This is a genomic window from Amycolatopsis sp. NBC_00345, assembly GCF_036116635.1.
Taxonomy (GTDB): domain Bacteria; phylum Actinomycetota; class Actinomycetes; order Mycobacteriales; family Pseudonocardiaceae; genus Amycolatopsis.
In genome coordinates, this window is record NZ_CP107995.1 from 57,116 (window position 1) to 113,593 (window position 56,478).

The window sequence follows — 56,478 nt, forward strand, 5'->3', positions numbered from 1 at the left end:
GGGCACGGCATCCACTACTGCGTCGGCGCGCCGCTGGCCCGGCTGGAGGCCGAGATCGCGCTGGGCGGCCTGCTCGCGCGGTTCCCGGACCTGCGCCTGGCCGTCGAGCCGGAGCAGCTGCGCTACCGCAACAGCACCCTCGTGCACGGCCTGCAGGAGCTGCCCGTTCTGCTGCGCTGAGCCGCGGCCCCGACGTAGGGTCGGCGGGTGGAAACCAGCGCCGCCGACCTCCTCGCCCTCGACGCAGCCCACGTCTGGCACCCGTACGCGCCGATGCCGGGCCAGGTGGCGCCGTTGCTGGTCACCGAGGCGAGCGGGGTGCGGCTGCGGCTGGCCGACGGCCGGGAGCTGGTCGACGGCATGTCGTCCTGGTGGGCGGCGATCCACGGCTACCGGCACCCGGTGCTCGACGCCGCGCTGACCGCGCAGGCCGGGCGGATGAGCCACGTGATGTTCGGCGGGCTCACCCACGAGCCCGCGATCACGCTGGCGAAGACGCTGGTCGACCTCACGCCCGAGGGCCTCGAGCACGTGTTCCTGTGCGACTCCGGCTCGGTCTCGATCGAGGTCGCGGTCAAGATGTGCCTGCAGTACCAGCGTTCTCGCGGGCGGATGGCGAAACGGCGGATGCTGACTTGGCGCGGCGGCTACCACGGGGACACGTTCACGCCGATGAGCGTGTGCGACCCGGACGGCGGCATGCACTCGCTGTGGCGCGGGGTGCTGCCGGAGCAGGTGTTCGTGCCCGAGCCGCCCGCGGGCTTCGCCGCGCCGCCGGAACAGTCCTATGTGGACGCATTGGACGCGGCGCTGGCGGAGCACGCCGGCGAACTGGCCGCGGTGATCGTCGAACCCGTGGTGCAGGGCGCCGGCGGCATGCGCTTCCACCACCCCGGCTACCTGCGCGCGTTGCGGGAGCTCACGCGCGAGCACGACGTGCTGCTGGTGTTCGACGAGATCGCCACCGGTTTCGGCCGCACGGGCCGGATGTTCGCGGCGGAGCACGCCGGCGTGACCCCCGACGTGCTGTGCCTCGGCAAGGCGCTGACCGGTGGTTACCTCACGATGGCCGCCGCGTTGTGCACGCCCGACGTCGCCGGCGCCATCACGCGCGGCGAGGTGCCGGTGCTCGCGCACGGGCCGACGTTCATGGGCAACCCGCTCGCCTCCGCCGTCGCGAACGCGTCGCTGGGGCTGCTGGCCGACGGGACCTGGGCCGCCGACGTCGCCCGCATCGAGGCGGGCCTGCGGCGGGGCCTGGAGCCGGCGCGCGACCTGCCGGGCGTGCGGGACGTCCGCGTGCTCGGCGCCATCGGCGTGCTGCAGCTCGACCACGAGGTGGACCTGGGCGTCGCGACCGACGTGGTGACGGCGAACGGCGCGTGGCTGCGGCCGTTCCGTGACCTGATCTACGCGATGCCGCCGTACCTGACGGGTGACGACGACCTGGCCGTGGTCACCGCCGCGATGCTCGCCGCAGCCGAAAAAGCTTGAATTCACTCTAACGAGTGTGACCTGGCTCATTTATCACGGTGTGTTGACGATGGGACACGTGGAGTCGTCAAGAACTGGGGGTTTCCACGCGATCAGGTGGCCGTGCTTCGTCATGCTCTGACTGATTGGCGAGGAAGATCCATTACGTCCTAGTTACCGCATTCACAAGCGAACCTGAAACTGGTTCGCGTAGCGGACTTTTCGCCGGTTTTCCGCTTTCCTACCGGCATGATCGAGATCGTTCGCGGAGAACACGACACCGGACCCCCGCCCCGGCGTGACCACCCCGTCCTGACCCTCCTGCGCCACGACCTGCCGGCCTCACTGGTCGTTTTCCTCGTGGCGGTACCACTTTCCCTCGGCATCGCGCTCGCCGCCGGTGCCCCGCTGCTCGCGGGCCTGATCTCCGCCGTCGTCGGCGGCCTGGTCGCGAGCCTGCTCGGCGGCTCCGCACTGCAGGTCAGCGGCCCGTCCGCCGCACTGACCGTGGTGCTCGCCGACACCATCTCCTCCTACGGCTGGGCCGTCACCTGCGCCATCACCGTCGGCGCCGGCCTGCTCCAGATCCTCTTCGGCCTCACCCGCGTGGCGCGCGCCGCGCTGGCCATCTCGCCGGCGATCGTGCACGGCCTGCTCGCGGGCATCGGCGTGACGATCGTGGTCGGCCAGCTGCACGTGGTGCTCGGCGGCCGCGCGCAGGGCTCCGCGGTGGCGAACCTGCTCGCGCTGCCCGGCCAGATCGTCGGCCACCACGACCAGGCCGTGCTGATCGGCCTGCTCACCATCGCGATCCTCGTGGTGTGGCCGAAAATGCCCGCCGCCGTGCGGAAGGTGCCCGGCCCGCTCGCCGCGATCACCGTCGCCACCGGGCTTTCGGTCGTGACCGGCATGACGCTGCCGCGGATCGACCTGCCGGGTTCGCTGCCGTCGCTGAGCCTCGTGCCGCGGCTGCCGGACGGCGGCTGGGCGGGCGCGGGCGTCGCGGTGGTCACCATCGCGCTGATCGCGAGCCTGGAGAGCCTGCTCTCGGCCGTGTCCGTGGACAAGCTGCGCGGCGGCAAGCGCACCGACCTCGACCGGGAGCTGATCGGGCAGGGCGCGGCGAACGTCGCCGCCGGCGCGCTCGGCGGGCTCCCCGTGACCGGCGTGATCGTGCGCAGCATGACCAACTACGAGGCGGGCGCCCGGACCCGCGCGTCGGCGATCCTGCACTGCTGCTGGATTCTCGCGTTCTGCCTCCTGCTCACCGGCGTGCTGCGGTACATCCCGCTCGCGGCGCTGGCGGGCCTGCTCGTGTACGTCGGGGCGAAGCTGGTGAACCTCCCGGCGCTCAAGGAAGTCCTGCGCCACGGCGACATCGCGGTGTACGCGGTGACGGTCATCGGCGCGGTCGCGGTGAACCTGCTGACCGGGGTGACCGCCGGGGTGCTGCTCGCGCTCGCGTTCATGCTGCGGCGGATGGTCTACTCCGGCGTCCACGTCGAGGCCGGTGACGGCCGGGCGCGCGTGGTGATCGAGGGCGCGCTGACGTTCCTTTCGGTGCCCCGGCTGACCAAGGTGCTCGCGGAGGTGCCCGCGCGCGCCGACGTGACGCTCGAACTGCTCGTGGACTACCTCGACCACGCCGCGTTCGACTGCCTGCGCGACTGGCGGCAGGCGTACACCAAGGCGGGCGGCACGGTGACCGTCGACGAGATCGGGCACCCGTGGTTCCAGCGCGGCAGCTCGGGGGAGCCGACGGTGCGGCGCAGCGTCGCCGCGCGGGTGGTGCCGCGGTGGCTCGCGCCGTGGTCGCAGTGGCAGGCCGAGCACGCGGTCGTGCCCGGGCAGCGGACCGGTTCCCCGCTGGGCCGCGGCGCGTCGGAGTTCCAGCGCCGCACGGCGCCGCTGCTGCGCGACACCCTCAGCGGGCTGGCGCACGGGCAGCAGCCGCACACGCTCTTCCTCACCTGCGGCGACGCGCGGATCGTGCCGAACCTGATCACCACGTCCGGGCCGGGCGACCTGTTCACGGTCCGGAACATCGGCAACCTGGTGCCCACGGCGTCGGACGGTTCGGACTCCTCCGTCGGCGCGGCGATCGAGTACGCCGTGGGCGTGCTGAAGGTGCCGGAGATCGTGGTGTGCGGGCATTCTTCGTGCGGCGCGATGAAGGCGCTGCTCGGGCAGGCGCCCGAAGGCCTGGCGCAGCTGGGCAGCTGGCTGCGCCACGGCGAGCCGTCCCTGCGCCGCCGGGCGACGGAGCCCCCGCTGCTGCTGGACGGCCGCCGCCCGGACGCCGAGGCCGACCTGCTGGCGTTGCACAACGTCGTGCAGCAGCTCGACCACCTGCGCCGGTACCCGGTGGTCGCCGCGGCACTGGCCCGCGGCGAACTGACGCTGACGGGCATGTACTTCGACGTCGGCGCCGCCCAGGTGTCCCTCCTCGACGCGGCCGGGCGCGATTTCGTCCCGGCCGGTGCCGCGACGCACTGACGGGCTGGGGCTCGTGAGTGGCGATGACGGTTAGAACCGTCATCGCCACTCACGAGCCGGTCCAGGCGCAGGTCCAGGCCGCTTTCCGGTCCGCGGCCCGCAGGGCTCGGTGAGACACTTTCCCAGGGCCTGTCACAACAGGTGGGACGCTTTTCCCATCCCTTGGTCAATTGCGCAACCCGAAAGTGGGGTGTGCGATACAAATTCACCCCATCAGGCGAGACATAGCGGACATTTCACATGGATGCCGGTTTCCTGGTGATCATGAGACCTCTTGCCGTGCTTCGTCACGACGTACCCGCCTCACTGGTGGTGTTCCTGGTCGCTGTCCCGCTTTCCCTCGGCATCGCACTGGCGTCCGGGGCCCCGATCGTCGCGGGGCTGATCGCGGCGATCGTCGGGGGTGTGGTCGCCGGCGCCCTGGGCGGGTCGCCGCTGCAGGTCAGCGGGCCCGCCGCGGGGCTGACCGTGATCATGGCCGAGACGATCAACACCTTCGGCTGGGCGGTGACGTGCCTGATCACGGTCGCCGCCGGGGCGTTGCAGGTGCTGCTCGGGCTCAGCCGGGTCGCGCGGGCCGCGCTCGCCATCTCGCCCGCGATCGTGCACGGCATGCTCGCCGGCATCGGCGTGACGATCGTGCTGGGCCAGCTGCACGTCATCCTCGGCGGGAAGGCGCAGAGCTCAGCGATCGAGAACATCGCCGAGCTGCCCGCGCAGATCGTCGCCCACCACGACGCCGCGGCCGTGATCGGCCTGCTCACCATCGTCATCCTGCTGGTCTGGCCGCGGCTGCCCGCCGCGGTGCGGAAGGTGCCGGGCCCGCTGGCGGCCATCGCGGTGGCCACCGTCGTCTCCGTGGCCGCCGGGATGACGCTGCCGCGCGTCGAGCTGCCCGGCGACCTGCTGCAGATCCGTTTCGCGCCCGCGCTGCCCGGAGGCGGCTGGGCGGACGTCGCCGTGGCCGCCGTGACGATCGCGCTGATCGCGAGCGTCGAGAGCCTGCTGTCCGCGGTCGCCGTCGACAAACTGCACAACGGCGCCCGCTCCAACCTCGACCGTGAGCTGGTCGGCCAGGGCGCCGCCAACATGGTCTCCGGCGCGCTCGGCGGCCTGCCCGTGACCGGCGTGATCGTGCGCAGCTCGACGAACGTGTCCGCCGGCGGCAAGACCCGCGCGTCCGCGATCCTGCACGGGGTGTGGGTGCTGGTGTTCGTGGTCGTGCTCGCCGGCCTGATCCAGAACATCCCGCTGGCCGCGCTCGCCGGCCTGCTGGTGCACGTCGGCGCCAAGCTGGTGAACCCCGGGCACCTCAAGCAGGTGCTGCGTCACGGCGACCTGGCGCTGTACCTCGTCACGCTCGCCGGCGTGGTGGTGTTCGACCTGCTCACCGGCGTGGTCGCCGGGATCGTGCTGGCCCTGCTGCTGATGCTGCGCCGCACCGTCTGGTCCGGCATCCACGTCGAGCGCGACGGCGAGCGCTGGCGCGTGGTGGTGGAAGGCGTGCTCACCTTCCTGTCCGTGCCGCGGCTGACGAAGGTGCTCGGCACCGTCCCGGAAGGCGCGACGGTGACCCTCGAGCTGGTCGTCGACTACCTCGACCACGCCTCGTTCGAAAGCCTGATCAGCTGGCAGCAGGCGCACGAGCGGGCCGGTGGCACGGTGTCCGTCGACGAGGTCGGCCACCCGTGGCTGGCCAAGGGCCGGGAGGGGCACCCGACGCTGCGGCGCACCGCCGCGGCCGGGGCCGTGCCGCGCTGGCTCGCGCCGTGGTCGGACTGGCAGGCGGCGGACGTCCACGTGCCGGGCCAGCGCGCGCACCCGACGCGCCGCGGCGCCACCGAGTTCCAGCGCCGGGCCGCGCCGCTGCTGCGGGAGACGCTCAGCGGCCTCGCCGACGGCCAGCGGCCGCACACCATGTTCATCACCTGCGGCGACTCCCGGATCGTGCCGAACCTCATCACCACCAGCGGCCCGGGAGACCTGTTCACCGTGCGGAACATCGGCAACCTCGTGCCGCCCGCGCAGGCGGACCCGTCGATGAACGCCGCGGTGGAGTACGCCGTCGGGGTGCTGCGGGTGCGCGAGATCGTGGTCTGCGGCCACTCCAGCTGCGGTGCGATGGGCGCGCTGGCCGACGGGCCGCCGCCGGGGACGGCGCTGGAAGTGTGGCTGCGGCACGCCGAGCCGAGCCGGACCCGCCGCGGCCCGGTGACGCTCGACGGCGAGCGGCCGGGCCGGGAGCCGGACCGGCTGGCCCTGCACAACGTGCTCCAGCAGCTCGAGCACCTCCGCCAGTACCCGATGGTCGTCGAGGCGGAGCGGCGCGGTGACCTCGTGCTCACCGGGCTGTACTTCGACGTCGGCGAGGCTCAGGTGTCCCTGTCCGACCCGGTGACCGGGGCGTTCGTCACCGCGGGCACGCCCACCGTCGCCCGTCACGGCGGGTGACCCGAGCGGGTCGAACCGCAAGATTCATCCGATGGAAGACCGGGCCGTGGTGTGCCCGCCGCGTGGGCGACTAAGTTGATGGCCCGTGACCATGCTGGTGATGACGGGGACCGGGACCGGCGTCGGGAAGACGATCACCACGGCGGCGATCGCGGCCCTGGCCCTCGGACAGGGGCGGCGGGTGGCCGTGCTCAAACCGGCGCAGACCGGGGTGGCGCCGGACGAGCCGGGTGACCTCGACGAGGTCGTGCGCCTGGCCGGCCGGGGCCTGACCACCCGTGAGCTGCGACGGTATCCGGATCCGCTGTCCCCGGAGGCGGCCGCGCGCCGCAGCGGGCTGCCGACGCTGGGGCCGGGCGAGATCGCGGCCGCGGCCAGCGACCTGGACGCCGGGCACGACCTGACGCTGCTGGAAGGCGCGGGCGGGCTGCTCGTCCGGTTCGACGCGCAGGGCAGCGGGCTCGCGGACGTCGCGTGGGCGCTCGGCGCACCCGTGGTCATCGTCGCCGAAGCCGGCCTCGGCACGCTCAACGCGACCGCGCTGACCGCCGAGGTCGCCACGCGGCGCGGGCTGAACGTGGCCGGCGTCGTGATCGGCTCCTGGCCCGCCGTGCCGGACCTGGCGGCCGTCGAGAACCTGCGGGACCTGCCGGACGCGGCCGGCGCGCCGCTGTTAGGGGTGCTGCCCGAGGGGCTGGGCGAGGCGAACCGCGATACCTTCGCCGAGCGGGTGCGCCACGGGCTCTCGCCGTGGTTCGGCGGCGAGTTCGACCCCGAGACGTTCGCGGGGAGCGTGTCCGCGCAGAAGTGACGGGTGTCGCAGCCTCGCCACCGGGGGCTCGGGCACGATGACAGGTGACTGGAACGCCCGCACCTGGCGCGCGCCGAAAGGCGCCGGCCGGGTGCGGGCGCCCCGCAAGGCAGAGACAGGAGAAGTCGTGACCGCAGCCTCCGGGAAGACCGATATCGGTGACGTGCTCGCCGTCGCGCGCGAGCAGGTCCTCGAGCGGGGCGTGGGGCTGTCGGAGGAGCAGGTGCTGGCCGTGCTGCGGCTGCCCGACGAGCGGCTGTCCGACGCGCTGCAGCTGGCGCACGAGGTCCGCGTGCGCTGGTGCGGGCCCGAGGTGGAGGTCGAGGGCATCGTCAGCCTGAAGACCGGCGGCTGCCCCGAGGACTGCCACTTCTGCTCCCAGTCCGGCCGCTTCCCGTCGCCGGTGCGCTCGGCCTGGCTGGACGTCCCCGGCCTGGTCAAGGCCGCGCGGCAGACCCGGGAGACGGGCGCGAGCGAGTTCTGCATCGTCGCCGCCGTGCGCGGCCCGGACCAGCGGCTGCTCTCGCAGGTCCGCGAGGGCGTGCGGGCGATCCGCGCGGACGGCAACGACATCCAGATCGCCTGCTCGCTCGGCATGCTCACCCAGGAGCAGGTCGACGAGCTGGTCGAGATGGGCGTGCACCGCTACAACCACAACCTCGAGACGGCGCGCTCGCACTTCCCCGAGGTCGTCACCACGCACTCGTGGGAAGAGCGCTGGGACACCCTGCGGATGGTCGCCGAGGCCGGCATGGAGGTCTGCTGCGGCGGCATCATCGGCATGGGGGAGACGGTCGAGCAGCGGGCGGAGTTCGCGGTGCAGCTGGCGCAGCTGAGCCCGCACGAGGTGCCGATGAACTTCCTGATCCCGCAGCCGGGCACGCCGTACGAGCACTACGAGATCGTCGAGGGCAAGGACGCGCTGCGCACGGTCGCGGCGTTCCGGCTCGCGATGCCGCGCACGATGCTGCGCTTCGCCGGCGGCCGGGAGCTGACGCTCGGCGACCTCGGCGCGGAGCAGGGCATGCTCGGCGGGGTCAACGCGATCATCGTCGGCAACTACCTGACCAACCTCGGCCGCCCCGCGAGCGCCGACCTGAAGATGCTGGACGAGCTGAAGATGCCGGTGAAGGCGCTCAGTGACAGCCTCTGACCAACCCGGCTATTGCGTCCACTGTGGACAACCGTCGGCGGGGGGCACGGACCACGCGGCCTGCCACAACCCGCGCACGGAGCTGGAGCCGCCGCGCTTCTGCGTGTTCTGCGCGCGGCGGCTGGTGGTGCAGGTGACCCCGGTCGGCTGGACGGCGCGGTGCAGCAGGCACGGCGAGACCGCCAGCGCCTGACCGCGGGTGACCTCCGGGCGGGGACCGGTTACGCTCGGTTCCGCACACGCGCAGGGGAGGGAGTCCGGGGTGGTCGATTCCGCGGGCAAGGCAGCACACCGGTCGTCCGGCGTGGCCGAGGCCTGGTCGGTACCGGTGCTCTTCCCGCCGCACCGCCTGCGGCCCAAGGTCGTGGTGAAGGCGGACCTGCTGCCCGCCGTGAGCGTGCTCTCGACCGCCGGGCTGCTCGGCATTCCGCTCGGCTGGCTGTGGTCGCTGATGGCGCCGCCGGAGCGGGTCCGTGTGGTCACCGGCGACGGCCAGCTCGCCCCGCTGGAGCTGGAGAGCTGGCACCGCTTCGACGACCTGGCCATCTACGGTTTCCTCGCGCTCGCCACCGGCCTTCTGGTCGGCATCGTCGCGTGGCTGATGCGTGAACGCCGTGGCCCGGTGGTCTTCCTGGCCGCGGCCGGCGGGGCCACGCTCGCCGCCTGGCTGGGCACGCAGCTCGGGGCCGCGTTCGTGAACTCGAAGTACGCCGTGGACACCGCCCCGGCGCTGGGCGCGGTGGTCGCCCAGGCGCCCCGGCTGGAGTCCGGCTGGGTGGTGCTGGCCGCGCCGCTGATGACCTCGCTGGTGTACGCGCTGCTCACGGCCTGGAACGGCCGGGAAGACCTGGGCCGCCGGCTCGGCTGAGCCTGCGCCCACCCACGAAGACTCGTGAGTGTTTATGACGGTTAGAACCGTCATAAACACTCACAAGCGGTTCGGCTAGTTCAGGTTGCCCGGCTTGGTGAAGTCGGCCAGTTCCGTGGGCGGCAGGGGGACCGCGCTGAGCGTCGAGAGGAAGCCGGTCTCGCGGGTGAGCAGGCGGCAGACGATCCGCAGCCGGCGCAGGGGATGGGTCTCTTCGAGCAGGAGCTGACGGTCCTCGATGGGCAGCAGGCAGTCGGCCGCCAGCTGGTAGGCCAGCTCGGCGATGTCGGCGTCCTCGGCGGGGGAGTGCCAGTCCTCGGCGTGCCAGGCCGCTTCGCAGTAACGCTGGTGCGCCGTGCGCGCGACCTCGCCGAGCCGGGCCGCCGTGTCGCTCGCCGCGGCCGGCGTCACCTCGTCGGGCAGCCAGTCGACGACGCCGATCAGGTACGGCGCCGACGTGCTGTCGATTTCCCGCAGCCGGAAGCGCCGGCTGGCCTTGCTGACCACGTCGTACCGGCCGTCGGGCAGGCGCTTCGCCTCGCGCAGCACCGTGCCGCAGCCGATGTCGTACACGTGGCCCAGACCGGTCACCTCACGCACCAGCGGGGCCCGGAGCGCGATGACGCCGAACTCGCGGCCGGGCACGCCGCCGCTCACCAGGTCCGACATCAGCTGCCGGTAGCGCGGCTCGAAGATGTGCAGCGGCAGATGGGTGCCGGGGAGCAGCACGGTCTGCAGCGGGAACAACGGCAGAGTCGCCGTCCCGCTGGGGTCCTGCTCCGGCTCGGTCACGCGTCCACCGTACGGGTACCCGGGCAGGCTCGCAGTCCGTCACCTTTCAGGTGGCGGCTTGAGGACTGCGAACGGGTCAGTGACCTGCATCCCTTTGCCTGCGAAGGAGAATTGCGCGGCGGGACGGCCGCCGGCCCGACCGGGTGACGTCGTGTGCCCCGTCGGCACAAGCAGTCCGCGGCGGGAGAGCACGCGCTGCAGATTCGTCGCGGAAACCTTGTAGCCGAGCGCCGCGGAGTACAGCCCGCGCAGCTCGGAGACCGTGAACTCCTCGGGTGCCAGGGCGAAACCGAGGTTGGTGTAGCTCAGTTTCGAGCGCAGCCGGTCCCGCGCGCGCAGCACGATCGCCTCGTGGTCGAACGCGGTGCGTGGCAGCGCGTCCACGTCGTGCCACTCCGTGTCCTCGGGCACTTCGGGGTCGACACCGGAGGGGACCAGGCCGAGGAACGCCGTCGCCACGACCCGCGGCCCCGGCACGCGGTCCGGCGCGCTGAACACCGAAAGCTGCTCCACGTGCTTGAGCCGGCGCACGTCGACCTTCTCCGCGAGCTGGCGCCGGATCGAGGTCTCCACGTCCTCGTCCGGGCGCAGCCGGCCGCCCGGCAGGGACCAGCGGCCGAGGTGCGGATCAAGCGCCCGGCGCCAGAGCAGCACCCGCAGTGTGTCCGAGCGCACTTGAAGGACCGCGCCCAGAACCTCGTGGGCGAGGGGGGTCCGGGTGTTAATATGACTTCGCACGGTTTTCGATTATAAGGCGAAAACCCGCCATCGGTCCACAGGAGGGCCAGACGTGAACGAGCTTGCGAGTGAACCATTCAACACTGCGTCTTCGGCTCAGGCCGCACCGAGCTTCAGCGAGGTGGGCGCATGAGTATTACGGTTGAGGCAGACTTCACGCCCTACGGCGGGGTCGAGGCGAACGCCGAATGGGCCGACGAGGTGCGCGCACTCGCCCGCAAACGCGACGCGGTGCTGCTGGCGCACAACTACCAGGTCCCGGAGATCCAGGACATCGCGGACTTCACGGGCGATTCGCTGGCGTTGAGCCGGATCGCGGCGAGCAGCGACGCCTCCACCATCGTCTTCTGCGGCGTGCACTTCATGGCCGAGACGGCGAAGATCCTGGCCCCGCGGAAGACGGTGCTGATCCCCGACGCGCGGGCCGGCTGCTCGCTCGCCGACTCCATCACCGGCGACCAGCTGCGGGAGTGGAAGGCCGAGCACCCCGGCGCGGTGGTGGTGTCCTACGTGAACACGACCGCCGAGGTGAAGGCCGAGACCGACATCTGCTGCACGTCCTCGAACGCCGTGGACGTGGTCGCCTCCATCCCGGCTGACCAGGAGGTTCTCTTCCTGCCGGACCAGTTCCTCGGCGCGCACGTCAAGCGCGTGACCGGCCGGGAGAACATGCACGTCTGGGCCGGGGAGTGCCACGTGCACGCCGGGATCAACGGCGCCGAGCTGGCCGCGCGGGCCGCGGAGAACCCGGACGCCGACCTGTTCATCCACCCCGAGTGCGGCTGCGCGACGTCGGCGCTCTACCTCGCCGGGGAGGGCGCGGTGGCGCCGGAGCGGGTGAAGATCCTCTCCACCGGCGACATGGTGCACGCGGCTCGTGACACCAAGGCGAAGTCGGTTCTGGTGGCCACCGAGATCGGCATGATCCACCAGCTGCGCAAGGCCGCGCCGGAGATCGACTTCCGGGCGGTGAACGAACGGGCGTCGTGCCGGTACATGAAGATGATCACCCCCGCGGCGTTGCTGCGGAGCCTGCGGGACGGCGCGGACGAGGTGCACGTCGACCTCGAAACGGCGGCGAAGGCGCGCGCTTCGGTGCAGCGGATGATCGAAATCGGGCAGTCCGGCGGCGGCGAATGACCACGCCGGTTAATGCTTCGCAGGCTAAAACCCCGGCCTGGGAAGCGCGCGCGGACCTGGTCGTCGTCGGCAGCGGGGTGGCCGGGCTGACGGCCGCGCTGCGGGCACGGGAACTCGGGCTGCACGTCCTCGTGATCACCAAGGCCGCGGTCGCGGACGGCAACACGCGCTGGGCCCAGGGCGGCGTCGCGGTGGTCCTGGAGGGCGAGCACGACCTGGGCGACTCCGTCGCGAAGCACGCCGAGGACACCTTCACCGCGGGTGCGGGCTTGTGCGACGAGGACGCAGCGCGCTCGATCCTCGACGGTGGGCCGGCCGCGGTCGAGCGGTTACGCCGTGGCGGCGCGACCTTCGACGCCGGCACCGAGGGCCTGGCGCGGGCCCGCGAGGGCGGGCACAGCGCGTTCCGCGTGATCCACGCGGGCGGTGACGCCACCGGCGCGGAGGTCGAGCGGACGCTCGTCGCGCAGGCGGGCAGCCGGCGCGTGCCGGTGCTGGAGCACCACATCGCGGTCGACGCGCTGCGCACCCCGGCGGGCGAGGTGGCCGGGGTGACGGTGCTGGACCGTGACGGCGTGCCCGGGGTGGTGCGGGCGTCCGCGGTGCTGCTGGCCAGCGGCGGGTTCGGGCAGCTGTACCAGGCGACGTCGAACCCGGAGATCGCGACCGGCGACGGGCTCGCGCTCGCGCTGCGGGCCGGGGCGACCGTGGCCGACGTCGAGTTCGTGCAGTTTCACCCGACGGTGCTCTACACGCCGGGCGCCCGCGGCCGGTGCCCGCTGGTCACCGAGGCCGTCCGCGGCGAGGGCGCGACCCTCGTCGACGGCGCGGGCGCGTCGGTGATGCACGGCGTGCACCCGCTGGGCGACCTGGCCCCGCGTGACGTCGTCTCGGCGGCGATCACCCGACGGATGGGGCTCGCGCCGGGCGGGGTCGACGACCACGTTTTCCTGGACGCCACCAGCGTTCCCGGCTTCGCGAAGCGGTTCCCGACCGTGTTCGCGGCGTGCGCGGTGCTCGGCGTCGACCCGGCGAAGGACGCGATCCCGGTGACGCCCGCGGCGCACTTCGCATGTGGCGGCGTGGTGACCACTGTGGACGGACGGTCCACCGTGCGCGGCCTGTACGCCGCCGGTGAGGTGGCCCGCACCGGCCTGCACGGCGCGAACCGCCTGGCGTCCAACAGCCTGCTCGAAGGGCTGGTCGTCGGGCATCGGGTGGCCGAGGCCGTGGCCGCGGACCTCGCGGCCGGCCTGCTGCCCGACCCGGCGCGCGGGCGCCTGCCGGCCAGCGCGGTCGCGCCGGCGGCGGATCGCGACGCGTTGCAGCGTGTGATGAGCCGGTACGCCGCCATCGGCCGGGACGCCGACGGGCTGGCCGCCGCCGGATCGGTGCTCGACCTGTCCACGCAGGACAGTCCGCTGTGGACGCACGCGGCGGTCGAGGACGCCGCGCTCACCGTGGCGGCACAGGCTTTGCTCACCGCGGCGGCGCTGCGCACCGAATCGCGGGGCTGCCACGTGCGGACTGATTTCCCCGAGCGGGACGAGCGGGACTGGCGGCGTAGCCAGCTGCTCCGGCTCAGCCTGTCCGGCCAGCCGGTGCTGGCCGAGAAGATCCCACTGGAGGGTGTGGCATGACCGAGCTGTCCGAGATTTCTCCGGCGACTGAGCGCGCGCTGGCCGAAGCCGGGCTGGAGCTGGCCGACGTCCGCCGTGTCGTCACCACGGCGCTGGGCGAGGACCTGCGTTACGGGCCGGACGCCACCACGGCGGCCACGGTGCCGGCCGACACGCGGGCGCTGGCCGAGCTGACCCCCCGCGTGCCCGGTGTCGTCGCCGGGATCCCCGTGGTGCTGGCCGTGTTCGACGCCGTACTGGGCGCGGACTACGAGGTGGTCTCCCGCCGCGAGGACGGCGAACGGCTGGCGGCGGGGGAGCCCGCGCTGGTCGTCCGCGGCCCGGTGCGCGGGCTGCTCACGGCGGAGCGCACGGCGCTGAACCTGCTGTGCCACCTCTCCGGTGTCGCCACGGCGACTGCCGCGTGGGTGTCCGAAGTGGACGGAACCGGCGCGGCGATCCGTGACTCCCGTAAGACGATGCCGGGGCTGCGGCTGCTGCAGAAGTACGCGGTCCGCTGCGGCGGCGGGGTCAACCACCGGCTCGGGCTCGGCGACGCGGTGCTGATCAAGGACAACCACGTCGTCGCGGCCGGCTCCGTCACCGCCGCGCTGGCGGCCGCCCGGGAGCACGCCCCGGAGCTGGCGTGCGAGGTCGAGGTGGACGACCTGGCGCAGCTGGACGAGGCGCTCGCCGCGCACGCGGACGAGGTGCTGCTGGACAACTTCACGCCGGAGGAGTGCGCGAAAGCGGTGGAGCGCCGGGATCAGCTGTCGCCGAAGACGCGGCTGGAATCCTCTGGCGGCCTGACCCTCGGCCGTGGTAGGGCCTACGCCGAGTCCGGTGTGGACTATCTGTCGGTGGGCGGCCTGACCCATTCCTCGCCGGCGTTGGACCTCGGGATGGACCTGCGCTGACGCCTGTTCCCGCGGCGCCCTCTCCATTAGAATCCCGTTGTCGGACATCGGGATTTCGAGGGGAGGGCGCCGCGGTGAGGTTGCCAGCCGTTGTCGCTGTCGCTGTCGGTGGCCTCGTGGCGCTGGGCGTGCCCGTCGTCACGGCCGGTCCTGCGAATGCCTTGGCGCAGTGCGCGAACCCGTCCGGCACGTACACCGGCGCGGTGCCCTGGGGGCAGCGGCTGGTCGACCCGCAGCGGCTCTGGCCGCTCTCCCGCGGCGAGGGCCAGCTGGTGGCCGTGATCGGCACCGGCGTCGACGGGCAGAACGCGCAGTTCGCGCCCGGGCAGGTGCTGAACGGCGCGGGGGCGACGCCGTCGGACTGCGACGGCCGCGGCACGATCGCCGCCGGGATCGTCGGGGCGCAGCCGGACGACGCGACCACGTTCACCGGCCTCGCACCCGGCGCGAAGATACTTCCCTTGCGCTACACGGAAAGCAACGGCTCGTCGGCCGAGGGCGGCGGTGACCCGGGCGCGCTGGCCGGCGCGATCGGCACGGCGCTGGACCGCGGCGCGAGTGTGCTGCTGATCGCCGTCCCGGCCGGCTCCGACAGCCCGAGCCTCGACGCGGCGGTGGACCGCGCGCGGGCCAGCGGCGCGGTGGTCGTCTCCCCGGCGGCCGCGACGCAGCAGGGCGCGCACTCGTACCCCACGGCGTCCTCCGGCGTGCTCGCGGTCGGCTCGACGAACCAGGCGGGCCAGCCCGTGCAGACCGAATCCGGTGACTACCTGGGTGTTGCCGCCCCGGGCGCGAACCTGGTGAGCACGTCGGCGGGCGGGGGCGGTTCCGTCGCGCACCGCTGGCCCGTCACGGATCCCGGCCTGGCGGCGGCGTACGTGGCCGGGGTCGCGGCACTGGTGCGCGCGGCGCACCCGAACCTCACCGGCGACCAGGTTGTCACCCGGCTGACGCTGACCGCGTCCCGCCCGCAGTCCGGCGCGCACGACTCGCGCCGCGGCTGGGGCGTGGTGGACGCGTACGCAGCGGTGTCGTCCACGCTGCCCGCCGACGTGCTCGGCCCGGGCGTCCAGGTCCGCCCGGCGCCGGTGCCCGCGGTGGTCCCGGCCGCCGCGCCCGCTCGCCCGGCCACCGACCTGGCCGCGGGCGTGATCGGGCTGGGCGGGGTGGTGGCCGCCGCCGCGGCGGGCTTCGCGGTCGCCGCGGTCCGGCGGGGGAAGCGCCGCTCCTGGCGGCCGTCACGCTTCGGTTCCTGAACCGCGCGGAGCTACTGGCCGAGGCCGCGTTTGCCCTGGGCCAGGGCGCGCAGACCGTACAGCGCGAACAGGGGTTTGACCGGCCACGCCTCCCCGAGCCGGTAGTCGGCGGCGCGTACCAGGCGTTGGGCGAGGTCGGGACGTTGATGGTGCAGGTAGAGGCGAGCCTTCAGCGCGTGCAGCGGATTCGACACGATCTTGATCTGGTCCGCGTCTTCGATCAGGGGGATCACGTTTTCGACGTTCTGCCAGGTGCTTCGCGATCGTTCCTCCAGCCGTACCTCGCCGGTGAAGCCGCACTCTGCTCTTGCGTAACGCGCCAGCAGGGCCGCCTCCGAGACCGAGTCCGCGTGGGCTGCGCCGCCGGAGCAGACCAGTATCGAGCCGGCCAATGCGGGGTCGATGGAACGCAACGCCGCGCGTACCCGCCACCGGTTCAATGTGTTGGCACGGTTGCTGCCCGTGTTCCGGTACCCGAGCACGACCACCGCCTCGGAACGGGCGGACAGGTGCTCGTGCACCAGCGCACGACTTGCCCGCCAGTGCACGAACTCGCTCCACGCGACCAAGCCGAAGATCCCGAAAATCACCAGCGGTTTCCGTGCCATGGACTCGATCTTCTCGCATGCGCAAGATGGTCAGGTGACAGCTGGCGGGTCAGGCACCGTTACCGGAAGGCGGAGACATGGCACAGCGGGGACGAGTACTGGTGATCGGTCTTGACCCGGCCCGGTTGGAGGAGTGGGATCCCGCGCCGGTCCAGGCGGCGATCGTCCGTGGTGACGCCCGGTTCGAGGCGTACGGCATCGAGGCCGACACCTGCCTGGTGGTCGTCGACGAGGATCCTGAAGGGACGATCGAGGCGGCGCTGGACGGCGGGGACTACGCCTGTGTGGTGGTCGGCGGCGGGATCCGGGGCTACGAGCCGTTGCTCGAGCTGTTCGAGAAGGTGGTCAACCTGATCCGGGTGCACGCGCCGGACGCGGCCATCGCCTTCAACAGCAGCCCCGAAGACAGCGCCGACGCCGCGTTGCGCTGGCTGCGGTAGCGCGTCAGCCCACCACAACGCAGCGGGTGGATCCGACGATCGCGACGCCCGTGCCGGTGCGTGCGACGTGCACGGTGAAGTCCGCGCCGTCGCGGCTGAACCGCGCGATCAGCTCCATCGCGGTGCTGCGGTCGTGCGCCTGCCAGCCCGCGGACTCCAGCATCGGCAGCACGGCCTCGGCCAGCCGCCGTTCGCCGGAGGTGCACTGTTCGAGGCGGACGCCGTACTGCCAGCAGACGAGGTGGCCGGGCTCGGCCGGGTCGCAGTCCAGCTCGCCTTCGACGGTGCGGACGGCGCCTTCGCCGAACAGTCCGGCGACGCTGTTGATCACCGCCGTCAGGTCGACGGCCAGGTCGTCCAGTCCCCGGGTGATCACGGCATGACCCCCATCGAATCCTGCGGCGTGACAACGGGCGCGGGCGTGAGCTGGCCACCGGTGAGCACCCCGTAGATGTTCTCCCACGAGTCCGAACCCGGCTTGAGCACACCGCTGTGCGCCGAAAGGCCCCACTGCGTGTCGCCCGCCGCGTCGTGCCCGGTGGCGAGGTCCGTGACGCCGGGGAAGGTGTCCGGGTCGGCGCCGTGGCCGATGCCCGTCCACTCCGCGCCCCACGCGTTGCCCTGCGCGATCACGATCGGGTCGAGCGGCGCGGTCATCGAGAAGCGCTGCACGCCGGCCTGGCTCGCCGGCAGGTCGGCCGGGCTCCACACGCCGTGGCCCATGCCCGCCGACTCCACGTGCAGCACCCGGTCGACGGCGAGGCCCTGCTGGTCGGCGAGCCCGACGGTCGCGCCGCCGTAGCTGTGGCCGATCGCGGTGATGGTCGCGTCGCCGCCGGTCTGGGCGTTGACCTGGCCGCGCAGCTCGTCGCCGAACGTCTTGAGGTCGGGCGCCATCGTCTGCGCGTAACTCGCGTCGGGGCCTTGGGTGACGGCGTTCTGCGGGAAGACGCCGTCGGCCCAGACGACCATCGCAGTCCGGCTGGACGGGTCGGCGGCGACGAGGCTCTTGCCGAGGTCGGCGTAACTCTGGAAGTTGTCCATCCGCGTGTTCACGCCGGGCACGAAGAGGCCGACGTTGCGGGTGCCCGGCTCGATGTTCCCGACCAGCTCGGCGATCCGCCCGTTCCCGGCCGGGTCGAACCGCAGGATCTGCCGGTTGTTGGCCAGGATGTCCTGGTACAGCGCGATCTTGCGCTGCGAGGCGGAGATGGCGTCGGCGTCCCCGCCGCTCGCCTGGAGCTGCTTGAGCCGGTCCTGCTCGGCGGTGAGGGCGTCGGACACCTTGGTGCGGTTGGTGGCGATCGCGTTCGCCCACGCGCCGCTCGTCGCGGCCCCGGCGGGGGTGCCCGCCTTCGGCAGCGGATCCTCCGGCAGCAGCGCGCGGTACATCGCGGCCACCTGCTCGTCGGCCCGGCGGTAGCCCGCCGCGGCCGACGTCAGTCCATTCTGGAGTGTCTGGGCGCGCTTGACCTGTTCGCCGAGCTTCTCGCCCAGCTCGGTCATCGTCTTCGTGAACGTCGCCGCCGCGGCGGCCGAGGTGGATACCCGGCCGAACGCGGTGGCGGTCACCTTCTCGCCCGCCACGGCTTTCTGCGCCGTGGCGAGCGTGCCCGCCCGGCCGCCGAGTTCGGCCGCCGCCGCGTCGAGTTTCGCCGGGGCGACCCGGTAACCCCCGGCCGTGCCAACAGAAGTCACCGAGCCGCCGTCGGCCATCAGTACGCTTCCGGTTCTTCGCCGATCACGGACGGGGCCACCGGCGCCTGCTGGCCCCAGACGTTCTCCGTCTCCACCAGCCACGCCGGGATCCGGCGGCCGGAGCCGAGGTCGCCGCCCGCGCCCATGCCGCCCATCGGCATCATGGGCATCATCGGCATCGCGCTCTTGGCCGCCGCGCCCGCGGCACCGGCCGCGCCGCCCGCGAGTCCACTGAGGACGTTCGACGCGCCGCCGTCGCCGGCCAGCCCGGAGTGCGCGGCCGGGACGTCGCCGGGGCCGGTGAGGCCGCCGCCGGTGGGGACTCCGCCGCCACCGAGCGAAGGAGCGTCGCCCCCGCCGATCGGGACGCCGCCGCCGGCGCCGCCCTCGGTGCCCGCGCCGCCGCCGAGCTTCGTACCGGGCGGCTCTTCCTTCTTGTCGTCCGGGTTCTTGCCGTTCGCCCAGCCCGGGACCTTCGGCATGATCGAGCCGAACCGGCCGAACGCGGCGGCCGAGGCCGCGGCGAGGCCGGCGGTGAACATGTCGCCGAACAGCGGGCTGCCCGCGGCGGCCGGGGCACCGGTGCCGGGCGTGACCGGCGGTGTGGTGCCGTCGACCGGCAGCGGGTGCGTGTCGACGGGAGTGCCGACGACCGTGCCCGGGCCGGTCAGGGTGTTGCCGGCGACGCCGCCGCCCGAAGCCCCGCCCCCCGCGGCGGGCGGCTGCGGCGGGGTGGCCGCGTTCGGCGACACCGGGATCGAGTCCTCGGCGACGGTGTAGTTCGTGGCCAGCTGGCTCATCACGACGATCGCCTTGGCGTGCGCGGAGCCCGCGGCGTTCGCGGCCTGCTGCTGCGTCTCGACGTTCGTGATGGCCTGCTGCCGCTGCTGGGCCGCGGCGATCATGGTGGCCTGCGACGAGTCCGGCGGCAGCAGCGGCGGGTTCACGGCGAGCGCGACGTCGGTGGGGGAGACGTCCGGCACCGAGACCGGCGGCGGCATCTCCGTCTTGGCCTTGACGAGCGCTTCCGAGGCGTCTTCGAGCATGTGCTGCATGCCCTGCGCGGTCTGCGCGACCTTCCGGATCCCGCCGACCAGGTCGGTGATCATCGTCTGGTACTTCTCGGCCGCGCCGCCGGTCCACGAGCCGGAGAAGTCCGACAGCTCCTTGGACAGGTTCTCGGCCTGCTCGTGCAGCCCGATCGCGGTGGAGTTCCACTGGTCGGCGGCGGCCTGGGCGCTGCTCGGGTCGCCGGCCTGGAGCATCGCGTACAGCTGCTGGTGCGTGTACGCGGCGAAGTTGGTGTGCGCGGTGTCCGTCATCCCTCGGTCCCCCCGGAATTCGCGTTGCCGCCACCGCCGAGGCCCAGCAGCGAGAGCAGCGGATCCAGCAGCCCGGTCTCCTGACCCGACTGGTCCAGGTCGCCGGCCACGTTCTGGTCGGCCTGCTCGTAGCCGTCGGCCACGGTGGTGGTCACGTCCTGCGCGAACGTGATCGCGCTGCGGACCTGGTCCAGAAGTCCCTGCATCTCGGCGACGGCCGCGTGGTGCGCCTCGACGAGCGAGGCGGCCTCGCCGAACTCCCCGAACAGCAGCGGGTGGTCGCCGAGGGTGAGCAGGAAGTCGTTCGGCTTGGACATCGCGTGGATCTGGGTCTCCAGCTCCTGCACGAAGTCCTTCAGTGATTGCAGATGCACGTAGTACGACTGGTCGGGCATCGTTCTCCAGACCCTCTCGTGGGGTGCGGGCGGTGGTACGGACCGGAAAAGCCGGCCGTCCGGTGCGAGCGGGGGGTTTCTCGCACCGGACGGCCGACGTGGGGAGCGCCCTCAGCCCGCGAACAGGCCCTGGTTGCGATTCTCCAGCTGGGACTGGAGGTCGTGGGCGTCGCCCACCTTCCCGCCGAACTGCGCGATGATCGCGACGATGTCGGCAGTGGCCTGCCGCAGCCGGGTCTCCGACTGGCGGGCGGCCTCACCGGCGGAGCTGCCGGAGGCGTACCAGGTCGAGGTGATCGGCTGCAGGTTCTGGTGCAGCTGCTCGAGCTGGGAGGTCAGTGCCTTGGCCTTGGCGGCCAGTGACGCCGAGCTGTACTGCAGCGCGGCGAAGTTGATTTCGACGACGTCAGCCATCTTCTCGTGTCCTCTCGGCTCAAAGGTTGAGTCGAGGGATGACATTGCCCTCGACGCTGTGGCTGACGCTCTGGAAGCTCTGGTGCACGTCCGAGTCGCCGCTGTTGTAGTTCGTGTGGCTCGTGTGGACCAGCTGGGACATGGTGTCCAGCTCGCGGACCGCGGAGGTCATCTTCTCCTGGAGCCGGCGCTGCAGGTCCCAGAACGCGACGGCCTGGTCACCCTTGTAGTTGCGCAGCGTTTCGGACAGCTCCGACTCCAAGCTGGCCATGGTGGTCTTGGCGTTGGACGCCGTCTCCTCGAAGCCCTGGACGGCGCGCGTCATAGCAGCTGAATCTGCCTGGAATCCCGGACTGGACATCGGCGGGCCACCTCCTTCCCTCTCGCGGAAAAATCCCGGTGCGCGGGCAGGCTCACCCTGCCCGCGCGTTGTGAATGTCACGCTAGAAAAGGCGGGGTCGCGGTCAAACGGCACAACTGCCGGTCGTGATGACGGCACTATTACCCACAGGGGCCGGAGTAGGGCTGGCCCCACCTCGCGAGCGGGGTTGTCCTCACCTCGCTGCCGGGGGTCTTCTCCAGTGCCCCGCGGCGCGTTCGGCGAGACGCTCGAACCCATGACTTACTGGGGAAACACGCTTTACCGGGTGCGTGCGCTGCACCGCCCGCTGGTGGTGCTGGCGGGCGCGATGGCGGTGCTGCTCGTCGCCTCGGCCCTCGGGCTCCTGGTCGATGATCGCACGCTCGTCAACGCGCCGATCTGGGCGAAACCGTTCAAGTTCGCGGTGTCGGTGGGGCTGTACGCGCTGACGCTGGCGTGGCTGCTGTCGCTGCTGACCCGCGGCCGCCGGGTGGGCTGGTGGCTCGGCACGGTGTTCGCCGTCGGCATCGGCGCCGACATGACCATGCTGGTGTGGCAGGTGGTCTTCCGGGACCGCACGCTGCACTTCAACCAGGCGACGCCGGCGGACCAGGCGATCAACAACTACGTGGCGACCGGCGCGTTCAGCGCGTGGGGCGCGACCGCGGCGGTGGTCGTGCTGCTGATGTTCCAGAAGCTGCCGGACCGCGCGCTCGCGGCGTCGCTGCGCTGGGGGACGGCGCTCGCGACTGTCGGGATCGGACTGGCGCTGCTGATGTTCTCGCCCACTCCGGCGCAGCAGGCGGTGTGGGCGGCGGGAGGCAAGCCGTCGACGGTCGGGGGCCACACGGTGGGGCCGTCCGACGGCGGCCCCGGGCTGCCGCTGCTGGGCTGGAGCACCGTCGGGGGAGACCTGCGCATCCCGCACTTCGTGGGCATCCACGCGATCCAGGCGCTGCCGCTGCTCGCGCTCGGCCTGGCGGCGCTGGCCCGGCGGTACCCGGTGCTGTCTTCGGACGTGGTGCGCCGCCGGCTCGTGTGGACCGCGGCGGCCGGGTACGCCGGGCTGATCGCGCTGGTGACCTGGCAGGCGTTGCGCGGCCAGTCGATCGTCCGGCCGGACTTCTGGACGCTGGCCGCCGCCACGGGGCTGATCGCGCTGGTCGGCGGGGGCGTCGCGCTGTCCCTGCGGTCACGGAAGGTGTTCGCTCTGACGGAATTCTGAGAACTCTCCGATAGGCATGGCCGCGATCCCCGGCACACGAAGGGCGTGGACATGGTCTATCCGCAAGCACTGCTGGACGCGCTCGCCCGGGAGCCGGGGAAGCCGGCCTTCGAGCACGGGGCCCGGGTGGTCACCCGGGGGGAGACGCTGGACCTGGTCGGCCGCTTCACCGTCGCGCTGCGCGGGCTGGGGCTGGGGCCGGGCGACGGCGTCGGCCTCGCGACCGGCGTGACCCCCGAGGCCTGGGCCGCGCAGATCGCGGCCCAGGTGCTGGGCTGCCGCGCGGTGGGGGTCCGCCCGGGCCTGCCGGCGGCGCACCTGCGGGAGATCGTCACGGACCTGGCCGCCGTGGTCGTCGACGAGCACGGCGACACACCGGAGCTGCGCGCGACGGCGACGGGGGCCAAGATCCTCCCGATCGGCCCGGAGCTGCCGGCGTATGAGGACCCGGTGCCGCAGGGGCGGCCCGAGGACATCGGCTGGGTCGTGTTCACCAGCGGCAGCACGGGTGTGCCGAAGGGCGCGGCGTTCAGCTACGCGGCGCTGGCGGCGCGCGGGCCGGAGTACCGCGGCCCGGCGGGCTGGGGCGTCACCGAGGCCTACCGGCGGTTCCTGCTGTTCGGGACGCTGACCAGCGCGGTGATGCTGATGCACCTGGAGGCGTGCCTGCTCGCCGGCGGCACGGCCGTGATCCCGGACCGGCTGCCCGACTTCCCGTGGGTGCTGCCGCGGCTCGACGTCACGGCCGCGCTGATGACCGTGCCCCGGCTGTACCAGGTGCTCGGCGTGCTGCGCGGCGAGGACGTCGACCTGTCCGCCCTGCGGGCGCTGACCGTCGCGGGCTCGCCGGTGACGCCGGGGCTGATGGCGGAGGCGTTCGAGCGGATCGGCCCCGGCATCCAGCAGGGGTACGGGCAGACGGAGACCGGGAAGCTGACGATCCTGACGGCCGAGGACGTCGCCCGGCACCCGTCGGCGCTGGGCTCGGTGGGACGGTCGTTGGGACGGGTTTCCGTTGAGGTGCGGGAGGATTCCGAGGTTTACGTGCGGACGCCGACCGCGTTCGCGGGCTACTGGAACAACCCGGAGCTGACGGCTTCGGTGCTGCGCGACGGCTGGGTCCGCACCCAGGACGTCGGCCGGCTGGACGCCGCCGGCTTCCTGCACCTGACCGGGCGGACGCGCGACGTGGTCATCGTCAACGCGATCATCCATTATGCGGGGCCGATCGAGCGCGCGCTCGCCTCGCATGCCGAGGTGGACCAGGCGTACGTGGTGGGGGCGCCGGACGAGCGGACGGGGGAGGCGATGCACGCGTTCATCGTCGCGTCGCCGGGCGGCTCGCCGGACTTCGGGCAGCTGCGCGCGCTGGTCGCCGCGGAGTTGGGGGACGCGTCGGTGCCCGCGACGTTCCGGATGATCGACGCGGTACCGGTTGCCGCTTCGGGGAAGCCGGACGTGGCGGCGCTGCTTTCCTTGCTGTAGGTCAGAATTCTGTGCTGACTTGGAATTGTGCGCGCAGCTCGCGCATATCGGCGACGTCGTGGGGCCGTGGCTCGTAACCTCGGTGGAAGTAGAGCTGCTGGGCCACGGAGATGCAGGGCACCGGCGTGCCCGCGATCTCGCCGGTGACAAAACAGGCTGCGGGGTAAGCGAAAGTGCCGCCGTGGTCGTCGGCTGCCTGCGTGGCGGAGCCGTCGGGCGCGAAGTGGAGGGGGTGCAGGTCCAGCTCGGCGCCGTCGTCGCGGGTGAGGACGAAGCGCACGGGGCGGGCGTTCTCTGTCTCGCGGAAGTCGTCGAGTGCTTGGAGCACCGCGATTTCCTGCTCGGCGCGGTGCAGCAGGTCGAGGTCGCGGTGCTCGCGGGTCTGACGGCGCAGCAGCGCGTCGATGCCCCAGCCGCCGGCTAGGTGGACGTCGAGGTCCCGGGCGCGCAGGCGGTCGAGGATCTCCAACGCGGTGGCGGCGGGCATCGTCATGGCTGCGATTAAACCGCCCGCCGCACGGGAAACGTGCGGCGGGCGGTGGTTGTTCGCGTCCGGTCAGACCCCTGCGGTGGAGGAGATCCAGTCGCGGCTGGCGGCGACGCTGGCGTAGTTCTGCGTGCCGTTCTTGTCACTGCCGGAGTTCTCGCCGGTCGAGCAGACGCCGACCTGCACGCCGTTGTCCAGCTGGGGGCCGCCCGAGTCGCCGTGCCACGACGAGCCGCTGACGCCCTTGCTGGCGATCGCGGTGCCGTTGAAGGCGTCGGTGCTGCTGCCGGTGACCTGGACGTCGGCGGTCTTCAGGGTGTCCGAGGGCGGGCTGTTGCCCTCGGTGCGGCCCCAGCCGTAGATCTGGTTGGTGGCGCCCTTGTCCGGGTCGCCGGTGCCCAGCTTCATGAACGTGGTGTCCACAGCGGACGCCAGGTGCAGCAGCGCGATGTCCCCGTTGGGCGAGGCCTTCTGCTGGTCGACGGCGACCTCGGTGCCCTTCCCGAGCGCGACGTCGCCCACCTTGACGTGCATGCCCGGCTCGTTCAGGCAGTGCTGCGCCGTGAGCACCCACTGCGGCGCGATGATCGTGCCGGAGCACTCGAACCCGCCGAAGTCGGTGGCGTCGTTCCAGAAGATCTGCGCACCCCACGGCGCCGAGCTGACGGTCGTGCCGCCGATGATGTTGGTCCCGGCGGTCCCGGCACTGGCCGTCCCCGCCGACACGATGCTCAGCGCCGCAGCCGCCCCGGCCGCGACAGCTACAGCCTTCGACAAACGCATAAAGTCCCCTTGGCTCAACGGAAATCGTCCCGGACGAAACGATTTCACCAACGTAGGAGAGGGGATGGTGATTTTGTAACCTACCGAAGTCGGGTCTGGGGGCGAAGTCCGTTGTAGGCCATTTGGAGTAACGGCTGCTGCTTCCGTTGGGCGCAGGTCCTAGGGCTTGTGAGTGTTTATGACGGTTCTAACCGTCATAAACACTCACGAGCCTTGCGCGGCACTAGCTTCGCGGGGAGGGGTCCCGGGGAGGTCGGGTTAGCATCCGCGCCATGCTGCGATTCTCGGTTTTCCTCGGCTGTGCGCTGCTTCTCGCCTCCGGCGGCATCGCGGATGCGAGCACTGCCGGCCCACCGTCGCTCGACGGCTGGCGGCTGACACTTCCTGTGGAGTCGGACGGCGGCGGCGCCGAAGTCCTCAACCCGGCCGAACTCGACCCGCCGTACCTCACCCGCGCCGACGACGGCAGCCTCCACTTCTGGGCCCCGACGGCCGGCGCGACGACCAGTCACTCGGGCAGCCCGCGTACGGAGTTGATCGACAACACCGGCTTCGCCTCCGGCACCGGCGGCGCGCACACCCTGGCCGCCACCGTGACCGTCGAGCAGGTGCCGAAGACCAGCAAAACCATCATTCTCGGCCAGATCCACGGCGACCAGGACCGGAACTCCGACCCGTACACGATGCTGTACTACTCCGGTGGCACCGTGCACGTGAAGGTCAACCAGCAGCTCTCCGCCGGCAGCAACTACCTCGACTACCCGCTGCTCACCGGTGTCGGCCTGGGGGCCGCTTTCAGCTACACGATCACTGATCGGGGCGACGGTACGTTGCGATTCAGCGCCACTCGCGACGGATCCACTGAGGAGAAGACCGCGCCTGTTCCTTCGGTGTGGTCCGGTGAAGACGTTCGTTTCCAGGCCGGTGACTATGAACAGCTCAAGGGGGATCCCGAAGACGGCGACGGGGGCAAGGTCACTTTCTCGGTTCTCACGGCTTCCTGACGAACGCTTCCATCCGGAATGACCCGTACTCGGGACAGACGGATTGCAAGGTCGATCCCGCTTCGCATCTCAGCGAGTTGCCTCAGCCGAGCTTGAGCTCGGCGTCGGTCCTGCCCGCGGTGTCTCCGTTCAGCTGTATAGGAAAACGGCCCGCCCAGCGCCGAGAGGCGCCGGACGGGCCGTTGTCGGAATGCCGTCAGAACAGGACGGCTGGGGTGGAGTCGAACTGGCCGAGGCCGCTGTCCCAGCGGGTCGGCGCGTCCAGCGTGCCACCGGCCGCGCTGTGCCAGGACCACAACGCGGTGCTGGCGCCGCCGTAGTTGTACATCGCGACGACGTCCGTGCGGCCGTCCCCGTCGAAGTCGCCGGTGGACCAGCGGGTCTTCGAAGCCGTCCATCCGCCGGCTCCGCTGTCCCAGCGGCGTGCCGGGGCATCGAAGCCTGCGGCAGTGGTGTGCCAGACGAGGAACGACGTGTCGGAGTTGCCGTTGTCATAGGCGGCGCCGATGTCGGTGAGCCCGTCGCCGTCGAAGTCACCGGTGACGAACTTGGCTTTGGTGGCATTGAAGTTGCCGCCGTTCCACTTGACGCCCTGGTCGTCGAACCCGCCGGTGGCGTTGCCATACCAGAGGAAAAGAGGGGTCGGGTGCACATCGTCCTGAGGCACAGCCTTGAGATGTTTCAGGCCGGAATCCCGCCCGCTGAGTTACTCGACGTTATCATGGCGATGATTGCTTCGGGTCGCATTGTCGGAGCCGAGCGTGAAGGATCGATCTACTGGATGAGGAGAATCCGCTGCGCCAATGGCGGTCAATCAAGGTCATGGCGGACTGGGGTTCCGGCCCGTTGTGGGTTTTCAATCCGTACACGGGCGATACGGCCACACCTGTCGATCCAGCTTCGCCAGAGCTGGGATTGAGGGCGGACCTGGCTCGTGACCTGTCCGCGTGGCAGGACGAGTGGGACGCCACCTTGGACCTGGCCGACCTAGCCTCGTCCGGCTTCACCTCGGATGAGGCCGAGCGCCGCTTCGACGAACGAGACTGGGAACTAGCCCGGCGAGTCCGGCGCGAAGTCCCCGACGACTGGGACGTGTCCTACTTCAGCTGCATCTCCGACACCGAGGTCGACATCGCGAGCACCTGAGCACCCCCGCTCAGTCCTCCGGCTTAGTCCAAGCCACCTGAACCAGCCCAGTCCCGCCCCGACGTGACACCAACGTCCCCCGCCCCGGAGGCTGCGGCGAAGGCTTCACCTCACCCATCAAAGCCCCCTCCTCCTTGGCCCCCGACATCACCAGCCCCGGCGAACCCAGCTCCCGGATCCGTTGCAGCACCGGCTCGAACAAAGCCCGCCCCGCGCCGCCCGAAGAGCGCGCGATCACCAAGTGCAGGCCAATATCCCGGGCCTGCGGCAGGAACTCCAGCAACGGCAGCAAAGGATTCCGGCCCACGGCGGCAACAAGCTCGTAGTCGTCCACGAGCACGTACAGATCCGGCCCACGCCACCAAGAACGGTTACGCAGCTGCTCCGGCGTCACCGAAGGGCCAGGCAGACGGTTGCGCATCGCCGTCGCACACTGGTCCACCAGGCCCGTCAGCTGGTTTTCCGCGCCCGCGTAACCCAGCAGGTGCGGCTCGTCCACCACACCAAGCAAAGCGCGGCGGTAGTCGGCCACCAGGATCAAGGCCTCGTCCGGGGTGAACTCGGCAGAGATGCCCGTCGCGATCGCCCGCAGCAGTGAGCTCTTGCCCGACTCGACGTCGCCGAAGGCCACGAAGTGCGGGTCCGTTGCGAAGTCCAGGTGGACCGGGCGCAGGTTCGACTCCGCGATACCCAGGGTGATCTGCCGGGAAGGGGCAGCCGGCAACGCGTCCAGCGCGACCTCCGACGGCAGCAGCCGCACCTGGGGCGCGCGGGCGCCCGGCCACGCGGCGGTGACGCGGCGGACCAAGTCCAGCCCGCCCGCGCCGATGGTGTCCGGGCGCTGATCGCCGTCGACGCGGGGGAGGGCGGCCAGGAAGTGCAGCTTGTCCGCCGTCAGGCCGCGGCCGGGGCGGTCCGCGGGCACGTTCTGCGCCACCTTGCGGTCGATGGACGAGTCCGCGGGGTCGCCCAGGCGCAGTTCGAACCGGGTGCCGATCGCGTCGCGCAGTTGTGCGCGGGCGCCGATCCACTGGTTCAGCGAGACGATCACGTGGATGCCGAACCCGAGCCCGCGCGAGGCCAAGCCGGTGATCTGCTCCTCCAGCTGCTCGTACTCCTGCCGGATCGTGGTCCAGTTGTCCACGAACAGGAACACGTCGCCGAACTCGCGGCCCTCGGTGCTCTCGGTGAACTCCGCGCGCCGCTGGCGGAACGTGGCCATCGACTCGATCCCGTTGGCAGCGAAGAACTCTTCACGCTGTTCCAGCAGCGTCGTCAGCTCCGCGACCACGCGACGGCAGCGTTGCGCGTCGCGGCGGGTCGCGTAACCCGACACGTGTGGCAGGCCCGCGATCGGCGCCAGCGCGCCACCGCCCATGTCCAGCACGAACAACTGCACCTCGGACGGCGTGTGCGTGAGTGCCAGCATCGCCGCGATGTCCTTCATCAGTGTCGACTTGCCGCTTTGCGGTGCGCCGACGATCACCGCGTGCCCGGCTCCGCCGGCGAAGTCGGCCCACAGCATGTCGCGGCGCTGCTCGAACGGCTTGTCCACCAGCGCCACCGGGATCATCAGCTTCCCGTTGCCGCCCCAGCCCAGCGGGCACAGGCCGCGCTCCGGGTCTTCGCCCAGCGGCGGCAGCAGCTGGTCCAGGGTCGGCGGCTCGGCCAGCGGCGGCAGCCAGATCTGGTGCGCCTCCGGGCCGCGGTTCTCCAGCCGCGACAGCATCGCGCCGATGATCGTCTCGCCGGTGCCGGTCTCCGTGACAGGAGCAGCCGGCTGCGCCGAGACCGGCACCTCCACCGGCGTCAGCAGAAACGGCAGCACGCCCAGCTGCTGCCCGTCTTCACGCACGATCCGGCTGCGCGGCGGCAGCTCGCCCGAGACGTACGCGGCCTTGAGCCGGATCAGCGTGTCGTTGTCGGACTTCAGGTACGCCGAGCCCGGCACCGGCGGCAGATGGTAGGCGTCGGCGACGCCGAGCACCGCCCGGCTCTCCGACGCGGAGAACGTCCGCAGCCCGATCCGGTACGACAGGTGCGAGTCGAGCCCGCGCAGCCGCCCCTCCTCCAGCCGTTGCGACGCCAGCAGCAGGTGGATACCCAGCGAACGCCCGAGCCGCCCGATCGCGACGAACAGGTCGATGAACTCCGGCCGTGACGAGAGCAGCTCGGAGAACTCGTCGATGATCACCAGCAGTGAGGGCAGCGGCCGCAGCGCCGCGCCGTCCGCGCGCGCCTTCTCGTAGTCGCGCACCGACGCGTAGTTCCCCGCCGAGTGCAGGAGTTCCTGACGCCGCAACAGCTCGCCGTTCAGCGCGTCCGCCATGCGGTCGACGAGCGCGAGGTCGTCGGACAGGTTCGTGATCACCGCGCAGGTGTGCGGCAGCCCGGTCATGCCGGCGAACGTCGCGCCGCCCTTGAAGTCGATCAGCGCCAGGTTGAGCTTCTCCGACGAGTGCGTGACCGCGAGCGCCGTGACGAGCGTGCGCAGCAGTTCGCTCTTGCCCGAGCCGGTCGCGCCGATGACCAGCCCGTGCGGGCCCATGCCACCCTCGGCCGACTCCTTGAGGTCCAGGTCCACCGGCCGTCCCTCGGGGTTCACGCCCAGCGGGATGCGCAGCCGGTCGCGGGCCGCGCGCGGCGCCCAGGTGACGGTGGTGTCGGTGTCGCGCGGGTCGCCGATGCCGAGCAGCCCGGCCAGCCCGAACGTCGCCGACATCGGCGTCTCGCTGACCACGGTCGCGCCCTGGTACAGCGGGGTCAGCATCCGCGAGAGCGCTTCGGCCGCGCCGCGGTCGAGCTGGTCCGGCGTGCCGAGGAAGCCCAGCCGCGCCTCGGTGCCGCCGTCGAGCACGACCATGCCCAGCTGGTCCGCCCCGACGTGCAGGCTCAGCAGGTGGTCGTTCGACGCGGCCCGCGGCTGCTCGGCGCCGACCTCCAGCACCGTGATCCCCAGCCGGCCCTCCGCGGCCAGCAGCCGCGGCTCGCCGTAGGTCCCGCCGCCGTCGACGACGAGCACGATGTGCGGCAGCTCAGGGGTGTTGGCGGGACGACGGGTGAACGCGGGGCGGTCGCCCAGGTCCGGCCCCAGCAGCCCGGCCAGCTCCGCGGCCTCCGCGGCGACGAGCCGGCGCGGGCCGGTCGCGTCCGCCTGCGCGGGGGCGGTGGCGTGCGGCAGCCACTTCGCCCAGTCCCAGTCATGCGTCCGGTCCGGGTGCACGCAGAACGCGACGCGCAGGTCGGCGGGGGAGTGGAAGGTCACCAGCTGCGCCAGCAGCGCGCGCACCTGGCCGAGAACGTCCGGGCGCCGGCCGGAGAGGGTGGCCGCCGCGTACGACCGCAGCTGCAGCGAGACCGGCAGGCCCTCCACAGTGGAGTAGGTCCGGATGAAGTGCTTGAGGTTCGTCGACGAGACCGGGTCCAGGTCCTCCAGCGGCACGGTCTGCGGCGCGCGCAGCGGCGCCGCCAGCGGTTGCGGCCCGGTGGCCGTGCGCACCAGCGCGAAGTGCCGGTCGGTGCGGCGGCGATCCCAGTGCTGCCCGGTCTCCACGTACGCCCACAGGTCCGCCGGGTCCGGCTGCTGCGCGATCAACGTCGCGCGCTGCGTGTCCGCGATCGTCCGCACCCGGGTGCGCAGGCCGGCGAGGTAACGCTGGTAGTCGCGGCGCTCCTCGTTGATCTGCGCCTTCTTCGCCATCCCGCCGCGGCCCAGCGACATGACGACCATGCCGCCCATCGCCGTGATGAACAACGCACCGAAGATCCAGGTCATCACCCCGCCGTCGCGTCCGATGTAGACGAACGACATCGCGCCCATGCCGAGCATCATCGGCAGGAACATCATGAGCTGCATCAACCCGCCCGAACCGCTCTTGGGCAGCATCGGCGGGGACTGCAGCATGATCTCCCCAGGCTGCTCGCCGAGCAGGTCGAGGCGGTCACGGGACGGGCTCATGCCCCGTATTTTGGCCACCATCGACGCCGTCGCGGTGGGTACTTTTGCCGTCCGCCGGTCCCCGCACGCGAACTTACCCTCGTCCGAGTCGCCCTCACGGGGGATGCGCCAAACGCGTCAGGAAGGAGAGCCGTGGTCACGACCGGCGAGTACCGGGCGGAGCCCGAGGCCATGCGCTCGACCGTCGGCAACGTCGGCGGCATCATCGCCCACGGCATCAACGCGGTCTCCGACCTGGAGAAGCTGGTTGTGCAGCCGGCGTCGTTCGCCACCTTCGGCAGCGCGGTCGCCGCGGCCAGCTCGGCACTGCACTCGAGCCAGGTCACGGCCGTGCGCAGCCTGCTTCAGCTGCTTCAGCAGATCAACGGGCTGGTCAAGAGCAGCGCCGACGCCTACCAGGCGGCGGACCAGGCCGTGGCCGGCGGTTACGGCGGCCACGACGGGAATGCCGCGAGCCCGGCCACCACGTCCTCGTCGATCTGGGGCACCCCGCACGCCGGGGAGCTGGCGACGCTCGCGATCAACGACAGCGCCGGCGCCCACGGCGAGCCCGGCTCGGTGGGCAACGTGCTGCGCTACCTCGGCGACGCCAATCTCGGCAAGCTCGGCGACCACCCGATCACCGACACCCGCTTCCACGGCGTCTCCGACTTCAACGACTGGCTCGCCGGTGACGCCGGCAACCAGGCCCGTGTGGGCCTCATCGAGGTCTACGCCGGCACCGCGCGCACCTTCGGCGACGTGCCCGGCGGCGTCCACTCGGGCGACGTCGTGGTGGTGGAGCCGCTGCTGTTCGCCGGCTCGAGCCCGGTGATCGGCGTCGCCGGCGACGGCGGCGCCCTCTACAACCACGGCCTGGTGGACCCCGGTCTGCACGGCCTGGCCAAGGTCAGCGTGTACCGGCCCGCGGCCGTCGTCTGATGACCCCCGATTCCCCACCAAGGTAGGTGCGATGCTGACTTTCCCGAACTCCAGCGCGATGGACGCCACCGCGTCCTCGGGCGGCCCGATCACCGTGCTGCCGCAGATCGTCACCGGCCAGCCGGAGCAGATCGCGAAGCACGTGCTGGACCTGCTGCACAAGGCGACCGAGTTCACGTCGCTCTACACGGAGCTGACGAAGGCCGCGGACGCGCTCGGCAAGACCTGGTCCGGCGCCGCGTCGGAATCGGCGCTGAAGAAGATCACCGACTCGCTCGCACAGCTGACCAAGATCATCGGCGTGGTGCAGAAGGGCGCCGAGCTGCTGGGGGTGTCCGGCACGCTGATCAAGACCGCGCAAGAGGCTTACCGCGCGGTGGTTTCGGCGGTGAACCCGACCGTCGCTTCGCTGATGTCGAACTGGTGGACCTACGGCGCCGCGGTGGCGTTGTCGACGGCGACGAGCGCTTCGCTGCGCGCGTTCATCACCTCGGTCGGCGCGCTGCTGAAGGCGCTCGGCGCGGTCGACCTGGCCAACCAGATCACGCAGGTGGCGCAGATCATCGGCGAGATCGAGAAGCTGTTCCACGGCGGGGACGCGGGCGCCGCGACCACCGCCGGGGCCGCGGGCAACTCCACCGTCTCCGGCACCCCGGTGACCGCGCCGGTCACGCCCGCGCCGGTGGCCAGCGCGTCCGGGCAGCAGGCGGTCAACGGCGCGACCGCGGGCGGCACCGGCGGCGGTGGTGCGACCGCGGGTGGCACGGGCACGACCGCGGGTGGAACCGGTGGTGGCAACGGGGTTCCGGCCGGACAGCCGTCGTTCACGAACTACACGCCGCCCGCGCTGGGCACCGGTACCGCGAACGGCACCCCGCTGGACCCGTCGAACAGCTGGATCGCGGTCGACCCCTCGACCACAGCGCCCACCACGCCGACGGCACCGGCGGCCCCGGTCGCTCCCTCCGGCGCGAACGAGGTGGTCATCCACACCGACCTGTCCACCGGCCAGTCGACGGTCGAGGCGCCCTCGGGCCAGGACCTCGACATCAACCTGGACCTCACCTACAACGGCCAGCATTTCCAGCAGCACGTGGACATCGACGCGAAGGGCGCCTAGGCCATGGCCGCCGTCGACGCCTCCGGAGTGGTCAGCTCGGTGCTGTCGAGCTACCGGAACGTGCTGGTGGAGTACCAGCGCCGGGTCACCGGCGACCCGGCGGCGCTGAACGCCGCGTCGCAGCGGTGCGGCACCCAGGCGTCGACGGTGACCGGCAAGGCGACCGAGATTTCCGAGTCGGCCAAGGAACTTCACACCGACTGGGACGGCGACGCCTACACCGCGTACACCACCGCGGCGGAAAAGCTGGCCGAAGACCTGAACGAGCACGCCACGAAACTGGCGGACCAGGGCAAAAGGCTGGCCACGGCGGCGCAGTTGCTGCAGTCGGCGCGCGCGGCCGTGGACTCCGTGCTCGCGCAGTTCGACCAGTACGGCGCCCAGCTGACCAGCCAGGCCAAGGCGGCCGACGCGAACGCGGTCGGCGCGTTCATCTCCGCCGCCCGTCAGCTCGGCGAACAGGCGGTGGCCGCGGCGAAGCAGGTCTCCGACGAGCTGGCCGAGGCGCTGGCGCAGCTGTTCCCGCCCGAGGGCGTCGGACGGCTGGAGCACGAGCTGGGCAAGTGGGGCGCGGGCGCGTTGCACTGGCTCAACGGCGAGCCGCTGGACGGCCGCCGGCGCCCGCGCACCGTGCCGTCCTGGTTCGGCAACTCCGGCTGGAAGAAGCTCACCGCGAACGGCCTCGAGGGCACGCGCGCGCCGAAGAAGGCGAACACGCCCTTCGGCCAGCCCGAGCCCGAGGGGTTCAAGGACAAGCTCGCCAAGAGCACCGAGATCACGTACGCGAAGACGCAGCACGAGCAGGACGGCCTCGACCCGGAGTACGACGGGAAGATCACTTCGCAGGGCTGGGACGCGAAGGCGTCCGGGCACGCGGAACTCGCGGCGCTGCACGAGGAAATCCAAGGCAAGCAGGAGTGGGGCGTCGCGGAGGCCAGTGCGAAGGGCACGGCGTTCGCGGGCGGTGAGGTGTCCGGCTCGGCGCAGCTCGGGGCGCACGGCCTCGGCGTGCACGGTGACGTGTTCGTCGGCGGCAAGGTCGAGGGTGAGGTGGCGGCCGACGTCGCGGGCGTTGGTGTCGGGGCGAACGGCACGCTGCAGTACGGCCTCGGCGCGCAGCTCGACGGGCAGGCGGTCTACGACGCCGGGCACATCAAGGTCAACTTCAAGGCCGGCGTCGCGCTCGGCCTTGGCGCGGGTGTGGGCGCGAAGATCGACATCGACCTGCCGAAGCTGGGCCACACCATCACCGAGTACGGCGGCGCGGCCGTCGACGCGGTCGGCTCCACCGCGAGCCAGGCGGCCGACGCCGTCGGCCACGCGTGGGACGACGCCAGTAACTACGTGGGCTCGTGGTGAGCGGTATGGCTTCGGACACGGTCTCGCTCCCGCTGGGCTTCGACGTCCCCGAGGGGTGGACGCCGCTCGAACCGGCGGAAGCGGGCGCGCCGGGGGTGGTGTTCGTCGCCGTGCACCGCGAGCCGGGCGCGGATTTCACCCCGAACATCACGCTCGGCGTGCGGCAACGGCCCGATGCGACTCCCATGCCGGACATCGCCGAGGAGGCCGTGGAGCGGCTCGGCCGCACCATGGCGCTGCTCGACGTGGTCAGCCGGCAGGAGCTCGGCGACGCCACCGCGCCCGGTGTCACGCAGGTGCTGCGGATGCGCACCGGCGAGGGCCAGGACCTGGTGCAGACCCAGGTCCACCTGTCCGTGCCCGGCCCCGACGGGCCCGTCGACCGCGTGGTGCTGGAACTCGTCTTCACCGCCGCGCCCGAGGCCGCGCACCGCCTCACCCCCGACTTCCGGCAGTTCGTCGCCAGCGTGCGCCTGCGCCGGAAAAACCCCGCAGGAGAAGGAGAACCGTCGTGACCGACCCCTATGCCGTGCCGGACATGGACGAGCTGCTGGCGCAGGTCCGCCGGCAGACCGACGAGGTCCAGCGCATCCAGCGCTCGGTGGAGGCGATGGAGGTCAAGGCGGCCTCCCGGCAGAACGAGGTCACCGTCGTGCTGCGCGGCGACGGCCGGTTCACCTCGATCGACATCGACCCGCGCGCCATCCGGGAGTACGACGCCCGCAACCTCTCGGAGATCGTGCTGGAGGCCGTGAACGCGGGCCTGCAGAAGCTGGCCGAGACGAGCAGCGCGAAGTTCGCCCCGGTGATCGAGGCGTCCAGGTCCGTGCAGTGAGCGCGCCCGCCGCGCTGGCCGGCTCGACCCGGCGCGTGACGATCGTGACGCCGCGGGCCCGGGTGGACGTCGCGCTGCCGCAGCAGAGCACGTTCGCCGAGCTGGTGCCCCAGCTGGTGCGGCTGGCCGGCGCGTCCGGCCAGGCCGCGGCCGAGCACCCGGGCTGGGTGCTCTCCCGGCTCGGCGGCGCGCCGCTCGCGCTCGGCCTCACTGTGGCCGCCGCGCAGGTGCGCGACGGCGAAGTGCTGCACCTGACCCCGCGGGAGCGCCCGCGGGGTCCGCTGCTGTTCGACGACGTGGTGGACTCGATCGCCAGCGTCGGGGAGTCCGCGTCGAACGCGTGGGGCCCGCGGATCGCGCGCCGGTCCGGGATCGCGGCGGCCGTGGTGCTGCTGCTCGGCGGCGGGCTGCTGGTGCAGGCGGCCACCTCGGGCAGTGCGCTCGCGCCGATCAGCACCGGGCTGCTCGCGGTGGTGCTGCTGCTCGGCGGAGGCGCGCTGAGCCGCGCGTACGGCGATTCGGGCGCGGGCTCGGCCGGCGCACTGGCCGGCGTCGGCGTCGCGCTGCTCGCCGGGATGTCGATCGTGGCGCCGCACCCGGTCTTCTCGCTCTCGGCCGGCCCGCTGGCCGCGGGACTGGCCGCGGTGACCGTTTACGGCGTGCTGGCCGCGGTGTCCGTCGCCGACCGGTTGCCGTGGTTCGTCGCGATCACGGTCTCGGCGGGGTTCGGCGCGATCACCACGGGCGTGGTGCTGCTGGCGGGCGTGAAGCCGGTCGCGGCGGCCGCCGTCGCCGCCGTGGTGGCGACCGCGCTGGCCGCCGTCGCGCCGATGCTCGCGCTGCGCCTGGGCCGGCTGCCGCTGCCGCGCGTGCCGGACGACATGGAGTCCTTCCGCGCCAACGAACAGCCGTCGTTCGGCGAGGACATGGTCGGCCGGACCACCCACGCGCAGGCGTTGCTGACCGGGCTGCTCGTGGCGCTCGGCCTGGTGGCGCTGGCGTCGGCGATCACGCTCGCCTCGGCGGGCGGGCCGTGGGAGGCCGGGCTGACGGGACTGCTGGGCGTCGGGTGGATCCAGCGCTCGCGCTCCTACGCCGGCCGCACGCAACGCCTGGTGCTGGCGGGCTTCGGCGTGGTGATCCTGCTGACAGCCGGCGGCTGGCTCCTCGCGGACGGCAACCGCATGGCGATCTTCGTGGCCGGCGTGGTCTTCGTGCTCGCCGCGGTCGTCTGCCTGTCGTACGCCACCCGCGTGGCCCGCGGGGTGCGCTCGCCGTACTGGTCGCGGCTGCTGGACGTCTCGGAATTCCTGGTGCTGCTGGCTTTGGTGCCGTTCGTGGCGATGATCGCGGGGGTCTACCAGGCGGTGCGGGGCTGACCGTCCCGCAAGGGTAATCAGGGCAGAGGTCTGGTAATTTCGGCGGTTGGCACTGGACCACCGAGATGGCAGGAACGCGCGCGTGAGCAACCCGTTGATTGCGCCGACGGAGGATTCGACCAAGGCGTATTCGGGCATTTCGCTCGCCGAATCGGCCGCCGGGTTGTCGGATGCGATCAAGTCGGGTGACTGGGCGTCGGTCGCGATGGGCGCGGTCGGCACCGCGCTGGACGCGCTGTCGATGGCGATGGACCCGTTCGGCGCGATCCTGGCCGCGGGCGTGAGCTGGCTGATGGAGCACGTCGGCCCGCTCAAGGAAGCGCTCAATGCCCTGACTGGCAACGCGGATGAGATCGCGGCCCAGTCGCAGACGTGGGCGAATGTGGCGAAGGAACTGGAAAGCGTCGGCCAGGACCTGGACGCGATGGTGAAGGCCGACCTGCAGTCCTGGACCGGGCCGGCGGGTGACGCGTACCGGCAGCGGACGCAGGACACGGTGGCGTTGCTGCAGTCGGCGCAGAAGGGCTGCGAAGGCGCCTCCAGCGGGGTGAAGACCGCGGGCGAAGTCGTCGCCGCCGTCCGCACCCTGGTCCGCGACGTCATCTCCGAGCTGGTCGGGCACATGATCAGCTGGGCGCTGCAGGTGGTGTTCACCCTCGGCATCGGCCTGACCTGGGTCGTGCCGCAGGTGGTCGCCGCCGTCGCGAAGACCGCGTCGTCGATCGCGAGCGTGACGACGAAGCTGGTCAAGGCGCTCAAGGCGCTGGTCCCGCTGCTGAAGAAGGCCGGGACCCTGTTCGAGGACGCCGGCAAGGCGCTGAAGGGCATCAAGGGCGGCAAGGTTTCCGCCCCGCCGAAGGTGTCCAAGGTCGACGGCCCGCCGAAAGCCCCGAAGCCCAAGCCCAAGGGCGGCGAAGGCGGTGGCACGCCCAAGAGCGGCGACGACTCCGTCACCACGTCCGGCGATCATTCCGGGTCCGACGGCGGCGGTTCGACCACGACGTCGGGGGATCACCCGGCCCCGAAGCCGGACGAGCCCAACGCCACCGGCGGGGAAAACCCGCCGGTGCAGCCCAAGCCCGAGCCGGAGCCCGCCGAGCTGCCCGGCGATAAGCCCAATGGCGCCACCGGAGACAAAACACCGCCGGGCGACAATCGGGGCACCGCCGTCGGCAAGAACGGCCGCGTCTGCGAAACCGACCCGGTCGACGTCGCCACGGGCGAGATGGTGCTCGACCAGACCGACCTGGTGCTGCCGCTGCGGCTCGAGCTGTCGCTGGAGCGCATGCACGTGTCCTCCTACCGCGCGGGCCGCTGGTTCGGCGCGTCCTGGGCGTCCACAGTGGACCAGCGGCTCGAGGTCGGCCGCGAGGGCGTCCGCTACTTCTCGCCCGACGGCATGATCCTGGTGTACCCGCTGCCCGCGCCGGGCGCCTCGGTCCTGCCGGAGGAGGGCCCGCGGCTGTCGCTGACGCGGCGGCTCGACGGCGGTTACGTGCTCGAAGCGCCGGTGCGCGCCACCCTTCTGCGGTTCGACCCGGTGCCCGGCGAACGCGACGGCGTGCTTCCGCTCACCACGGTGACCGGGGCCGGGCAGAGCTACGACATCGAGTACGGCCCGGACGCGACCCCGCTGCGGATCCGGCACTCCGACGGCTACCAGGTCGAGTTCACCACCTCCCGCGGCCGGATCACCGCGATCTCCGTGGTGGACCCCGAAGCGGGGGTGCGGGCGGCGGCCACCCGCTATGGCTACGACGCCGACGGCAGGCTCACCCAGGTGGTGAACTCCTCGGGCCGTCCGATGCTGTTCGACTACGACGCCCACGGCCGCATCACCGGCTGGCAGGACCGCAACGGCACCTGGTACCGCTACGTCTACGACGCCGCCGGCCGGTGCGTGAAGACGGTGGGGGACAAGGGTTTCCGCGACGGCAGCTTCGCCTACGACCGCGAGCGGCTCGTCACCACCTACACCGACTCGCTCGGCCACCACACCGAGTACCACCTCAACGAGGCCAACCAGGTCGTGCGCGAGGTCGACGCGGCGGGCCACACCCGGGAGTCCACCTGGGACCGGTACGACCGGCTCCTCGCCCGCACCGACCAGCTCGGGCGCGTCACCTCCTACGAGTACGACGACGGCGGCGCGCTGAGCCGGGTCGTCCGGCCGGACGGCAGCGTGGTGCACGTCCACCTGCGCGAGGGCGCCGTCGCCGCGATCAGCGTGCGCGACGCCGAGCGCACCTGGACGCGGGTCTACGACGAGGCGCCGGACCCGTTCGCCGGGCAGCTCGGCGTCGCGGCGGTGTTCCGCCACCAGGGCATCGGCAGCACCGCGCCGGACGCGGTCGAGGAGGCCGAGCAGCCGTCGGACACCTACGTCCCCGACATGTTCGGCCGTCCCGCGCTGGTCGCGGCGCCCGGCGGGCAGGTGCGCCTGGACTGGACCGTCGAGGGGCTACGAGCCGCCCGAGTCGGTCCCGGCGGCGGCCGTGCACAGTGGACTTACGACGCCGAAGGCAACGACGTCGCGCACGTCGACGAAGCCGGCGCGGTCACGCGGCGAGAGTACGGGCCGTTCGACGTCGTGGTGGCCACTGTGGACGCGGCCGGGGCGCGCACCACGTACGCCTACGACACCGAGCTGCGGCTCGCGTCGGTGACCAACCCGCTCGGCCTGACCTGGCGCTACCTGCGCGACCACGAGGGCCGCATCACCGAGGAACGCGACTTCGACGGGCGCACGCTGCGCTTCGAGTACGACGCCATGGGCCGGCTGGCCCGCTCGCTGAACGGGCTCGGCGAACTGGTCGAGTACACCTACGACACGCTGGGCAACGTCGTCGAGCGGCGCACGCCGTCGGGGCTCACCACCTACTCCTACGACCCGGTCGGCCGGCTCGTCCGCGCGGCCAACGCCGACGCGGTCATCGAATACGAGCGTGACGAACGCGGCCGCGTGGTCGCCCAGACCACCAACGGCCGCACCACCACGTTCGCCTACGACGCGGACGGCGGCCGGGTCCACCGCCGCACTCCGTCCGGTGTGGACAGTGTGTGGTCCTTCGGCGAAGGGGGCGTCCCCGTCGGGCTTTCCGGTGGTGGCCACGTGGTCGCCTTCGGCCGCGACGCCGCCGGGAGCGAGACCGGCCGGACGGTGGACGGGCGGGTGCTGCTCACGCAGGCGTTCGACGCCGAGCAGCGGCTCACCGCGCAGGACACCCCGGCCCGGCAGCGCCGGTACGGCTACCGGCCCGACGGGAACCTCGTGCGTACTGCCGACAGCGTCGCCGGCGTGGTGCAGTTCCAGCTCGACGCCACGGGCCGCATCGTCGACGCGGTCGCACCCGACCGGCGCGAGGGCTACCGCTACGACGCGGCGGGCAACATCGTCGCCAGCGCCGCGGCCGGCGCCGGTGCCGCCTCGCCCGAGACCGGCCCGCGCGGCTACGCGGGCAACACCCTCACCGGCGCGGGCGCCGTCGCGTACCGGCACGACGCCCAGGGCCGGGTCGTCCAGCGCCTGGCGGGCGAGCTGGTCTGGAGCTACCGCTGGGACGCCCAGGACCGCATGACGGGCGTGACCACCCCCGACGGCACGCGCTGGAACTACCGGTACGACCCGGTCGGCCGGCGGATCGCCAAGCAGCGCCTCGGCCACGGCGGCGAGGTCGCCGAACAGGTCGAGTTCGTGTGGGACGGCGGCAAGCTCGTCGAGGAGGTCCACCGCGGCGCCGACGGGACGACCCGGGTGCGCACCTGGGACTACGACCCGGACACCGACGCGCCGGTGGCGCAGCACGAGAACACCGGCGGGATCCGGCTGTTCCACACCATCGTCACCGACCCCGTCGGCCGGCCCGCCGAACTGCTCGACGCCGCCGGCGGGCTCGGCTGGCAAGGGCGGGCCACGGTGTGGGGCCGCGACCTGCCGGGCAGCGGCGGGGCGACGAGCACTCCGCTGCGCTTCCCCGGCCAGTACCTCGACGCCGAGACCGGGCTGCACTACAACGTCTACCGCTACTACGACCCGGCCACGGGCCGGTACGTGAGCCAGGACCCGCTGGGCCTCGCGCCCGCGCCCAACCCGGTCGCGTACGTGGACAACCCGCTGCGGGTCGCCGACCCGCTGGGGCTGGCGCCGACCAGCTGCTCCGAGGTCGACCTCGGGGACGGGTCCCGTCCGGGCGGCTCGGGCGACGCGGCCCACGTCGAGGACACGGGCAGCACCTCGAACCCGTCGCGCGACGTCGGCTCCGATTCGGAGGACATCACCGACCAGGCCGCGCCGCCGCCCGCGCACCAGCCCGCGCAGCCGGACTTCTCGCACAACCCGGCGGAGGCGCCCGGCTACGTCTACCACGGTTCGGGCGCGCCGCCGGACGTCGTGTTCAAGCAGGGCCTCACTTCCGACGCGATCCGCAACAACCGGCCGCCCATCTACGACATCGACACGCACCAGCACCGGTCGTACGGTTCCGGCAGTGGTTACGTGTCCACGTCGGGCAACTACAACACCGGGGTGCAGTTCGTGCCGATCAAGCCGGGCGCGCAGGTCACCGAGGGCGCCGACTTCTGGGGCAAGGGCGGCACCCAGTACCACGGCCACGACGGCTACGTGTACACGATCAAGGGCGACTCGGGCAGCATGGTCCACCTGCCGTCGCACCCGGGCCGGGTGCAGGCCTTCGACGGCCAGGACGAGTGGGCCGCGGTCGACCACGTCCCGGGCTCGCAGATCGTCGGGGCGAACAAGATCACCGGCAACTACAACGTGCAGCCGTTCGGCGCGCCCGGTGCCCCGCCGAAGATCCTCCCGGGCAAGAGCGGCATCCAGAGCACCTGGATCCCCAACCCGGACTTCCAGCCGTGACCGCGGCGGACCGACCCGAAGGAGCGGAGACCGTGGTGGAGGGCCCCCAGGACCCGCCGGTGACCCCGGAGCTGCGCGAGCGTGCGCGGCAGGCGCCGGACAGCTGGCTCTACGTGGTGGATCCGGCCTACGCCGACACCGGCGACGTGCCGGGTTCGGCGGTCGCCGGGGCCTACCGGGTGGACGAGCGCGGCGAGATCTCGGGCGGCTTCATCCGTAACGCCGACTACCGGCCCAGCCCGCAGGCGTGGGGTTTCCCGCCGCCGGGCAACGAGCTGGAGGCCGCGCTGCAGGCCGCCGTCACCGGGCGCGGAGACGACGCTGCGGTCCGGTCCGCCCTGCTGGCCGCGACGGTCTACACCCCGTCGTCCCCGGACCAAGCCGTCATTCCCGTGCAGCACAACGACGTCGAGGCCGTGCCCGGGTACACGTCGGAGGGCTACTTGCCGGAGCCGCCGCCCGGCCAGGCCTTCCGCCCGGTGCCGGTGCGCGAGCTCGGGGCTTCGCTGGAAGGCCGGTACCTGCTGCTCAACCCGGGCAGCGCGCTGGAAGTGCTGGTGCCGGGCGCCGACCTGGCCGGCTGACGTTCTGCCGGCTGACGCGGGATCAGGTCAGCGCGAGCGGCAGCGTCCGCCGTACCGCCGCCCCGTGCGCGCCGTGCAGCGGAATGGCCGAAACCCCTTGCGGCGCAGGCACTTCCTCCCCGGGGCGAGCGCCGACGCGGATCGTCACGTCGGTGCGCTCTCGGCCGCCGGGGGTGCGGCGGAGCGTGGCCGACGTCGCGGTGAACGTGGCGCCGGGCACCGCCAGCCCGAGCGTTCGGGCGAGGTCGCGGGACGAGCGGGGCGCGTAACAGGCTTGCGTGACGCCACACCAGGACCAGGACTTCCAGCCGTCGCCGTCGCTGTCCTGCGGCTGTTGCGCGGCCTGGACGCCGAGCGCCACCCGCAGCTCCGTCGTCAGCTCGGCGGCTTCGAGCACAGTGGACGGGTAACCCGCCTCGGCGAGGGCGACCATCAGGCTGAGCGCGGCGCTCGCGGTGCTGCGCAGCGCGCCCAGCTGACCGCCGCCGCGGGCGAGCGCGGCGATCGGCGCGTCCTGCGGGCGGTAGCGCACGGCGAGCCAGCGCACGCGGTAGACCTGGGGACCGCGCGGGACCGTCCAGGTCAGCAGCTGCACGGCGGCGAGCGGGATGTCCGTGCCGTGGAAGGCGGTGTGCAGGATCCCGACCAGTGCCTCGGTGGACGGCTCGGCCGGGCCCGGCGTGAGGCGGACGATCGCGCACCAGTCGCCGTCCAGCTCGGCGACGCCGAAGCGGTTGCCGGCGCGGTCGACGTGCTGGCGCACCTGCACGTTCCCGGCGACGCGGTGCAGCGGGTCGGGGCTGTCGCGGCGGCTGTCGTGGCGCCGCAGCCGGTAACCGAGCCAGGTCCACGCCCAGGCGGCGAAGTGACGGCCGGCGAACCGGACCGACGTCGCGAGTACCAGCGCCCCGGCCACCGCGGCGACGCTGATCCGGACGGGCTGCGCGACCTCGGGCCGGGTGAAGACCAGCAGCACGGCGATCGCGAGGGCCTCCCACAGCGCGGCCTGCAGCGGGCGGACCGGCAGCAGCCACGGCAACGCCGCCGACCCGGCGGAAGCGGGCGCGGACGGCGGCACGGGACCGGACTGGTCCGGCTGCCCGGCGCGTGACATCCCGCCGGCGGGCGTGGCCGGGCCGGGCTGCGTTGAATTGAGCTGCGTTGAATTGGACTGCGTTGAAGTGGACTGGGCCGAACCGGGCTGGGCCGAAGTGGACTGGGCTGAATTGGGCCGTGCCGAATTGGGCTGGGCCGAACCGGGTAATGCTGAGACGGACACGGGCTCCCCTTCCCCGGGCACCCACCCTGGCCCGGCCCCGTGACGCTAGCGCTCCGCGCGCCCGTGCGTGGGCGTAAAAATTACCCTCGTCGCCGTGATCGGCGGCTCCTAGCCTCAGCCGTGGACAGGGCGCGCGAACAGGGGGCCGGGACAGCGTGTGGACGCAGCGGGACCAGATCCAGGCGTACCAGTTCCTGCGCCGCAGGCTCGTTTCCGCGCTGGTCGCGGCCGACGCCAACCACCCCACCTCGCCCAGCCGGCGGCTCGTGCTCGGCACGGTGCTGGGGCTGGCCGTCGCGATACTGGTGACCGCGGTGTTCGGCGTGATCGGGCTGCTGAACCCGTCCGGCGGCAAGGACTGGCTCGCGGGCGGGCGCGTGATCGTCGAGGACGGCACGGGCGCGCGGTTCGTGCTCGGCGCGGACGGTGCCGTGCACCCGGTGCTCAACTACGCCTCCGCCCGGCTGCTCGCGGGCGGCAACGGCGACGCGACAGTCTCCGTGTCCTCGGCGAACCTCGGCACCGCGCCGCGCGGCACGCAGATCGGCATCCCCGGCGCCCCCGACTCGCTGCCCGCGGCGGCCGCGCTCGCCACCGCGCCGTGGAGCAGCTGCAGCCGCACCACGCAGGACGCGCCCGCGTCGGCCGAGCCGCTGGTGGCCGTGCTTGTCGGCGTCCCGGCGAACGGGGTCGAGCTGCCGCGCGACTCCGGCGTGATCGTCCGGCTGCCCCAAGGCGACCGTTACCTCGTGGCGGGCGGACAGCGGTACAAGCTCGGTGACGAGGCCGCCGCCGCGCTGCAGTTCGACAGCTACCCGACGATCGCCGTCTCGTCACGCTGGATCGACACCGTGCCGGCGGGCCGCGACCTCGGCGCGATCCCGGTGCCGGGCGCCGGCGACCCCGGCCCGCGGGTCGGGACGGCGAGCACCCGCGTCGGCGAAGTTCTCGCGGTCGTCGACGCGATGGCCGGGCCGGGCGAGGCGAACTCCTACTACCTGGTGGTGCGGGGCGGCCTCCAGCCGATCGGCCAGACCGAGGCGAGCCTGCTGGTGACCACTTCCGCCAACGAAGCCGCGTACGACGGCCGTCCCGCGCCGGTGCCGGCCCGGGCCGCGGACGTCGCCTCGGTCGCGAAGGTGGCCGAGCCGCGCGCAGGGGGCGCGGACCCGGCCGCCTATCCCGACCGGATCCCCGGCAAGGCGCCGATCACCGGCAATTCCGTGACCTTGTGCGCGCAGGGCGGGCGGATCTTCGTCTCGGCGGACCTCCCGCTGCCCGCCGGCGGCCGCGCGATCCCCGTGACCAGCCGTGGCGACGCCCGTGTCGCCGACGAGGTCTTCGTGCCGCCGTCCGGAGGCGCCGTGGTCACCGACGCGGGTTCGGGGACGACTTACCTGGTTACGGACATGGGCCGGAAATATCCGGTCGCAAGCGCCCCGGCGCTGGCTTCGCTCGGTTACGGTTCCGTGGCCGGGCAACCGCTGCCGAGCGGGTTACTGGCACTGGTGCCGACGGGCCCCGCACTGGACCCGGCCGCGGCCGGGCAGCCGGCTCCGTCGGGTGGAACGGGGTGAGCGGGTCGGTGCGGATGACTGAAGAACTACCGAGCGAAGCGGTGCCCGGCACGGGCCGGATCCGGGTGGCCGTCATCGAGGACCACCCGCTGTACCGGCGGTCCGTGGAGCGGGTGCTCGAAGAGGCGCCGGACGTCGAGCTGGGCGCGGTGGTCGACTCCGTCGCCCGCTTCCACGTGCAGCGGCAGCCGCAGGGCAGCGTCGTGCTGCTGGACCTGGGGCTGCCCGGGGTCGCGGGCGCGGCGGCGGTGCTGGAGGTCTGCGAGCTCGGGCACCACGTGCTCGTGGTGTCGGCGCAGGCGGAGTCGGACCAGGTGCTGAGCGCGATCGCCGCCGGGGCCAAGGGTTTCCTGTCCAAGGACGTGGACGTCGACGAGCTGCTGATCGCCATCCGCACGGTGGCCGAGGGCGGCGCGTACGTCTCCGCCGTGGTCGCCGGGATGATCATCAAGGACAACACCGAACGCCCGGTGACGCGGCCGGAAATGGAGCTGTCGCCGCGCGAGGAGCAGGTGCTGCGGCTGGTCGCGGCGGGCGAGCGTGACATCGACATCGCCCGGATCCTCGGCATCGGCGTGCGCACCGTGCGCGGTTACCTGGACCGGATCCGGGACAAGACGGGGGAGCGGCGCCGTCCGGGACTGGTGAAGGAGGCCATCCGCCGTGGCCTCGTGGGCAGTCCGGGAAGGAAGCCGTGACGGTCGAAGACGGCCAGGAGCAGCCGCCGCGGATCAACGTCGGCGTGATCGAGGACCATCCGCTCTACCGTGACGCGGTGGCGCGGGTGCTGAACGAGGCGCCGGACATCGAGCTGGGCGCGGTGGCCGACTCCGTCGCGCGCTTCGCCGTGCAGGAACAGCCGCCCGGCAGCGTGGTGGTGCTGGACCTCAAGCTGCGCGGTGTGCAGGACGCGGCGGCGGTGCTGGAGGTCGGGCAGATGGGGCACAAGGTGCTCGTGGTGTCCGCGCACGCGGAACAGCCGGAGGTGCTGGGCGCGATGCAGGCGGGCGCCAAGGGTTTCCTGTCCAAGGACGTCGACGGCGACGAGCTGCTGCGCGCGATCCGCACCATCGCCGAGGACAACGCGTACGTCTCGCCCACACTGGCCGGGATGATCATCCAGGACAGCGAAGACCGCCACGCGGGCCCGAAGATCGTCCTGTCGGAACGCGAGCGGCAGGTGCTGCGCCTGGTCGCCGCGGGCGAGCGCGACGTCGACGTGGCGGAGATCCTGAACATCAGCGTCCGCACGGTCCGCTCGTATCTGGACCGCATCCGCGACAAGACGGGGGAGCGGCGGCGCGCGGGGTTCGTCCGGGTCGCCATTCGCGAGGGGCTGCTGCGCTAACGCTCGTGAGTGTTTATGACGGTTCTAACCGTCATAAACACTCACGAGTCTTGATCGGGTGCCGGGCGCGCGTCGGCGTTTTCGGCGAGCCTTCGCGCCAGGGCGTGTACGTGGTCGCGCAGGGCGTCCGGCCGCTCGATCACGAACGGGCGGTCCAGCCGCGCGAGCACACCCGGGATCCAGTCCAGCCGTTCGGCCCGCAGCCGGACCTGCACCCACTCGTCGTCCGGAAGTGCTTGCACGGTGGCGATTCCGGCGGGAAACCGGGCCGAGACGTCCTCCGCCGTGCCCCGCACGCGCAGCGAAACCTCGTGCCGGTAGGGCACCTCGGCGAGCCCGGACAGCACCCGCTCGCCCGGGTCGAATCCGGTGGGCACCTCGAACTCGCCCGGTAACACGGTCGCGGTCCCGATCCGGTCCAGCCGGAAGGTGCGCACCTCGCCGCTGTCCGAGTCCGCGCCGGTCACGTACCAGCGTCCGGAGTGGGCGACGATTCCGTACGGGTGCACGGTCCGTTCGCTGCGCCGCCCGCCCCAGGCGGTGTAGGCGAGGGCGACCGGACGGCGTGACCGCGCCGCCTCCGCGAGCGTGAGCAGCACGTCCGTTTCGGGACCGGCCGCGGCGCGGGACGGGGTGGTGAACTCGGCCGTGGCGAGCAGCGCGTCCAGCCGGCGGCCGAGCGCCTCGGGCAGCACCCGCCGCACTTTCGCGGTGGCACTTTCCACCGCCGTCGCGGACGCGGGCACCAGCCCGTCCCGCTTCGCGGTGACGAGCCCGAGCAGCACGGCCAGCGCCTCGTCGTCGGTGAGCATCAGCGGCGGCATCCGGAAGCCGGGCGCGAGGCGGTAGCCGCCGTACCGCCCGCGCACCGACCGGACCGGCACGTCCAGGTCGATCAGGTGGCCGGCGTAGCGGCGGACGGTGCGCTCGTCCACGCCGAGCCGCCCGGCGAGCTCGGCGACGGTGCGGGTGCCGCCGGACTGGAGGATCTCCAGCAGCGCCAGCACCCGGGCGGTCGGTCGGGTCATGGCGAAAGTGTGCCACGGATACCGGGCGGATCCTGTCCGGTATCCGTCCTAGCGTGCTGGTCATGACCCGTACTGCGAAAGGAACCGCAACCATGACTCCGACCGACTTCACCGGGGCCACCGCGCTCGTCACCGGCGCCACGAGCGGCATCGGCCGGGCGGTAGCCGAATCGCTCGCCGGCCGTGGCGCGCAGGTAATCGTCACCGGCCGCGACGCGGCGCGCGGCGAAGCGGTCGTCACGGCGATCCGCGCGTCCGGCGGCAAGGCCGACTTCCTCGCGGGGGACCTCGCCGACGCCGGTGCCGTGCGGGCACTGGCGCGCCGGGCCGTCGAACTCGGTGGCGGGCACGTCGACGTGCTGGTCAACAACGCCGGCGTCTTTCCCGGCGGCCCCACCGCGGACACCACCGCCGAAGAGATCGACGCCGCGTACGCGGTGAACGTGCGGGCGCCGTTCCTCCTGGTCGCCGAACTCGCCCCGGCGATGGCCGCGCGCGGCCGGGGGTCGATCGTCAACGTGCTGACCATGGCCGCCCGGTTCGGGATCGCCGGGATGGCGCTCAACGGCTCCAGCAAGGCGGCGCTGGCCCTGCTCACCCGGTCCTGGGCGGCGGAGTTCGGCCCCAGCGGCGTCCGCGTCAACGCGGTCAGCCCGGGTCCCACCCGCACCGAAGGCACCGCGCACTTCGGCGAGGGCCTCGACCAGCTCGCCGCCCTCGCGCCCGCCGGCCGGACCGCGGCGCCCGAGGAGATCGCCGCCGCCATCACCTACCTCGCGAGCGAGGACGCGTCCTTCGTGCACGGCGCCGTCCTCGACGTCGACGGCGGTCGTTACGCCACGTGAGGCGCCAAAACAGCTAGAGCCGCCGGTTGGCCAGCGCGCCCGTGGCGGACCGGGCCTTCACCGCGACGGCCGGGTCGAGGTCGAGCACCACGTTCTCCGGGGCGGCGCCCAGCTGGGCGGCCACGCGGCCGAAGCCGTCGGCCACCGTCGACCAGCCGATGCCGGTGGGCGCCTTCGGGTTGACTTCGGTGCCGGTCGCCGCCGGGTCGGCCTGGCCGCACGCCACGACCCAGCAGCCGGAGTCGAGCGCGCGGGCGCGGACGAGCACCTCCCACTGGTCGCGCTTGCCCTCGCCCGCGCCCCAGGACGCCGGGACCAGGACCACGTCCGCGCCGTCGTCCGCGACGCGCCGGAACAGCTCCGGGAAACGCAGGTCGTAACAGGTCGCGACGCCGAACACGGTGCCGTCGGCCTCGAACGTCAGCGGCGCGGCGCCCGGGGCGACCGTTTCGGACTCGGCGAAGCCGAACGCGTCGTACAGGTGGATCTTGTCGTAGCCGAGGTGGTGCCCGAGCCCGGTGACCAGCAGGGTGTTGCGCACGCGCCCGTCCTTGGCCGGGGTGAACATGCCCGCGACCACCAGCACGTCGTGCTCCGCCGCGATCGCCGAGACGGCGTGGGCCCACGGGCCGTCGAGCGGCTGCGCGACCGGGGCCAGCGGGCGGCCGAACCGCGCCATCGTGGCTTCCGGGAACACCACGGCGCGCGCGCCGTCCGCCGCCGCGGCCTCGACGCCGGAGCGAACCAGTTTCAGGTTGGCCTCCGGATCGTCGCCCGATGTGAGCTGGCACAACCCGATCCGCGGCACCGCGGCCTCCTCGTCGTCCGGACAACTGGTCACCACCGAGTATCCCTGCCGGGACTGTCGGGGCCACCTCGTACCCTGGTGACCATGCTGAACCGCACCGACCTGCGAGGGCAGGTCCCGACCGCCGCCGAACTGCGTGCCGCGCTGCCACGCGCCGAATACGACGTGGACGCGGCGCTGCATCACGTGCGGCCGGTGGTCGAGGCGGTGCGCGACCGCGGCGTGGAGGCCGTCCTCGAGTACACCGAGCAGTTCGACAAGGTCCGTCCCGCCACCGTGCGCGTGCCGGCCGCCGAGCTGGCCAAGGCGCTGGAAGAGCTCGAACCCGAGGTGCGCGCCGCGCTCGAAGAGTCGATCAAGCGCGCCCGCAAGGTGCACTCCGACCAGCGCCGCCACGACGTGACCACGAAGGTCGTCGAGGGCGGCACGGTCACCGAGCGCTGGGTGCCGGTCGACCGCGTCGGGCTGTACGCGCCGGGCGGGCTGGCCGTGTACCCGTCCACTGTGGTGATGAACGTCGTCCCGGCGCAGCTCGCGGGCGTCCGCTCGCTGGTGCTGTGCTCGCCCCCGCAGGCGGCCTTCGGCGGCCTGCCGCACCCGACCATCCTGGCCGCCGCCGCGCTGCTGGGCGTCGACGAGGTGTGGGCCGTGGGCGGCGCGCAGGCCGTCGCGCTGGTCGCGTACGGCGGCACGGACACCGACGGCGCGGAGCTCGCGCCGGTCGACATCGTCACCGGGCCGGGCAACATCTACCTCACCGCGGCGAAGCGGATGGTCCGCGGCGTGATCGGCATCGACTCCGAGGCCGGGCCCACCGAGATCGCCATCCTCGCGGACGAGACGGCCGACCCGGTGCACGTCGCGGCCGACCTGATCAGCCAGGCGGAGCACGACCCGCTCGCGGCCAGCGTGCTCGTCACCACGTCGGATGAGCTGGCCGACGCCGTCGAGAAGGAGCTGGCCGGCCGCGTCGCCGCCACCAAGCACGCCGAGCGCGTGGGCGAGGCGCTGGGCGGCAGGCAGTCCGGCGTCATCCTGGTGTCCACTGTGGACGAAGGACTGCGGGTGGTCGACGCGTACGCCGCCGAGCACCTGGAGATCCAGACGGCGGACGCGCGGGAGGTCGCCGCCCGGGTGCGCAACGCGGGAGCGGTCTTCGTCGGGGCGTACGCGCCGGTTTCGCTCGGCGACTACTGCGCCGGCTCCAACCACGTGCTGCCCACCGGCGGGTTCGCCCGCCACTCCTCAGGCCTGTCCGTGCAGAGCTTCCTCAAGGGCATCCACGTCGTGGACTACAGCGAGGAGGCCCTGCGCGAGGTCGCCGGCCGCGTGGTCGCGCTGGCCAACGCCGAGGACCTGCCCGCGCACGGCGAAGCCGTCACCGCCCGGTTCGAGGGGGAGGCCCGATGACTGACACGACTGACCCGACCGACACGACCGGCGCGATCCCGGGGGCCGACGTCACGCTCGAGGCCCTGCCGCTGCGGGAGGACCTGCGTGGCAAGAGCCCGTACGGCGCGCCGCAGCTCGACGTGCCCGTCCGGCTCAACACCAACGAAAACCCGTACCCGCCGCCGGATGAGCTGGTGGCCGACGTCGCCGAGGCCGTGCGCGCCGAGGCCGCTTCGCTGCACCGTTACCCGGACCGCGACGCGGTGGCGCTGCGCACGGACCTGGCCGATTACCTCACCGTGTCCACGCGGGTGGTGCTGTGCGAGGCGAACGTGTGGGCGGCCAACGGGTCCAACGAGATCCTGCAGCAGATCCTGCAGGCGTTCGGCGGGCCCGGCCGCAGCGCGCTCGGCTTCGAGCCGTCGTACTCGATGCACCCGATCATCGCCTCCGGCACGCGCACCGACTGGGTGCCGGTGCCGCGCCGGCCCGACTTCTCGCTGGACACGGCGCGGGCGGCGGAGCTGGTCCGCGAGCGGCGGCCGGACATCGTGTTCGTGACCAGCCCGAACAACCCGACCGGCGGCTCGATCCCGCTGGCCGAGCTGCGCGCGGTGCTGGACGCGGCGCCGGGCATCGTTGTGGTGGACGAGGCGTACGCGGAGTTCTCCTCGCAGCCGAGCGCGGTCGAGCTGATCTCGGAGTACCCGGCGAAGCTGATCGTCTCGCGCACGATGAGCAAGGCGTTCGCCTTCGCCGGTGGCCGCCTCGGCTACCTCGCGGCCGCACCGGCGATCGTCGACGCGCTGCAGCTCGTGCGGCTGCCGTACCACCTGTCGAAGCTCACGCAGGCGGCCGCGCGCGCCGCACTGCGCCACGCCGACGCCACGCTCGCCACCGTGCACAAGCTGGCGGCGGAGCGTGACCGCGTGGTGGAGTCGTTGCTGGGGCTGGGTTTCACCCCGGTTCCCAGCGACGCGAACTTCGTCCTCTTCGGACAGTTCGCGGACGCCCCGGCGACCTGGCAGTCCTATGTGGACCACGGTGTGCTGATCCGGGACGTCGGCATCGAAGGACACCTGCGGGTCACCATCGGCACCCCGGAAGAGAACGACGCCTTCCTCGAGGCCAGTAAGGAAGTACCGCGATGAGCCGTGTAGGCAAGGTGGAGCGCACCACCAAGGAATCGTCGATCCTGGTCCAGCTGGACCTCGACGGCACGGGCCAGGTCGAGATCGCCACCGGCGTGCCGTTCTACGACCACATGCTCACGGCGTTCGGCGTGCACGGCTCGCTGGACCTCAAGGTGGAGGCGACCGGCGACGTCCACATCGACGCCCACCACACCGTCGAGGACACCGCGATCGTGCTCGGCCAGGCGATCCGCCAGGCACTGGGTGACAAGAGCGGCATCCGCCGGTTCGGCGACGCGTGGATCCCGATGGACGAGACGCTGGCCCACGCCGCGATCGACGTCTCGGGCCGCCCGTACTGCGTACACGTGGGCGAGCCGGAGCAGTTCAACTCCTTCACCATCGGCGGCAATTACCCGTTTGTGCTGACGCGGCACGTGTTCGACTCGCTGTCGTTCCACGCGCAGCTGACCCTGCACGTCCGCGTGATCCACGGCCGCGACCCGCACCACATCGCGGAGGCGCAGTACAAGGCCGTCGCCAGGGCCCTGCGCGCGGCCACGGAGCCGGACCCGCGCGCGGGCGGCATCCCGTCCACCAAGGGCGTGCTCTAAACGCCGAACACCGCGCGCGGCGCCGCGTACGCCACCGGGCCGGGGAAGTGCTCCGCGGCCTGGATCACGGCGTCGCGCGCGGTGATGGTGTCACCGGAGTAGGCCAGCGTCCGGGTGCCGTCGGTCGCGCGGAGGCCGAGCGCGGGGAAGCCGTGTTCTACGGCCACCGACGTCAGCTCGAGGCCGCCGACCCGCACGCGGTGCCCGGCGTGCCGGGCCCGGCGTCGAGCCAGATCTTCGTGGCCCCGTGTCCCAGCAGGTAGCCGGAGCAGGGATTGCCCGGGCGGGGGTACGGGGTCGCGCTGCCCAGTACCGTCACGGTGAAGGCCATATGGCACGCTGACCGGCGTGAGCAAAGAGGTCATCGCCGTCCTGCTGCTGGCCCTCGGCGGCTTCCTGATCGGCGGCGTCTACTCGACGTGGAAAACGGCGAAGTTCGTCGCCATCGCGCTGGGTGTGGCCGCCGTCCTGTCCGTCGGTGGCGCCATCGCCTGGCTGGCCGGCTAGAGAACACTGCGCGAAGTCCGTTAAGGCCTCCTTACCCGCGTCCAACGCGGGTAAGGAGGCCTTAACGGACTTCGGGTGGGGTCAGACGTGGGTCAGCTGGTGGTCGTCGGGCGCGTCGAGCTTCTTGGTCAGGCCCTCGCCCTCCACGTCGACGTTCGGCAGGATCCGGTCGAGCCAGCGCGGCAGCCACCAGGCGCCGCGGCCGAGCAGCGACATCACCGCGGGCACGATCGTCATCCGGACCACGAAGGCGTCCACCAGCACCCCGAACGCGAGCGCGAACCCGATCGACTGGATCAGCGACGACTCGGCCAGCACGAAGCCCGCGAACACGCTGATCATGATCAGCGCCGCCGCCACGACCACCCGCGCGCCGTGCCGGAAGCCGGTGACCATGGCCTCCTGCGGGTCGGCGCCGTGCACGTGCTCCTCGCGCATCCGCGTCACCAGGAACACCTGGTAGTCCATCGCGAGTCCGAAGAGGACACCGATCAGCAGGATCGGCAGCATGCTCATGATCGGCCCGGTCGACTCGACGCCGAGCAGGTCCGTCAGCCAGCCCCACTGGAACACCGCGACCACGGCGCCGAACGTCGCCGCCACGGAGCCGAGGAAGCCCAGCGTCGCCTTCAGCGGCACCACGACCGACCGGAACACCAGCATCAGCAGGATGAACGCGAGCCCGACGATCAGCGCGAGGTAGGGCAGCATCGCGTCCGACAGCTTCTCGGAGACGTCGATGTTCGCGGCGGTCTGGCCGGTGACGGCGAGGCTCGCGCCGGTCGTCTCGTGCAGCGGCCCGGACTGCGCCCGGATCGCCGCGACCAGGTCCTCGGTCTGCTTGCTGCTCGGCCCGCTCTTCGGGATCACGCTCAGCAGCGCGGTGTCGCCGGAGGCGTTCACGTTCGGCGGCGTGACGGCGGCGACGTCCGGCAGCGTGCTGATCCCGGCGACGGCCTGCTTGAGTGCTTCGGGGCTGCGGTTCACGCCGGTGTCGATCACCACCAGCAGCGGGCCGTTCGCGCCCTCGCCGAAACTCTTGCTGACCAGTTCGTACGCCTTGTGCTGCGTCGACTCCGGCGCGGCGGTGCTGTCGTTCGGCAGGCCGAGCTGCATGCCCAGCGCGGGCAGCGCGACGACCACGAGGCCGGCCAGCGACGTGAGCAGCACGGGCACGCGGTGCCGGGCGACGAACCGGGCCCAGCGCTCCCCGTGGGTCGCGGTCTGTGTGGAAGGCTTGCGGCGCAAGCGGATCCGGCCGCCGATCACCCGGGAGCCGGCGAAGCCGAGCACGGCGGGCAGCAGCGTCAGCGCGATCAGCACGGCCACCGCGACGGTCGCCGCCGCGGCGATGCCCATCTGGCCGAGGAACGGGATGCCGACCACGGTCAGGCCGGCCAGCGCGATGATCACGGTGAGCCCGGCGAACACCACCGCGGACCCGGCGGTGCCGGCGGCGCGCCCGGCCGCTTCCTCGGGTTCCCGGCCGAGACTCAGCTCGTGCCGGTAGCGCGAGACGATGAACAGCGCGTAGTCGATGCCCACGGCGAGGCCGATCATCAGCGCGAGGATCGGGGTGTTGGAGTTCAGCTCCAGGAAGCCGGAGGCGAGCGTGATGCCCGCGAAGCCGATGCCGACGCCGATCAGCGCGGTGAGCAACGGGATGCCCGCGGCCAGCAGTGATCCGAACGTGATGATCAGGACAACGGCCGCCACGGCGACACCGAGGCCTTCGGTCGCGCCGGTCGCGGGCATGGCCTGCGCCGCGTCGCCGCCGAACTCGACGTCGTAACCGCTCTGTTTGACACCGTTGCCGCTGTCGAGCAGCGCCTGACGGTCACTGTCGGTCAGCTCGAAGCCCTTGACCGTGTAGCTCGCCTGGGCGAGCGCGACCTGGCCGTCGGGCGAGACGGACTTGGCCTGGAACGGGTCGACCACGGACGCGACCTTCGGCGCGGCCTTGAGGTGCGAGACCACGGACTCGACGGCGGCCCGGCCCGCCGGGTCGGTGACGGTGTGGCCCGGCGGCGCGGCGATCACCACCCGCGCGGTCGCGCCACCCGCCGAGGCCTGCGGAAACTTCTCCGCCAGCCGGTCGATGGCCTGCTGGGACTCCGTGCCCGGGATCGTCACCGAGTCCGACAGCTGGCCGGACAGGGTCAGCGCGCCGGCGCCGAGGCCCAGGAGCACGGCCGCCCACACGGCCGTGACGAGCGCTCGCCGCCGGAACGACAACCGGCCGAGCCGGTAGAGGAAAGTCGCCACGGGTGTTGTCTCCGTTTCGCCCGAATAGGGCCTTCGTCACTCGTACTAGTGAGTTCGAAGCTAGCCGATCGGCAAGGGCTCTGCCAAGCCGGTCGGCAAGTGTGTGACTAGCCGCACGGCAAGCGTTTTACTAGCCGATCGGCTGGGAAACCGGTTTGCCGATCGGCAGGGGCGTGACGTAGGCTCCCTCCGCTTTGACGAGGAGGAACGATGACGACCGCCGTCCCGGCCGAAGACACGCGCACGCGGCTACTGGGCACTGCGCTGAGGCTGTTCGCCGACCACGGCGTCGAGGGCACGTCGCTGCAGATGATCGCCGACGCGCTGGGCGTCACCAAGGCGGCCGTGTACTACCACTTCAAGACCAAGGCCGAGATCACCGAGGCTGTGGCCGAGCCCGGCATCCGCGAGCTGGACGTGCTGGTGGTCGAGGCCGCCAAGCAGCGCCGCCGCGGCGCCCAGATCGACCAGTTGCTCGACGGTTTCGTGGACCTCGTGGTGCGCCACCGCGTGCTGGTCGCGCTGTTCTCCAGCGACCCGGGCATCAACCGCGCGATCGAGAAGTCGGCGCACGGCATGGAGGGCTTCAAGAACGCCCTGATCGCCATCCTGGCCGGGCCGGAGCCGGACGTCGCGGCCCGGGTGACCGCCATGGTCGCCCTCACCGGCGTCGCCATGGCCGGCGGCTCCCCGGACCTGGCCGAACTCGACGACGAGACCCTGCGCCGCGAACTGGTCGACGTGGGCCGCCGCCTGATGGGCCGGCCGCGGCGGCACTGACCGCCGCAGTCTCAGCCAGCCGTAGTCAAGAACTCCGGCGGCACCGAAGCGGTGAGCCAGACGGCGTTGGCGCTCACCTGGAATTCGTGGCCCGCGGCGGCCATCGCGCGAGCGTCCACGTGCAGTACCAGCGGTGTGCCGTGGCGCGCGCCGACCGTGCGCGCGGTCTCCGCGGTGGCGGACAGGTGCACGGCGTGGCGGCGCATCGGGCGGAGGCCCTCGGCGAAGATCGCCGCGGCGAAGCGCGTCGCTGTGCCGTGGTAAAGGGTGTCCGGTGGGGTGGCCGCGGTCAGGCCGAGGTCCAGGGCCACGCTGTGGCCCTGGCTGGCGCGGATGCGCGAGCCGCTGTCGTCGAAGGCGAAGCGGCGTTTCGCGTTGTGGGTGACCACTTCCGTCAGCTCGGCGCGGGTCACTGGGACACCGTGCCGGCTCAGGCACGCGAGGAGGCTGTCCACCTCGGCCCAGCCGGCCGGGTCGAGGGTGAGGCCGATCGCGGCCGGGTCGTGCCGGAGGTGGAGCGAAAGCCGTTTCGAGATACGGGTTCGGTTTTTCTCGTCCATTTCCCGTTCAGTGAAGCACGCCCGCGCAAGGGAAAATCAGATGCCGCCCTCCGAGACCGGGCGCAGTTTGCTCGCGCCGGGGCCGAAGCGGGCCAGCTCGTCCTCCGCGTTGTACAGGCCGCAGCTGCGCAGGGAGAGGCAGCCGCAGCCGACGCAGCCGGTGAGGCGGTCGCGCAGCCGTTGCAGCGCGTCGATGCGGGCGTCCAGTTCGTACTGCCACTCGCGGGA

55 protein-coding genes (2 of these 55 only partly in view) are annotated in these 56,478 nt (G+C 72.3%); 34 read left to right on the plus strand and 21 right to left on the minus strand.

What is annotated here, in order from left to right; translation table 11 throughout:
- From OG943_RS00270 to OG943_RS00305, 8 genes are all read left to right on the plus strand, one after another.
- Positions 1–180, plus strand: partial view of a cytochrome P450 family protein gene (locus OG943_RS00270; protein ID WP_328607618.1) — the final stretch only. The gene continues 1,029 nt to the left of window position 1, outside the view; only the last 180 of its 1,209 coding nucleotides appear in the window; its start codon lies beyond the left edge, outside the window; the stop codon is at positions 178–180.
- A 27-nt stretch (positions 181–207) separates the two neighbouring features.
- A complete protein-coding gene (locus OG943_RS00275; protein WP_328607619.1) occupies positions 208–1,494 on the plus strand; it encodes an adenosylmethionine--8-amino-7-oxononanoate transaminase in 1,287 nt (428 codons plus the stop codon).
- A gap of 228 nt (positions 1,495–1,722) precedes the next feature.
- Entirely contained in the window at positions 1,723–3,969 is a 2,247-nt protein-coding gene (locus OG943_RS00280; protein WP_328607620.1) for a bifunctional SulP family inorganic anion transporter/carbonic anhydrase, read from the plus strand.
- 264 nt (positions 3,970–4,233) lie between these two features.
- On the plus strand, positions 4,234–6,420 hold the full coding sequence (locus OG943_RS00285) for a bifunctional SulP family inorganic anion transporter/carbonic anhydrase (protein ID WP_328607621.1): 2,187 nt from the start codon (positions 4,234–4,236) through the stop codon (positions 6,418–6,420).
- Positions 6,421–6,511: 91 nt separating this feature from the next.
- Entirely contained in the window at positions 6,512–7,231 is a 720-nt protein-coding gene (bioD, locus tag OG943_RS00290) for a dethiobiotin synthase (RefSeq protein ID WP_328611947.1), read from the plus strand.
- 127 nt (positions 7,232–7,358) lie between these two features.
- Positions 7,359–8,384: a biotin synthase BioB gene (bioB, locus tag OG943_RS00295; protein ID WP_328607622.1), complete on the plus strand. Its 1,026-nt coding sequence runs from the start codon at positions 7,359–7,361 to the stop codon at positions 8,382–8,384.
- Positions 8,371–8,577, plus strand: a complete 207-nt coding sequence (gene bsaP, locus OG943_RS00300) for a biotin synthase auxiliary protein BsaP (protein ID WP_328607623.1) — start codon at positions 8,371–8,373, stop codon at positions 8,575–8,577. Before bioB ends, bsaP begins: the two co-directional genes overlap by 14 nt.
- A 69-nt stretch (positions 8,578–8,646) precedes the next feature.
- On the plus strand, positions 8,647–9,252 hold the full coding sequence (locus OG943_RS00305) for a DUF2567 domain-containing protein (RefSeq protein WP_328607624.1): 606 nt from the start codon (positions 8,647–8,649) through the stop codon (positions 9,250–9,252).
- A gap of 75 nt (positions 9,253–9,327) precedes the next feature.
- Here the strand turns inward: OG943_RS00305 and OG943_RS00310 are convergent, their stop codons facing one another.
- Together OG943_RS00310 and OG943_RS00315 are read right to left on the minus strand one after the other, a co-directional pair.
- Positions 9,328–10,044 carry an LON peptidase substrate-binding domain-containing protein gene (locus tag OG943_RS00310; protein ID WP_328607625.1) on the minus strand — a complete coding sequence of 239 codons (717 nt, stop codon included), beginning with the start codon at positions 10,042–10,044 and terminating at the stop codon, positions 9,328–9,330.
- Positions 10,045–10,083: 39 nt separating this feature from the next.
- On the minus strand, positions 10,084–10,719 hold the full coding sequence (locus OG943_RS00315; RefSeq protein ID WP_328607626.1) for an NUDIX hydrolase: 636 nt from the start codon (positions 10,717–10,719) through the stop codon (positions 10,084–10,086).
- 192 nt (positions 10,720–10,911) lie between these two features.
- Between OG943_RS00315 and nadA the strand changes: the two genes are divergently transcribed.
- The 4 genes from nadA to OG943_RS00335 all read left to right on the plus strand — a co-directional run bounded on the left by nadA (position 10,912) and on the right by OG943_RS00335 (position 15,714).
- A complete protein-coding gene (gene nadA, locus OG943_RS00320) occupies positions 10,912–11,922 on the plus strand; it encodes a quinolinate synthase NadA (RefSeq protein WP_328607627.1) in 1,011 nt (336 codons plus the stop codon).
- Positions 11,919–13,562, plus strand: a complete 1,644-nt coding sequence (locus OG943_RS00325; protein ID WP_328607628.1) for an L-aspartate oxidase — start codon at positions 11,919–11,921, stop codon at positions 13,560–13,562. The genes nadA and OG943_RS00325 overlap by 4 nt, the downstream gene beginning before the upstream one ends.
- Positions 13,559–14,458: a carboxylating nicotinate-nucleotide diphosphorylase gene (gene nadC / locus OG943_RS00330; RefSeq protein ID WP_328607629.1), complete on the plus strand. Its 900-nt coding sequence runs from the start codon at positions 13,559–13,561 to the stop codon at positions 14,456–14,458. The genes OG943_RS00325 and nadC overlap by 4 nt, the downstream gene beginning before the upstream one ends.
- A 74-nt stretch (positions 14,459–14,532) precedes the next feature.
- A complete protein-coding gene (locus tag OG943_RS00335; protein WP_442874674.1) occupies positions 14,533–15,714 on the plus strand; it encodes a S8 family serine peptidase in 1,182 nt (393 codons plus the stop codon).
- A gap of 11 nt (positions 15,715–15,725) precedes the next feature.
- On the opposite strand, the gene OG943_RS00340 is transcribed toward OG943_RS00335, so the two are convergent.
- Entirely contained in the window at positions 15,726–16,322 is a 597-nt protein-coding gene (locus tag OG943_RS00340; protein ID WP_328607630.1) for a YdcF family protein, read from the minus strand.
- 77 nt (positions 16,323–16,399) lie between these two features.
- Here OG943_RS00340 and OG943_RS00345 point away from each other — a divergent pair, with 77 nt between their 5' ends.
- Entirely contained in the window at positions 16,400–16,762 is a 363-nt protein-coding gene (locus OG943_RS00345; RefSeq protein WP_328607631.1) for a hypothetical protein, read from the plus strand.
- A 4-nt stretch (positions 16,763–16,766) separates the two neighbouring features.
- Here the strand turns inward: OG943_RS00345 and OG943_RS00350 are convergent, their stop codons facing one another.
- The 6 genes from OG943_RS00350 to OG943_RS00375 all read right to left on the minus strand — a co-directional run bounded on the left by OG943_RS00350 (position 16,767) and on the right by OG943_RS00375 (position 20,952).
- Entirely contained in the window at positions 16,767–17,138 is a 372-nt protein-coding gene (locus OG943_RS00350; protein WP_328607632.1) for a hypothetical protein, read from the minus strand.
- On the minus strand, positions 17,135–18,460 hold the full coding sequence (locus tag OG943_RS00355) for an alpha/beta hydrolase (protein WP_328607633.1): 1,326 nt from the start codon (positions 18,458–18,460) through the stop codon (positions 17,135–17,137). Before OG943_RS00355 ends, OG943_RS00350 begins: the two co-directional genes overlap by 4 nt.
- Before the next feature lie 17 nt (positions 18,461–18,477).
- On the minus strand, positions 18,478–19,782 hold the full coding sequence (locus OG943_RS00360) for a WXG100 family type VII secretion target (RefSeq protein ID WP_328607634.1): 1,305 nt from the start codon (positions 19,780–19,782) through the stop codon (positions 18,478–18,480).
- Positions 19,779–20,177 carry a hypothetical protein gene (locus OG943_RS00365; protein WP_328607635.1) on the minus strand — a complete coding sequence of 133 codons (399 nt, stop codon included), beginning with the start codon at positions 20,175–20,177 and terminating at the stop codon, positions 19,779–19,781. Before OG943_RS00365 ends, OG943_RS00360 begins: the two co-directional genes overlap by 4 nt.
- Positions 20,178–20,288: 111 nt before the next feature.
- Entirely contained in the window at positions 20,289–20,591 is a 303-nt protein-coding gene (locus OG943_RS00370) for a hypothetical protein (protein WP_091617569.1), read from the minus strand.
- A gap of 19 nt (positions 20,592–20,610) precedes the next feature.
- Entirely contained in the window at positions 20,611–20,952 is a 342-nt protein-coding gene (locus tag OG943_RS00375; protein WP_328607636.1) for a WXG100 family type VII secretion target, read from the minus strand.
- A 256-nt stretch (positions 20,953–21,208) separates the two neighbouring features.
- Here OG943_RS00375 and OG943_RS00380 point away from each other — a divergent pair, with 256 nt between their 5' ends.
- Positions 21,209–22,177, plus strand: a complete 969-nt coding sequence (locus OG943_RS00380; protein WP_328607637.1) for a hypothetical protein — start codon at positions 21,209–21,211, stop codon at positions 22,175–22,177.
- 51 nt (positions 22,178–22,228) lie between these two features.
- Positions 22,229–23,662, plus strand: a complete 1,434-nt coding sequence (locus OG943_RS00385) for a class I adenylate-forming enzyme family protein (protein WP_328607638.1) — start codon at positions 22,229–22,231, stop codon at positions 23,660–23,662.
- Position 23,663: 1 nt separating this feature from the next.
- Here OG943_RS00385 and OG943_RS00390 read toward each other — a convergent pair whose 3' ends face one another.
- On the minus strand, positions 23,664–24,155 hold the full coding sequence (locus OG943_RS00390; RefSeq protein WP_328607639.1) for a nucleotidyltransferase domain-containing protein: 492 nt from the start codon (positions 24,153–24,155) through the stop codon (positions 23,664–23,666).
- A 63-nt stretch (positions 24,156–24,218) separates the two neighbouring features.
- Complete coding sequence (locus OG943_RS00395; RefSeq protein ID WP_328607640.1) at positions 24,219–24,932, minus strand: S1 family peptidase; 714 nt, start codon at positions 24,930–24,932, stop codon at positions 24,219–24,221.
- Positions 24,933–25,204: 272 nt separating this feature from the next.
- On the opposite strand from OG943_RS00395, the gene OG943_RS00400 reads away from it, so the two are divergent.
- Positions 25,205–25,936, plus strand: a complete 732-nt coding sequence (locus OG943_RS00400; protein ID WP_328607641.1) for a polysaccharide lyase family 7 protein — start codon at positions 25,205–25,207, stop codon at positions 25,934–25,936.
- 196 nt (positions 25,937–26,132) lie between these two features.
- Here OG943_RS00400 and OG943_RS00405 read toward each other — a convergent pair whose 3' ends face one another.
- A complete protein-coding gene (locus tag OG943_RS00405) occupies positions 26,133–26,603 on the minus strand; it encodes an FG-GAP repeat domain-containing protein (RefSeq protein ID WP_328607642.1) in 471 nt (156 codons plus the stop codon).
- 248 nt (positions 26,604–26,851) lie between these two features.
- Here OG943_RS00405 and OG943_RS00410 point away from each other — a divergent pair, with 248 nt between their 5' ends.
- Positions 26,852–27,082 carry a hypothetical protein gene (locus OG943_RS00410; RefSeq protein WP_328607643.1) on the plus strand — a complete coding sequence of 77 codons (231 nt, stop codon included), beginning with the start codon at positions 26,852–26,854 and terminating at the stop codon, positions 27,080–27,082.
- Between the two features lie 10 nt (positions 27,083–27,092).
- On the opposite strand, the gene eccCa is transcribed toward OG943_RS00410, so the two are convergent.
- Positions 27,093–31,040 carry a type VII secretion protein EccCa gene (eccCa, locus tag OG943_RS00415; protein WP_328607644.1) on the minus strand — a complete coding sequence of 1,316 codons (3,948 nt, stop codon included), beginning with the start codon at positions 31,038–31,040 and terminating at the stop codon, positions 27,093–27,095.
- Between the two features lie 132 nt (positions 31,041–31,172).
- Between eccCa and OG943_RS00420 the strand changes: the two genes are divergently transcribed.
- From OG943_RS00420 to OG943_RS00455, 8 genes are all read left to right on the plus strand, one after another.
- Positions 31,173–31,961 (plus strand): WXG100 family type VII secretion target, encoded by a 789-nt coding sequence (locus OG943_RS00420; RefSeq protein WP_328607645.1) that lies wholly within the window; start codon positions 31,173–31,175, stop codon positions 31,959–31,961.
- A 31-nt stretch (positions 31,962–31,992) separates the two neighbouring features.
- Positions 31,993–33,081: a WXG100 family type VII secretion target gene (locus OG943_RS00425; RefSeq protein WP_328607646.1), complete on the plus strand. Its 1,089-nt coding sequence runs from the start codon at positions 31,993–31,995 to the stop codon at positions 33,079–33,081.
- A 3-nt stretch (positions 33,082–33,084) separates the two neighbouring features.
- Positions 33,085–34,440: a WXG100 family type VII secretion target gene (locus OG943_RS00430; RefSeq protein WP_328607647.1), complete on the plus strand. Its 1,356-nt coding sequence runs from the start codon at positions 33,085–33,087 to the stop codon at positions 34,438–34,440.
- Positions 34,441–34,445: 5 nt separating this feature from the next.
- On the plus strand, positions 34,446–34,955 hold the full coding sequence (locus OG943_RS00435; RefSeq protein WP_328607648.1) for a hypothetical protein: 510 nt from the start codon (positions 34,446–34,448) through the stop codon (positions 34,953–34,955).
- Positions 34,952–35,275, plus strand: coding sequence for a YbaB/EbfC family nucleoid-associated protein (locus OG943_RS00440; protein WP_328607649.1), 324 nt, complete (start codon positions 34,952–34,954; stop codon positions 35,273–35,275). Before OG943_RS00435 ends, OG943_RS00440 begins: the two co-directional genes overlap by 4 nt.
- The gene (eccD, locus tag OG943_RS00445; protein ID WP_328607650.1) at positions 35,272–36,654 is read left to right on the plus strand and encodes a type VII secretion integral membrane protein EccD; all 1,383 of its coding nucleotides are present in this window, start codon (positions 35,272–35,274) and stop codon (positions 36,652–36,654) included. The genes OG943_RS00440 and eccD overlap by 4 nt, the downstream gene beginning before the upstream one ends.
- 82 nt (positions 36,655–36,736) lie before the next feature.
- Positions 36,737–41,530, plus strand: coding sequence for an RHS repeat-associated core domain-containing protein (locus OG943_RS00450; RefSeq protein WP_328607651.1), 4,794 nt, complete (start codon positions 36,737–36,739; stop codon positions 41,528–41,530).
- Positions 41,531–41,562: 32 nt separating this feature from the next.
- Positions 41,563–42,114 carry a type VII secretion system-associated protein gene (locus tag OG943_RS00455; protein WP_328607652.1) on the plus strand — a complete coding sequence of 184 codons (552 nt, stop codon included), beginning with the start codon at positions 41,563–41,565 and terminating at the stop codon, positions 42,112–42,114.
- Between the two features lie 22 nt (positions 42,115–42,136).
- Here OG943_RS00455 and OG943_RS00460 read toward each other — a convergent pair whose 3' ends face one another.
- The gene (locus OG943_RS00460; RefSeq protein ID WP_328607653.1) at positions 42,137–43,228 is read right to left on the minus strand and encodes a type VII secretion protein EccE; all 1,092 of its coding nucleotides are present in this window, start codon (positions 43,226–43,228) and stop codon (positions 42,137–42,139) included.
- A 320-nt stretch (positions 43,229–43,548) separates the two neighbouring features.
- Between OG943_RS00460 and eccB the strand changes: the two genes are divergently transcribed.
- From eccB to OG943_RS00475, 3 genes are read left to right on the plus strand one after another with little or no spacing between them, the layout of a single operon-like run.
- Positions 43,549–44,970 (plus strand): type VII secretion protein EccB, encoded by a 1,422-nt coding sequence (gene eccB / locus OG943_RS00465; RefSeq protein ID WP_328607654.1) that lies wholly within the window; start codon positions 43,549–43,551, stop codon positions 44,968–44,970.
- A gap of 14 nt (positions 44,971–44,984) precedes the next feature.
- Positions 44,985–45,668 (plus strand): response regulator transcription factor, encoded by a 684-nt coding sequence (locus tag OG943_RS00470; protein ID WP_328607655.1) that lies wholly within the window; start codon positions 44,985–44,987, stop codon positions 45,666–45,668.
- Positions 45,665–46,318, plus strand: a complete 654-nt coding sequence (locus OG943_RS00475; protein WP_328607656.1) for a response regulator transcription factor — start codon at positions 45,665–45,667, stop codon at positions 46,316–46,318. The genes OG943_RS00470 and OG943_RS00475 overlap by 4 nt, the downstream gene beginning before the upstream one ends.
- Before the next feature lie 41 nt (positions 46,319–46,359).
- Here OG943_RS00475 and OG943_RS00480 read toward each other — a convergent pair whose 3' ends face one another.
- Positions 46,360–47,346 carry a helix-turn-helix transcriptional regulator gene (locus tag OG943_RS00480; RefSeq protein ID WP_328607657.1) on the minus strand — a complete coding sequence of 329 codons (987 nt, stop codon included), beginning with the start codon at positions 47,344–47,346 and terminating at the stop codon, positions 46,360–46,362.
- 92 nt (positions 47,347–47,438) lie between these two features.
- On the opposite strand from OG943_RS00480, the gene OG943_RS00485 reads away from it, so the two are divergent.
- On the plus strand, positions 47,439–48,191 hold the full coding sequence (locus OG943_RS00485) for an SDR family NAD(P)-dependent oxidoreductase (RefSeq protein ID WP_328607658.1): 753 nt from the start codon (positions 47,439–47,441) through the stop codon (positions 48,189–48,191).
- A gap of 13 nt (positions 48,192–48,204) precedes the next feature.
- Here the strand turns inward: OG943_RS00485 and OG943_RS00490 are convergent, their stop codons facing one another.
- Positions 48,205–48,999, minus strand: a complete 795-nt coding sequence (locus tag OG943_RS00490; RefSeq protein WP_328611949.1) for a carbon-nitrogen hydrolase family protein — start codon at positions 48,997–48,999, stop codon at positions 48,205–48,207.
- Positions 49,000–49,083: 84 nt separating this feature from the next.
- Here OG943_RS00490 and hisD point away from each other — a divergent pair, with 84 nt between their 5' ends.
- The 3 genes from hisD to hisB are packed head-to-tail and all read left to right on the plus strand — an operon-like array spanning position 49,084 to position 52,138.
- Positions 49,084–50,409 (plus strand): histidinol dehydrogenase, encoded by a 1,326-nt coding sequence (hisD, locus tag OG943_RS00495; protein ID WP_328607659.1) that lies wholly within the window; start codon positions 49,084–49,086, stop codon positions 50,407–50,409.
- Entirely contained in the window at positions 50,406–51,542 is a 1,137-nt protein-coding gene (locus OG943_RS00500) for a histidinol-phosphate transaminase (RefSeq protein ID WP_328607660.1), read from the plus strand. The genes hisD and OG943_RS00500 overlap by 4 nt, the downstream gene beginning before the upstream one ends.
- The gene (gene hisB, locus OG943_RS00505) at positions 51,539–52,138 is read left to right on the plus strand and encodes an imidazoleglycerol-phosphate dehydratase HisB (RefSeq protein WP_328607661.1); all 600 of its coding nucleotides are present in this window, start codon (positions 51,539–51,541) and stop codon (positions 52,136–52,138) included. The genes OG943_RS00500 and hisB overlap by 4 nt, the downstream gene beginning before the upstream one ends.
- Here the strand turns inward: hisB and OG943_RS00510 are convergent.
- Together OG943_RS00510 and OG943_RS00515 are read right to left on the minus strand one after the other, a co-directional pair.
- Complete coding sequence (locus OG943_RS00510) at positions 52,135–52,305, minus strand: hypothetical protein (RefSeq protein WP_328607662.1); 171 nt, start codon at positions 52,303–52,305, stop codon at positions 52,135–52,137. The genes hisB and OG943_RS00510 overlap by 4 nt on opposite strands.
- A 5-nt stretch (positions 52,306–52,310) precedes the next feature.
- Complete coding sequence (locus tag OG943_RS00515) at positions 52,311–52,469, minus strand: hypothetical protein (RefSeq protein WP_328607663.1); 159 nt, start codon at positions 52,467–52,469, stop codon at positions 52,311–52,313.
- Between the two features lie 17 nt (positions 52,470–52,486).
- Between OG943_RS00515 and OG943_RS00520 the strand changes: the two genes are divergently transcribed.
- Entirely contained in the window at positions 52,487–52,645 is a 159-nt protein-coding gene (locus OG943_RS00520) for a hypothetical protein (RefSeq protein ID WP_328607664.1), read from the plus strand.
- Positions 52,646–52,726: 81 nt separating this feature from the next.
- On the opposite strand, the gene OG943_RS00525 is transcribed toward OG943_RS00520, so the two are convergent.
- A complete protein-coding gene (locus tag OG943_RS00525; RefSeq protein ID WP_328607665.1) occupies positions 52,727–54,910 on the minus strand; it encodes an MMPL family transporter in 2,184 nt (727 codons plus the stop codon).
- Between the two features lie 210 nt (positions 54,911–55,120).
- Here OG943_RS00525 and OG943_RS00530 point away from each other — a divergent pair, with 210 nt between their 5' ends.
- Positions 55,121–55,690 carry a TetR/AcrR family transcriptional regulator gene (locus OG943_RS00530; RefSeq protein WP_328607666.1) on the plus strand — a complete coding sequence of 190 codons (570 nt, stop codon included), beginning with the start codon at positions 55,121–55,123 and terminating at the stop codon, positions 55,688–55,690.
- A gap of 11 nt (positions 55,691–55,701) precedes the next feature.
- Here the strand turns inward: OG943_RS00530 and OG943_RS00535 are convergent, their stop codons facing one another.
- The gene (locus OG943_RS00535) at positions 55,702–56,250 is read right to left on the minus strand and encodes an RNA 2'-phosphotransferase (RefSeq protein WP_328607667.1); all 549 of its coding nucleotides are present in this window, start codon (positions 56,248–56,250) and stop codon (positions 55,702–55,704) included.
- A 36-nt stretch (positions 56,251–56,286) separates the two neighbouring features.
- Positions 56,287–56,478: the final stretch of a redox-sensitive transcriptional activator SoxR gene (gene soxR, locus OG943_RS00540; protein ID WP_328607668.1), read on the minus strand. Its footprint extends 270 nt past the window's final position; 192 of the gene's 462 nt are visible here — the last part of the coding sequence; its start codon lies off the right edge, out of view; it ends in the stop codon at positions 56,287–56,289.

Bases quoted from the DNA above. Each gene is read 5' to 3' on its own strand.
- OG943_RS00280 (WP_328607620.1), top strand. From the start codon at position 1,723: ATGATCGAGATCGTTCGCGGAGAACACGACACCGGACCCCCGCCCCGG.
- OG943_RS00285 (WP_328607621.1), top strand. From the start codon at position 4,234: ATGAGACCTCTTGCCGTGCTTCGTCACGACGTACCCGCCTCACTGGTG.
- bioD (WP_328611947.1), top strand. From the start codon at position 6,512: ATGCTGGTGATGACGGGGACCGGGACCGGCGTCGGGAAGACGATCACC.
- nadA (WP_328607627.1), top strand. From the start codon at position 10,912: ATGAGTATTACGGTTGAGGCAGACTTCACGCCCTACGGCGGGGTCGAG.
- OG943_RS00325 (WP_328607628.1), top strand. From the start codon at position 11,919: ATGACCACGCCGGTTAATGCTTCGCAGGCTAAAACCCCGGCCTGGGAA.
- nadC (WP_328607629.1), top strand. From the start codon at position 13,559: ATGACCGAGCTGTCCGAGATTTCTCCGGCGACTGAGCGCGCGCTGGCC.
- OG943_RS00340 (WP_328607630.1), bottom strand. From the start codon at position 16,322: ATGGCACGGAAACCGCTGGTGATTTTCGGGATCTTCGGCTTGGTCGCG.
- OG943_RS00345 (WP_328607631.1), top strand. From the start codon at position 16,400: ATGGCACAGCGGGGACGAGTACTGGTGATCGGTCTTGACCCGGCCCGG.
- OG943_RS00360 (WP_328607634.1), bottom strand. From the start codon at position 19,782: ATGACGGACACCGCGCACACCAACTTCGCCGCGTACACGCACCAGCAG.
- OG943_RS00365 (WP_328607635.1), bottom strand. From the start codon at position 20,177: ATGCCCGACCAGTCGTACTACGTGCATCTGCAATCACTGAAGGACTTC.
- OG943_RS00370 (WP_091617569.1), bottom strand. From the start codon at position 20,591: ATGGCTGACGTCGTCGAAATCAACTTCGCCGCGCTGCAGTACAGCTCG.
- OG943_RS00375 (WP_328607636.1), bottom strand. From the start codon at position 20,952: ATGTCCAGTCCGGGATTCCAGGCAGATTCAGCTGCTATGACGCGCGCC.
- OG943_RS00380 (WP_328607637.1), top strand. From the start codon at position 21,209: ATGACTTACTGGGGAAACACGCTTTACCGGGTGCGTGCGCTGCACCGC.
- OG943_RS00385 (WP_328607638.1), top strand. From the start codon at position 22,229: ATGGTCTATCCGCAAGCACTGCTGGACGCGCTCGCCCGGGAGCCGGGG.
- OG943_RS00390 (WP_328607639.1), bottom strand. From the start codon at position 24,155: ATGACGATGCCCGCCGCCACCGCGTTGGAGATCCTCGACCGCCTGCGC.
- OG943_RS00395 (WP_328607640.1), bottom strand. From the start codon at position 24,932: ATGCGTTTGTCGAAGGCTGTAGCTGTCGCGGCCGGGGCGGCTGCGGCG.
- OG943_RS00400 (WP_328607641.1), top strand. From the start codon at position 25,205: ATGCTGCGATTCTCGGTTTTCCTCGGCTGTGCGCTGCTTCTCGCCTCC.
- eccCa (WP_328607644.1), bottom strand. From the start codon at position 31,040: ATGAGCCCGTCCCGTGACCGCCTCGACCTGCTCGGCGAGCAGCCTGGG.
- OG943_RS00425 (WP_328607646.1), top strand. From the start codon at position 31,993: ATGCTGACTTTCCCGAACTCCAGCGCGATGGACGCCACCGCGTCCTCG.
- OG943_RS00430 (WP_328607647.1), top strand. From the start codon at position 33,085: ATGGCCGCCGTCGACGCCTCCGGAGTGGTCAGCTCGGTGCTGTCGAGC.
- OG943_RS00435 (WP_328607648.1), top strand. From the start codon at position 34,446: ATGGCTTCGGACACGGTCTCGCTCCCGCTGGGCTTCGACGTCCCCGAG.
- OG943_RS00460 (WP_328607653.1), bottom strand. From the start codon at position 43,228: ATGTCACGCGCCGGGCAGCCGGACCAGTCCGGTCCCGTGCCGCCGTCC.
- OG943_RS00470 (WP_328607655.1), top strand. From the start codon at position 44,985: ATGACTGAAGAACTACCGAGCGAAGCGGTGCCCGGCACGGGCCGGATC.
- OG943_RS00480 (WP_328607657.1), bottom strand. From the start codon at position 47,346: ATGACCCGACCGACCGCCCGGGTGCTGGCGCTGCTGGAGATCCTCCAG.
- OG943_RS00485 (WP_328607658.1), top strand. From the start codon at position 47,439: ATGACTCCGACCGACTTCACCGGGGCCACCGCGCTCGTCACCGGCGCC.
- hisD (WP_328607659.1), top strand. From the start codon at position 49,084: ATGCTGAACCGCACCGACCTGCGAGGGCAGGTCCCGACCGCCGCCGAA.
- OG943_RS00500 (WP_328607660.1), top strand. From the start codon at position 50,406: ATGACTGACACGACTGACCCGACCGACACGACCGGCGCGATCCCGGGG.
- hisB (WP_328607661.1), top strand. From the start codon at position 51,539: ATGAGCCGTGTAGGCAAGGTGGAGCGCACCACCAAGGAATCGTCGATC.
- OG943_RS00515 (WP_328607663.1), bottom strand. From the start codon at position 52,469: ATGGCCTTCACCGTGACGGTACTGGGCAGCGCGACCCCGTACCCCCGC.
- OG943_RS00530 (WP_328607666.1), top strand. From the start codon at position 55,121: ATGACGACCGCCGTCCCGGCCGAAGACACGCGCACGCGGCTACTGGGC.
- OG943_RS00535 (WP_328607667.1), bottom strand. From the start codon at position 56,250: ATGGACGAGAAAAACCGAACCCGTATCTCGAAACGGCTTTCGCTCCAC.